At 63.1% G+C, this 55,054-nt stretch carries 61 protein-coding genes (1 of these 61 running past the window's edge); 35 read left to right on the forward strand and 26 right to left on the reverse strand.

Annotated elements, in window-relative coordinates; translation table 11 throughout:
* Window positions 1-29: 29 nt before the first annotated feature.
* From rsfS to V8V93_RS10810, 6 genes are all read left to right on the forward strand, one after another.
* A complete protein-coding gene (gene rsfS, locus V8V93_RS10785) occupies window positions 30-404 on the forward strand; it encodes a ribosome silencing factor (RefSeq protein ID WP_338666676.1) in 375 nt (124 codons plus the stop codon).
* The gene (gene gpmI / locus V8V93_RS10790; RefSeq protein WP_338666677.1) at window positions 404-1,945 is read left to right on the forward strand and encodes a 2,3-bisphosphoglycerate-independent phosphoglycerate mutase; all 1,542 of its coding nucleotides are present in this window, start codon (window positions 404-406) and stop codon (window positions 1,943-1,945) included. Before rsfS ends, gpmI begins: the two co-directional genes overlap by 1 nt.
* Before the next feature lie 2 nt (window positions 1,946-1,947).
* Window positions 1,948-2,190 (forward strand): hypothetical protein, encoded by a 243-nt coding sequence (locus V8V93_RS10795; protein ID WP_014320939.1) that lies wholly within the window; start codon window positions 1,948-1,950, stop codon window positions 2,188-2,190.
* 273 nt (window positions 2,191-2,463) lie between these two features.
* Window positions 2,464-2,955: a hypothetical protein gene (locus V8V93_RS10800; protein WP_338666678.1), complete on the forward strand. Its 492-nt coding sequence runs from the start codon at window positions 2,464-2,466 to the stop codon at window positions 2,953-2,955.
* Between the two features lie 118 nt (window positions 2,956-3,073).
* Window positions 3,074-4,777 carry a methyl-accepting chemotaxis protein gene (locus V8V93_RS10805; protein ID WP_422394417.1) on the forward strand — a complete coding sequence of 568 codons (1,704 nt, stop codon included), beginning with the start codon at window positions 3,074-3,076 and terminating at the stop codon, window positions 4,775-4,777.
* Window positions 4,778-4,897: 120 nt separating this feature from the next.
* A complete protein-coding gene (locus V8V93_RS10810) occupies window positions 4,898-5,278 on the forward strand; it encodes an OsmC family protein (protein WP_338666680.1) in 381 nt (126 codons plus the stop codon).
* 137 nt (window positions 5,279-5,415) lie between these two features.
* On the opposite strand, the gene V8V93_RS10815 is transcribed toward V8V93_RS10810, so the two are convergent.
* Both V8V93_RS10815 and V8V93_RS10820 read right to left on the reverse strand, forming a co-directional pair.
* Complete coding sequence (locus V8V93_RS10815; protein ID WP_338666681.1) at window positions 5,416-6,318, reverse strand: DMT family transporter; 903 nt, start codon at window positions 6,316-6,318, stop codon at window positions 5,416-5,418.
* 6 nt (window positions 6,319-6,324) lie between these two features.
* Window positions 6,325-6,981: a TIGR00730 family Rossman fold protein gene (locus V8V93_RS10820; protein WP_338670184.1), complete on the reverse strand. Its 657-nt coding sequence runs from the start codon at window positions 6,979-6,981 to the stop codon at window positions 6,325-6,327.
* A 173-nt stretch (window positions 6,982-7,154) separates the two neighbouring features.
* Between V8V93_RS10820 and V8V93_RS10825 the strand changes: the two genes are divergently transcribed.
* From V8V93_RS10825 to miaA, 4 genes are read left to right on the forward strand one after another with little or no spacing between them, the layout of a single operon-like run.
* A complete protein-coding gene (locus tag V8V93_RS10825) occupies window positions 7,155-8,762 on the forward strand; it encodes an MBL fold metallo-hydrolase (RefSeq protein ID WP_338666682.1) in 1,608 nt (535 codons plus the stop codon).
* Window positions 8,763-8,764: 2 nt separating this feature from the next.
* On the forward strand, window positions 8,765-9,325 hold the full coding sequence (gene rsmD, locus V8V93_RS10830) for a 16S rRNA (guanine(966)-N(2))-methyltransferase RsmD (RefSeq protein ID WP_338666683.1): 561 nt from the start codon (window positions 8,765-8,767) through the stop codon (window positions 9,323-9,325).
* Window positions 9,313-9,840 carry a pantetheine-phosphate adenylyltransferase gene (gene coaD / locus V8V93_RS10835; protein ID WP_338666684.1) on the forward strand — a complete coding sequence of 176 codons (528 nt, stop codon included), beginning with the start codon at window positions 9,313-9,315 and terminating at the stop codon, window positions 9,838-9,840. Before rsmD ends, coaD begins: the two co-directional genes overlap by 13 nt.
* Window positions 9,837-10,766: a tRNA (adenosine(37)-N6)-dimethylallyltransferase MiaA gene (gene miaA, locus V8V93_RS10840; protein WP_338666685.1), complete on the forward strand. Its 930-nt coding sequence runs from the start codon at window positions 9,837-9,839 to the stop codon at window positions 10,764-10,766. Before coaD ends, miaA begins: the two co-directional genes overlap by 4 nt.
* Here the strand turns inward: miaA and V8V93_RS10845 are convergent, their stop codons facing one another.
* A complete protein-coding gene (locus tag V8V93_RS10845; protein ID WP_338666686.1) occupies window positions 10,767-11,255 on the reverse strand; it encodes a SixA phosphatase family protein in 489 nt (162 codons plus the stop codon).
* Between the two features lie 234 nt (window positions 11,256-11,489).
* Here V8V93_RS10845 and V8V93_RS10850 point away from each other — a divergent pair, with 234 nt between their 5' ends.
* The 3 genes from V8V93_RS10850 to pgsA are packed head-to-tail and all read left to right on the forward strand — an operon-like array spanning window position 11,490 to window position 13,831.
* The gene (locus tag V8V93_RS10850; protein ID WP_338666687.1) at window positions 11,490-12,350 is read left to right on the forward strand and encodes a hypothetical protein; all 861 of its coding nucleotides are present in this window, start codon (window positions 11,490-11,492) and stop codon (window positions 12,348-12,350) included.
* A complete protein-coding gene (locus tag V8V93_RS10855) occupies window positions 12,343-13,245 on the forward strand; it encodes a hypothetical protein (protein ID WP_338666688.1) in 903 nt (300 codons plus the stop codon). Before V8V93_RS10850 ends, V8V93_RS10855 begins: the two co-directional genes overlap by 8 nt.
* A 19-nt stretch (window positions 13,246-13,264) precedes the next feature.
* The gene (gene pgsA / locus V8V93_RS10860) at window positions 13,265-13,831 is read left to right on the forward strand and encodes a CDP-diacylglycerol--glycerol-3-phosphate 3-phosphatidyltransferase (RefSeq protein ID WP_338666689.1); all 567 of its coding nucleotides are present in this window, start codon (window positions 13,265-13,267) and stop codon (window positions 13,829-13,831) included.
* Between the two features lie 420 nt (window positions 13,832-14,251).
* On the opposite strand, the gene V8V93_RS10865 is transcribed toward pgsA, so the two are convergent.
* Window positions 14,252-14,452, reverse strand: coding sequence for a twin-arginine translocase TatA/TatE family subunit (locus V8V93_RS10865; RefSeq protein WP_338666690.1), 201 nt, complete (start codon window positions 14,450-14,452; stop codon window positions 14,252-14,254).
* 243 nt (window positions 14,453-14,695) lie between these two features.
* Here V8V93_RS10865 and V8V93_RS10870 point away from each other — a divergent pair, with 243 nt between their 5' ends.
* The 11 genes from V8V93_RS10870 (at window position 14,696) to V8V93_RS10920 (ending at window position 22,273) form a co-directional block, all read left to right on the forward strand.
* Window positions 14,696-15,067 (forward strand): hypothetical protein, encoded by a 372-nt coding sequence (locus V8V93_RS10870; protein WP_338666691.1) that lies wholly within the window; start codon window positions 14,696-14,698, stop codon window positions 15,065-15,067.
* A 16-nt stretch (window positions 15,068-15,083) separates the two neighbouring features.
* Window positions 15,084-15,866: a hypothetical protein gene (locus V8V93_RS10875; protein WP_338666692.1), complete on the forward strand. Its 783-nt coding sequence runs from the start codon at window positions 15,084-15,086 to the stop codon at window positions 15,864-15,866.
* A gap of 16 nt (window positions 15,867-15,882) precedes the next feature.
* Entirely contained in the window at window positions 15,883-16,563 is a 681-nt protein-coding gene (locus V8V93_RS10880) for an HAD family hydrolase (RefSeq protein ID WP_338666693.1), read from the forward strand.
* 85 nt (window positions 16,564-16,648) lie between these two features.
* Window positions 16,649-16,957 (forward strand): YggT family protein, encoded by a 309-nt coding sequence (locus V8V93_RS10885; RefSeq protein WP_338666694.1) that lies wholly within the window; start codon window positions 16,649-16,651, stop codon window positions 16,955-16,957.
* A 24-nt stretch (window positions 16,958-16,981) separates the two neighbouring features.
* Window positions 16,982-17,485 carry a DivIVA domain-containing protein gene (locus V8V93_RS10890; RefSeq protein WP_338666695.1) on the forward strand — a complete coding sequence of 168 codons (504 nt, stop codon included), beginning with the start codon at window positions 16,982-16,984 and terminating at the stop codon, window positions 17,483-17,485.
* Window positions 17,486-17,506: 21 nt separating this feature from the next.
* Window positions 17,507-17,803, forward strand: coding sequence for a DUF167 domain-containing protein (locus V8V93_RS10895; protein WP_338666696.1), 297 nt, complete (start codon window positions 17,507-17,509; stop codon window positions 17,801-17,803).
* 20 nt (window positions 17,804-17,823) lie between these two features.
* The gene (locus tag V8V93_RS10900; RefSeq protein WP_338666697.1) at window positions 17,824-18,054 is read left to right on the forward strand and encodes a DUF465 domain-containing protein; all 231 of its coding nucleotides are present in this window, start codon (window positions 17,824-17,826) and stop codon (window positions 18,052-18,054) included.
* Window positions 18,055-18,057: 3 nt separating this feature from the next.
* The gene (gene ilvB / locus V8V93_RS10905; protein ID WP_338666698.1) at window positions 18,058-19,749 is read left to right on the forward strand and encodes a biosynthetic-type acetolactate synthase large subunit; all 1,692 of its coding nucleotides are present in this window, start codon (window positions 18,058-18,060) and stop codon (window positions 19,747-19,749) included.
* A gap of 9 nt (window positions 19,750-19,758) precedes the next feature.
* Entirely contained in the window at window positions 19,759-20,250 is a 492-nt protein-coding gene (gene ilvN, locus V8V93_RS10910; protein ID WP_338666699.1) for an acetolactate synthase small subunit, read from the forward strand.
* Window positions 20,251-20,369: 119 nt separating this feature from the next.
* Window positions 20,370-21,359 carry a ketol-acid reductoisomerase gene (gene ilvC / locus V8V93_RS10915; RefSeq protein ID WP_338666700.1) on the forward strand — a complete coding sequence of 330 codons (990 nt, stop codon included), beginning with the start codon at window positions 20,370-20,372 and terminating at the stop codon, window positions 21,357-21,359.
* Window positions 21,360-21,700: 341 nt separating this feature from the next.
* A complete protein-coding gene (locus V8V93_RS10920) occupies window positions 21,701-22,273 on the forward strand; it encodes a DUF2179 domain-containing protein (RefSeq protein ID WP_338666701.1) in 573 nt (190 codons plus the stop codon).
* 46 nt (window positions 22,274-22,319) lie between these two features.
* Here the strand turns inward: V8V93_RS10920 and V8V93_RS10925 are convergent, their stop codons facing one another.
* The gene (locus tag V8V93_RS10925) at window positions 22,320-23,099 is read right to left on the reverse strand and encodes an acyl-CoA dehydratase activase (protein ID WP_338666702.1); all 780 of its coding nucleotides are present in this window, start codon (window positions 23,097-23,099) and stop codon (window positions 22,320-22,322) included.
* Window positions 23,096-24,373: a double-cubane-cluster-containing anaerobic reductase gene (locus V8V93_RS10930; protein ID WP_338666703.1), complete on the reverse strand. Its 1,278-nt coding sequence runs from the start codon at window positions 24,371-24,373 to the stop codon at window positions 23,096-23,098. The genes V8V93_RS10925 and V8V93_RS10930 overlap by 4 nt, the downstream gene beginning before the upstream one ends.
* 527 nt (window positions 24,374-24,900) lie before the next feature.
* On the opposite strand from V8V93_RS10930, the gene V8V93_RS10935 reads away from it, so the two are divergent.
* The 5 genes from V8V93_RS10935 (at window position 24,901) to V8V93_RS10955 (ending at window position 31,009) form a co-directional block, all read left to right on the forward strand.
* Entirely contained in the window at window positions 24,901-25,290 is a 390-nt protein-coding gene (locus tag V8V93_RS10935) for a winged helix-turn-helix domain-containing protein (RefSeq protein WP_338666704.1), read from the forward strand.
* Window positions 25,291-25,438: 148 nt separating this feature from the next.
* Window positions 25,439-28,480: a formate dehydrogenase-N subunit alpha gene (fdnG, locus tag V8V93_RS10940; protein ID WP_338666705.1), complete on the forward strand. Its 3,042-nt coding sequence runs from the start codon at window positions 25,439-25,441 to the stop codon at window positions 28,478-28,480.
* Between the two features lie 12 nt (window positions 28,481-28,492).
* Complete coding sequence (locus tag V8V93_RS10945; RefSeq protein WP_338666706.1) at window positions 28,493-29,227, forward strand: 4Fe-4S dicluster domain-containing protein; 735 nt, start codon at window positions 28,493-28,495, stop codon at window positions 29,225-29,227.
* Between the two features lie 75 nt (window positions 29,228-29,302).
* Window positions 29,303-30,217, forward strand: a complete 915-nt coding sequence (locus V8V93_RS10950; protein WP_338666707.1) for a formate dehydrogenase accessory protein FdhE — start codon at window positions 29,303-29,305, stop codon at window positions 30,215-30,217.
* Window positions 30,218-30,220: 3 nt separating this feature from the next.
* On the forward strand, window positions 30,221-31,009 hold the full coding sequence (locus V8V93_RS10955) for a formate dehydrogenase accessory sulfurtransferase FdhD (RefSeq protein ID WP_338666708.1): 789 nt from the start codon (window positions 30,221-30,223) through the stop codon (window positions 31,007-31,009).
* A 113-nt stretch (window positions 31,010-31,122) separates the two neighbouring features.
* On the opposite strand, the gene V8V93_RS10960 is transcribed toward V8V93_RS10955, so the two are convergent.
* The 8 genes from V8V93_RS10960 to V8V93_RS10995 are packed head-to-tail and all read right to left on the reverse strand — an operon-like array spanning window position 31,123 to window position 39,675.
* Window positions 31,123-31,683, reverse strand: a complete 561-nt coding sequence (locus tag V8V93_RS10960) for a chalcone isomerase family protein (protein ID WP_338666709.1) — start codon at window positions 31,681-31,683, stop codon at window positions 31,123-31,125.
* Between the two features lie 11 nt (window positions 31,684-31,694).
* Window positions 31,695-32,561 (reverse strand): alpha/beta fold hydrolase, encoded by an 867-nt coding sequence (locus V8V93_RS10965; RefSeq protein ID WP_338666710.1) that lies wholly within the window; start codon window positions 32,559-32,561, stop codon window positions 31,695-31,697.
* A 4-nt stretch (window positions 32,562-32,565) separates the two neighbouring features.
* Window positions 32,566-32,970 (reverse strand): tRNA (N6-threonylcarbamoyladenosine(37)-N6)-methyltransferase TrmO, encoded by a 405-nt coding sequence (gene tsaA, locus V8V93_RS10970; protein ID WP_338666711.1) that lies wholly within the window; start codon window positions 32,968-32,970, stop codon window positions 32,566-32,568.
* Window positions 32,971-32,981: 11 nt separating this feature from the next.
* Window positions 32,982-33,929 (reverse strand): thiamine-phosphate kinase, encoded by a 948-nt coding sequence (gene thiL / locus V8V93_RS10975; protein WP_338666712.1) that lies wholly within the window; start codon window positions 33,927-33,929, stop codon window positions 32,982-32,984.
* 16 nt (window positions 33,930-33,945) lie between these two features.
* Complete coding sequence (locus tag V8V93_RS10980) at window positions 33,946-36,090, reverse strand: ATP-dependent helicase (RefSeq protein ID WP_338666713.1); 2,145 nt, start codon at window positions 36,088-36,090, stop codon at window positions 33,946-33,948.
* Window positions 36,091-37,389, reverse strand: a complete 1,299-nt coding sequence (locus tag V8V93_RS10985; RefSeq protein WP_338666714.1) for an alkaline phosphatase family protein — start codon at window positions 37,387-37,389, stop codon at window positions 36,091-36,093. It lies immediately after the preceding gene.
* 3 nt (window positions 37,390-37,392) lie between these two features.
* The gene (locus V8V93_RS10990) at window positions 37,393-38,274 is read right to left on the reverse strand and encodes a DUF2156 domain-containing protein (RefSeq protein WP_338666715.1); all 882 of its coding nucleotides are present in this window, start codon (window positions 38,272-38,274) and stop codon (window positions 37,393-37,395) included.
* A gap of 9 nt (window positions 38,275-38,283) precedes the next feature.
* The gene (locus tag V8V93_RS10995) at window positions 38,284-39,675 is read right to left on the reverse strand and encodes an MATE family efflux transporter (RefSeq protein WP_338666716.1); all 1,392 of its coding nucleotides are present in this window, start codon (window positions 39,673-39,675) and stop codon (window positions 38,284-38,286) included.
* Window positions 39,676-39,891: 216 nt separating this feature from the next.
* Here V8V93_RS10995 and V8V93_RS11000 point away from each other — a divergent pair, with 216 nt between their 5' ends.
* A complete protein-coding gene (locus V8V93_RS11000; RefSeq protein ID WP_338666717.1) occupies window positions 39,892-40,281 on the forward strand; it encodes a response regulator in 390 nt (129 codons plus the stop codon).
* A gap of 7 nt (window positions 40,282-40,288) precedes the next feature.
* Here the strand turns inward: V8V93_RS11000 and V8V93_RS11005 are convergent, their stop codons facing one another.
* From V8V93_RS11005 to V8V93_RS11025, 5 genes are all read right to left on the reverse strand, one after another.
* On the reverse strand, window positions 40,289-41,005 hold the full coding sequence (locus V8V93_RS11005) for an energy-coupling factor ABC transporter ATP-binding protein (RefSeq protein WP_338666718.1): 717 nt from the start codon (window positions 41,003-41,005) through the stop codon (window positions 40,289-40,291).
* Window positions 41,002-41,772, reverse strand: a complete 771-nt coding sequence (gene cbiQ, locus V8V93_RS11010) for a cobalt ECF transporter T component CbiQ (RefSeq protein WP_338666719.1) — start codon at window positions 41,770-41,772, stop codon at window positions 41,002-41,004. Before cbiQ ends, V8V93_RS11005 begins: the two co-directional genes overlap by 4 nt.
* A gap of 97 nt (window positions 41,773-41,869) precedes the next feature.
* Entirely contained in the window at window positions 41,870-42,433 is a 564-nt protein-coding gene (locus V8V93_RS11015; RefSeq protein ID WP_338666720.1) for an HD domain-containing protein, read from the reverse strand.
* A gap of 92 nt (window positions 42,434-42,525) precedes the next feature.
* The gene (locus V8V93_RS11020; RefSeq protein WP_338666721.1) at window positions 42,526-43,485 is read right to left on the reverse strand and encodes an ABC transporter ATP-binding protein; all 960 of its coding nucleotides are present in this window, start codon (window positions 43,483-43,485) and stop codon (window positions 42,526-42,528) included.
* Window positions 43,486-43,488: 3 nt separating this feature from the next.
* Window positions 43,489-44,457 carry an ABC transporter ATP-binding protein gene (locus tag V8V93_RS11025; RefSeq protein ID WP_338666722.1) on the reverse strand — a complete coding sequence of 323 codons (969 nt, stop codon included), beginning with the start codon at window positions 44,455-44,457 and terminating at the stop codon, window positions 43,489-43,491.
* Between the two features lie 77 nt (window positions 44,458-44,534).
* Between V8V93_RS11025 and trmFO the strand changes: the two genes are divergently transcribed.
* From trmFO to V8V93_RS11040, 3 genes are all read left to right on the forward strand, one after another.
* A complete protein-coding gene (gene trmFO / locus V8V93_RS11030; protein WP_338666723.1) occupies window positions 44,535-45,863 on the forward strand; it encodes a methylenetetrahydrofolate--tRNA-(uracil(54)-C(5))-methyltransferase (FADH(2)-oxidizing) TrmFO in 1,329 nt (442 codons plus the stop codon).
* A gap of 219 nt (window positions 45,864-46,082) precedes the next feature.
* On the forward strand, window positions 46,083-47,387 hold the full coding sequence (locus V8V93_RS11035; RefSeq protein ID WP_338666724.1) for an O-acetylhomoserine aminocarboxypropyltransferase/cysteine synthase family protein: 1,305 nt from the start codon (window positions 46,083-46,085) through the stop codon (window positions 47,385-47,387).
* Window positions 47,388-47,488: 101 nt separating this feature from the next.
* Window positions 47,489-48,565, forward strand: coding sequence for a M48 family metallopeptidase (locus V8V93_RS11040; protein WP_338666725.1), 1,077 nt, complete (start codon window positions 47,489-47,491; stop codon window positions 48,563-48,565).
* Window positions 48,566-48,614: 49 nt separating this feature from the next.
* Here the strand turns inward: V8V93_RS11040 and V8V93_RS11045 are convergent, their stop codons facing one another.
* The 7 genes from V8V93_RS11045 to V8V93_RS11075 form a co-directional block, all read right to left on the reverse strand.
* Entirely contained in the window at window positions 48,615-48,947 is a 333-nt protein-coding gene (locus V8V93_RS11045; protein ID WP_338666726.1) for a ferredoxin-thioredoxin reductase catalytic domain-containing protein, read from the reverse strand.
* A gap of 5 nt (window positions 48,948-48,952) precedes the next feature.
* Complete coding sequence (locus V8V93_RS11050) at window positions 48,953-49,204, reverse strand: glutaredoxin family protein (RefSeq protein ID WP_338666727.1); 252 nt, start codon at window positions 49,202-49,204, stop codon at window positions 48,953-48,955.
* A 102-nt stretch (window positions 49,205-49,306) separates the two neighbouring features.
* The gene (locus tag V8V93_RS11055; protein WP_338666728.1) at window positions 49,307-50,191 is read right to left on the reverse strand and encodes an amino acid ABC transporter permease; all 885 of its coding nucleotides are present in this window, start codon (window positions 50,189-50,191) and stop codon (window positions 49,307-49,309) included.
* A 13-nt stretch (window positions 50,192-50,204) separates the two neighbouring features.
* Window positions 50,205-51,068 (reverse strand): transporter substrate-binding domain-containing protein, encoded by an 864-nt coding sequence (locus V8V93_RS11060; RefSeq protein WP_338666729.1) that lies wholly within the window; start codon window positions 51,066-51,068, stop codon window positions 50,205-50,207.
* Window positions 51,069-51,222: 154 nt separating this feature from the next.
* On the reverse strand, window positions 51,223-52,038 hold the full coding sequence (locus V8V93_RS11065) for an amino acid ABC transporter permease (protein ID WP_338666730.1): 816 nt from the start codon (window positions 52,036-52,038) through the stop codon (window positions 51,223-51,225).
* Between the two features lie 112 nt (window positions 52,039-52,150).
* Window positions 52,151-52,792 carry a dTMP kinase gene (gene tmk, locus V8V93_RS11070; RefSeq protein ID WP_338666731.1) on the reverse strand — a complete coding sequence of 214 codons (642 nt, stop codon included), beginning with the start codon at window positions 52,790-52,792 and terminating at the stop codon, window positions 52,151-52,153.
* Window positions 52,768-53,808 carry a 3'-5' exoribonuclease YhaM family protein gene (locus tag V8V93_RS11075; RefSeq protein WP_338666732.1) on the reverse strand — a complete coding sequence of 347 codons (1,041 nt, stop codon included), beginning with the start codon at window positions 53,806-53,808 and terminating at the stop codon, window positions 52,768-52,770. Before V8V93_RS11075 ends, tmk begins: the two co-directional genes overlap by 25 nt.
* Before the next feature lie 146 nt (window positions 53,809-53,954).
* Between V8V93_RS11075 and surE the strand changes: the two genes are divergently transcribed.
* Complete coding sequence (surE, locus tag V8V93_RS11080; protein ID WP_338666733.1) at window positions 53,955-54,707, forward strand: 5'/3'-nucleotidase SurE; 753 nt, start codon at window positions 53,955-53,957, stop codon at window positions 54,705-54,707.
* A 91-nt stretch (window positions 54,708-54,798) separates the two neighbouring features.
* On the forward strand, window positions 54,799-55,054 hold the 5' end (the start) of the coding sequence (gap, locus tag V8V93_RS11085) for a type I glyceraldehyde-3-phosphate dehydrogenase (RefSeq protein WP_338666734.1). Its footprint extends 725 nt past the window's final position; only the first 256 of its 981 coding nucleotides appear in the window; it begins with the start codon at window positions 54,799-54,801; its stop codon lies beyond the right edge, outside the window.

The following is a 55,054-nucleotide window of genomic DNA, read 5'->3' on the forward strand; positions in this document are numbered from 1 at the left end:
GACGCACAGTAAACATTCAAGGACATACATTGCTTAATAAAGAAAAGAAATTCGCCGAAATGGCGAGCATCGAAAAGGCCCGTGACGTGGCCGGGTGGCTTGACGCCAAGCAGGGCGAGCGGATCAGCATCATCGACGTGTCGGGCTTAAGCTCGGTCACGGACATGATCCTTGTGGTCTCTGCCAGAGGCGTGAAGCACGCCCAGGCCCTGGCCTCCCACATCCTGGACAGGGCCGCCGAGGAAAACATGGAATTCCTGAGCATGGAGGGCCACAAGACCGGCGAGTGGGTCCTGATCGACCTGAACGACGTGCTGGTCCACGTCTTCCTGGACGAGCTCAGGGAGTTCTACAACATCGAAGGTATGTGGACCGAAGCTCCCCGCGTGGAGTTCGAGGCCTGATGGATAACGACATGGCCGAACCCGAGAAGACACTGCTGCTGATACTGGACGGCTGGGGCATCGCCCCGGAGAGCGCGGGCAACTGCGTGCGCAACGCCGCCACTCCCCATCTCGACCGGCTCCTGGCCGAGTATCCGTCCACCCGGCTGACCTGTTCGGGCCGCGCCGTGGGGCTGCCCGACGGCTTCATGGGCAACTCCGAGGTGGGGCACATGAACATCGGCGGGGGGCGTGTCATCTATCAGGACATGACCCGCATCGACATGGCCATCGAGGACGGCTCCTTTTTCGAGAATCCCGCCCTCAAGACATTGATGGTCAGGACCAAGGCCGGTTCCGGACGGCTGCACCTCATGGGGCTGCTTTCGGACGGCGGGGTCCATTCGCACATCCGCCACCTGTTCGCCCTGCTGGACATGGCCAAGGCCGAGGGCGTCCCCGAGGTCTTCATCCACGTCTTCATGGACGGCCGCGACACGGCGCAGAAGGGCGGGCTCGCCTACATGCGCACCCTCCAGGCCAAACTCGGCGAACTCGGCCTGGGCAAGGTGGCCACCCTGTCCGGTCGGTTCTGGGCCATGGACCGCGACAAGCGGTTCGAGCGCGTGGAAAAGGCCTACCGGGCCTTGGTGGACGGCCGCGGCGTATCCATCGGCGATCCGGTCGAGGCCATCGAGGCGCGCTATGCCGAAGGCGAGTTCGACGAGTTCGTCAAGCCGAGCGTGGTGGCGGGCGTGGACGGGCGCATCCAGGACGGCGACGGCCTGTTCTTCTTCAACTTTCGCGCGGACCGCGCCAGGGAGATCAGCAAGGCTATCTTCGAAAAGGATTTCACTGAGTTCGACCGCCCGCACGTGCCGAGCCTGGCCATGTTCGCGACCATGACTCGGTACGAATCCACCTTCCCCATGGACACGGCCTTCCCGCCTGAGGACTACGAGGGCACCCTGGGCGAGTTCGCATCAAGCCACGGCATGAAGCAGTTGCGTATCGCCGAGACCGAGAAGTACGCCCACGTCACCTACTTTCTCAACTGCGGGCGCGAGGAGCCGTTTCCCGGCGAAGACCGGATCATGATTCCGTCCCCGCGCGAGGTGGTCACCTACGATCTCAAACCGCAGATGAGCGCCGAGGAAGTGGCCGACACCCTGATTTCCAAGTGGGGCGAATACGACCTGTGCGTCTGCAACCTGGCGAACCTGGACATGGTCGGGCACACCGGCATCATGGAGGCCGCGGAAAAGGCGTGCGTGGCCGTGGACGGTTGTGTGGGCCGCATCGTGGACACGGTGCTCGCAAGCGGCGGCCGGGTGCTGATGACCGCCGACCACGGCAATGCCGAGCAGATGCTCGATGCGAGCGGCGCGCCGCACACGGCCCATTCGACCAACCCGGTGCCCCTGGTCTTCATGGAGAAGGGGCGCGAGAGCGCGGTCCTCGAAGAGGGCATCCTCGGCGACATCGCCACGACCATCATCGGGTTGTGGGGCATGAAGCCGCCCGCCGGAATGACCGGCAAGAACCTGGTACACAAGGGATAACCATGGCTGAAAGCAAGAAACCCCTGACCCCGGTGAAGCCCGCGGCCATGGAAATGATCTTCCTCTACCCCTGTCCGCACTGCGGCCGGGAGGTCCCGCTCATCGCGCCGTCCCGGCCCGCCATGGCCCAGTGCGACGCCTGCCGCGAGAACTTCCCCATCGTTCCGGTGGACGACCGGACCATCCGCTACCTCAAGCTCATCCTGGCCGGGGGCAAGGCGGGCATCGATCCGGACTTCCTCTAGCCCGGCGAAACGGGACCTCGGGCCTCCCCCTCAGCCCGAACGGCTGACGGAAAGTTTGAATGAAGCGAAATCCTCTATGGCGTCGTCGTAGGGGATTTCCACTGTATATACGGACTTGAATCGTATTCAGCGGAGGATGAAGCGATGCGGAAAGCCCCTTGGTGCCCCCGTTTTTGTTCATGGATGTTGTTGCTTGTGTTGTCCGTGGCCGGAGGGGCGACGACCGCCTGTTCGGCGAGCCGTCCGGATGCGGCGTCCGCACAAGGGGGCGACGTGCGTTCTTTTACCATGGACTTCCCGGTGGACTTCACTGTCTCAAGCGACGCGAAGACGTTGGCCCGGGAGAGCTATTTCCCCCTGGACGACGGCTCCGTGCGTCTTGGCGGTTGTTATTCCGGCGCGGATTACGAGGGGACGAATTTCGGCAGTGCCTGTATCGTGGTCTCCGTTTCCCCGGCCGCGGAGGGAGGCGGTGATTGCGCCCGCTTTGACGGGGATCTCCTGTGCGGGACGGAGCAGGGGGTGCGCGACGCGGTCGTGAACGGCCTCCCTTTCAGACGGGGCGACATGACGGACGCGGCGATGGGCCATCGGCTTGAGGCGCGGGACTATTGGACCGTCCGCGATGGATGGCGATACGACATCCGGCTCTTCCTCAGCTACACCGCCATCGGCATGTACACCCCGGGCGAAATGCGGGAGTTTTCCCAGGAGGATTGCTGGTCAAGGCTGACAGGGGTGTTGAACACCTTCTCCTTCCGCTAGCGGCCGTTCCGCGGTGCTCGGCTGACGAGTCAATTTGTGGCCCGCCTTTTGCTTGAATGTACCATAGTCTTTATACAGTCCGTATTGGGGAAGAAGAGGGGTAATGCAGAAAAAAGGTATGTTTTTCGTGGTGTTGTCGGTTGTTCCCACGGTCTTCGGTCTGTTGGCCGGGTCCGGATCGGCCTGGGCGTCGGACGGCGAGGTTACAATTCTGTCAGGGTTTTTCGGGGACCCTGTCTGGGGACTCACGGTCCTTGTTATGCTCATTGCGGCCGCATGCGCGGTCTGCGTCTTGCTGACTTCAAAGGCTATTCATAATAAATATAAAGTGTTGGAGAGAGTCTCCGAGCGTATCGCCGAAGGGGACGCTGCAGTGGAGGTGCCGGTAGGAGGCGATGACAATTTTGGCAGGATGGCCACTCATCTGAAGAAGATCGTGAATTACATTGGTGAGTTGGAGACCAAATCCGAAAAGAGCGAAAGTGTAGCCAGGGAGGCCGAGGCTCGCGTGAAAGAGGCCCTGGCCCAGGCCGCCCAGGCGCGCAGGCAGGGCGAGGCCGCCCGGTGCGAGGGACTGTTGTCCGCCGCAGGGACCCTGGAACACTCGGTGCAGGCCATCCGCGACCACTCGGCCACCCTCGGGGTATCCTCGCGCACGGCGCGGGAAGGGGCCGCCGAGCAGCAGCGGCTCATCTCCGAGGCCGCCTCGGCCATGGAGGAGATGAACGCGGCCGTGAGCGAGACCGCTCTCAGCGCGGGCGCCGCCGCCGAGGATGCGGACAAGGTCATGGAGCGGGCTGAGTCCGGTTCCGCCGTGGTCACCCGGACCATCGACTCCATCAGCGCGGTCTCCCAAAATTCCCAGTCTCTGGTTGAGAGCGTGGCCGGACTCGGCTCCCAGGCCGAGGGGGTCGGGGCGATCATGGGCGTGATCTCCGACATCGCGGACCAGACCAACCTCCTGGCGCTCAATGCCGCCATCGAGGCCGCCAGGGCGGGCGACGCCGGGCGCGGCTTCGCCGTGGTGGCCGACGAGGTGCGCAAGCTCGCCGAGAAGACCATGGACGCCACCCGCGACGTGGGCGTGGCCATCGAGGGCATCCAGGACCAGGTGGCCCGGACCATCGACGGGGTCAAGGCCATGTCCGGCCTGGCCGACGAGGCCGCAGGGCTGGCCCGCGAATCCGGGACCGCCCTGGACGAGATAGTGTCCCACTCCGGAACCAGCGCCGAACGCATCGGGGCCATTGCCGCCGCCTCCAGTCAGCAGTCGGTGTCGAGCGAAGAGGTCACCCGGACGATCACGGCCGTGCATGCCATTTCTTCTGACACGGCCCAGGGCATGGCCGAGGCCGCCCAGGCCGTGTCGGATCTGACCGCCCGCGTGGAGGAGCTGGCCGTCATGACCGGCGTGTTCCGCCTGGTGGGCAGCGGCCGGGTCCAGGAGATCATCGGCGCCCTGGCAGAATCCGAGGCGGTCCGTTCCGGACGCCGGGAACGGCTGGAACAGGCCATGCGCGACGCCCTCAAGCGGAACGAGTTTCTGGAGCTCATGTACATCACCGACGTGAGCGGCAGGCAGACGGTCAGCAACATCGGGGGCAAGGTCTCCGGTTTCGCCGAGGACCCGTCGGCCTTCGGCTCGGACTGGGCCGACCGGACCTGGTTCCGGGGCGTGGCCGAGAACGGCACTTTCCACATCTCCGACGTCTACACCTCCTCGGCCTCGGGCCGGGAGTGCATCACCGTGTCCGGCCCCTTTTTCGGCAAGAACGGCAGGATGCTCGGCGTGATCGCGGCGGATGTGAGCGTTTCCGCCTAGGCGGCCGCGGTTTCCGCCGTACCCCTGCCCCGGTTGCATTGTATCCGGGGCGGCACTATGGTCTTGCCTACCGGCGTCTTCACCGGCCGGATCAATCGATTGCAAAAAAGAGGTACGATCATGATCACTACGAAGAGCAAACAAGACGATTACCTGACGGAGTTCACGGACGGCGACCATGTGGGCCAATGCGACGCCCCGGTCGGGAAGGGCGGTCAGGACGCGGCGTTCACGCCCTTCGCCCTGCTGGAGGCCTCCCTGGCCGGGTGCCTGAACATCACTCTGCGCGCCTTCGCCGCATCGCACGACATCGAGTTGGGCCACGTGGAGACCTCCGTCACCGTGGTGCCGGGCGAGGCTGGCTCGACCTTCGAATACAGCGTCAAGCTGCCTGAAGGGTTGAGCGAAAAGGATACGAAACGGTTGCTAGCGGCCCTGAAGGGATGCCCCATCCACGGTCTGCTCGGTAAGCCCATCTCGTTCGAATTGAAGGCGGAGTAATCCGCGAGGCAGCTTGTCCGCCCCGGTTGCCGGGATGCGGGCAAGGCCCCGGCCAACGAAAAACGGCACGCGACCGGATCGCGTGCCGTTTTGCATTTTTCGGGATGGCCGGCGCGTTCGATTCCCTCCGGACGGCGTCAGGCGCGCTTCCTTGGGGAATATTGCATCAGGGCGTTGCCCGCGATGATGAAAGCCAGTCCGACCACCGTGGCGGGGTGGATGGTCTCGCCCACCAGGAAATGGATGAAGACCAGGGAGAGGAAGGGCGACAGGAAAATGAGATTGGCCACGCGCGCGGTGCCGCCGCCGTCGGGCCGGGCTGCGTATTTCATGGCCGTCAGCCAGAGGGCGAAGGTAATGCCCATTTCGAAGAGGCCCACGTAGGCTGCGGCCAGGAGCGGGCCTGCGGCGAGCGGCGGCAGCTCGGAAAAGAGCAGGGTGGCTGCCAGGATGAAGGGGAAGCCGGTCAGGAAGCTCAGCAGCAGCCCGGCCATGGGGTTGGCTTTGCTCCGGGTGTTGAAGATCCAGTACAGGGCCCAGATGACCGTGCTGCCCAGGGCCAGGGCCACGCCGGGCAGGCTGGAAAAGTGCATGCCGAGCAGGTCGCCGTGGGTGGAGATGACCACCACGCCGAGGTAGCTGAAGAGGATGGCGACGAGCGCCTTGAGCGAGAGCTTCTGGCCGAGCAGGGGCACGGACAGCAGGGACAGGGTCACGGCCCAGGTGTAGTTGATCGGCTGGGCCTCCTGGGCGGGCAGCAGGTCGTAGGCTTTGAACAGGATGGTGTAGTAGAGGAACGGGTTGAGCAGCCCGAGCAGGGCGCAGCGCAGCGTCTCCTTGCGGCCCATCCTCATGATTTCGCCGAGCTTTCCCTGGAAGAGCAGGATGGCCGCCAGGGTTGCTGCGGACACGGCGCAGGCGCAGAGCAGGAGTTGCAGCGGGTCGAGGTTGCGCAGGGCGATCTTGAAGGCCGAGGCCACGGTGGACCAGATGGACACCGTGGCCAGGCCGTAGAGCAAGGCTTTCTTGCTGTCGGTCACTGCAGGCTAGACGATGACGTGTTTGCGGATGTAGCCGACCACCTCGTCCACGTCGTCCGTGACCATGAACAGGTCGAGGTCTTCGGCCTTGCAAAAGCCGTTGGGGACCATCTGGGTCTTGAACCAGTCGATCAGCCCTGCCCAGTACTCGGAGCCGAAGAGCACGATGGGGAACGGCTTGATGCGGTGGGTCTGGATGAGCACCAGGGCCTCGGACAGCTCGTCCAGGGTGCCGTAGCCGCCGGGCAGGGCCACGTAGGCCAGGGCGTACTTGATGAACATGAGCTTGCGGATGAAGAAGTAGCGGAACTCGCTCTTGATGTTCAGGAACTCGTTGCTCTTCTGCTCCATGGGCAGGTGGATGTGCAGCCCGATGGATTCGCCATCGTTCTCGAACGCGCCCTTGTTGCCCGCTTCCATGAGGCCGGGACCGCCGCCGGTGATGACCGAAAATCCGGCCTGGGACAAGGCCTTGGACAGCTCCACGGTCTTCTGGTAGAGCGGTTCGTCCTGCTTGACCCTGGCCGATCCGAACACGGAAACGGCTGGGCCGATTTCGGACAGGTTCTCGAACCCGTCGACGATTTCGGACATGATCTTGAAGAGCCGCCAGGACTCGTGGATGGACAGATCGTCGATCAGATATTGCTTGGAACGATGAATCATTGGTTCTCCTGTGCGCTCATGGCAAGGTTGCCTGGACACGGTTTATGGGGCATGTAGTCTGGGCGGCGGATGCAGGATTCCGCCGACTGCTTCATTACACTGATTTTGTTCCGTTCGGAAGAGGATTATATTCCGGAATTCCGGGCGGGACGGCAACGCGAGGACAACGTATGAAAGTCACCTTCATGGGCGCGGCCCGCACCGTCAGCGGCTCCTGTTACATTCTCGAATGCGACGGCAAGCGTTTCGCCGTGGATTGCGGCATGCACCAGGGCAACAGGGAGATCGAAAAACGCAACTGGAACATCGACGCCTATGACCCCAAGAAGCTTGATTTCATCCTGATCACCCACGCCCATATCGACCACACCGGGCTGTTGCCCGCCCTGGTGGCCAAGGGATACCGCAATCCCATCTACTGCACCTCGCCCACCCGCGACCTGCTGGAGATCATGCTCCTGGACTCGGCCCATATCCAGGAGATGGAGGCGGAGTGGGGCAACCGCAAGCAACGCCGGACAGGCGGCGACATGATCAAGCCGCTGTACACCATCGCCGATGCCGAGCGGACCACGCCGCTGTTCGCGGCCATCGAATACTCCAAGACCTTCGAGCCCGCGCCGGGCGTCAAGGTGACCTACAAGGATGCCGGGCACATCCTCGGCTCGGCCTTCATCGAGATCGAGTACCAGGAGGACGGCAAGCTGACCAAGGCGGTCTTCTCCGGCGATCTGGGCAGGCCGGAACAGCTCATCGTCAATGACCCGTCCGATATGGAGTGCGCGGACTACCTGTTCATGGAGTCCACCTACGGCAACCGCAACCACGTGGACGAGAAGGGCAGCCTGGACGAACTGGCCGAGGCCATCGCCTACAGCTACGGCAACGGCGAAAAGGTGGTCATCCCGGCCTTTGCCGTGGAGCGCTCCCAGCAGATCATTTATTCCCTGTTCCTGCTCAAGAAGCAGGGCAAGCTGCCCGCGGACATGCCCATCTACCTGGACAGTCCGCTGGCCATCCGGGCCACGGAGATTTTCCGCCACCATCCCGAATATTTCGACGAAAAGACCCAGGAGTACATCCGGAACGGGGAGAACCCCCTGGACCTGCCCAACCTCCATTTCACCCAGACGCGCGAACAGTCCCAGGCCATCAACGAGTCCCAGGGACCGGCCATCATCATCTCGGCCAGCGGCATGGCCAATGCGGGGCGGATCAAGCACCACCTCAAGCACAACCTGTGGCGTCCGGGGGCCAGTGTGGTCTTCGTGGGCTGGCAGGGCGTGGGCACGCCGGGCCGCAAGATCGTCAACGGGGCCGAGAAGATCACCATCTTCGGCGAGGAGGTCCTGGTCAAGGCCAAGGTCTTCACCATCAACGGCTTCTCCGGCCACGCCGGGCGCGACGAACTTTTGGACTGGCTCGGGACCATGCAGGGCAAGCCCATCAAGGTCCTGCTCGTGCACGGCGAGGCCGAGGTGCAGGACGAATTCGCCAAACTGATTACCGAGAAGTTCGGCTTCGAGGTGCACATCCCCGAGTACATGGAGGTCCTGGAGCTCCTGCCGGGCAAGGAGTTCGAACCCGTGGTGGACCTGGATGTGGCCCGGCCGCGCGTGGACTGGGAATTCCTGCTGGCGGACTCCGAGACACTGTACCAGGAGCTGCGCAACCGGCTCCGGGACGTGGAAAAGCGCCCCTGGGTGGACCAGGCCGAGCTGCGCGACAAGCTGCTTGACATCAACCGCACCATCGTGGAGCTGGTCTCCGAGATGTAGCCGTGCGGATCGTCGGAGGCCAATACAAGGGGCGCAGGATACTGACCTGCGAGGGCCCCGGATACCGTCCCGCGACCATGAAGGTGCGCGAGTCCGTCTTCTCCATGCTCACGGCGCGGGGCGTGGACTTCCATGACGCGCGGGTCATCGACATGTTCGCAGGAAGCGGCTCCCTGGCGCTCGAATGTCTCAGCCGGGGCGCGCCCACGGCCTGGTTCGTGGAGAAAAGCCCCAAGGCCGCCGCGCTCATCCGCCGCAACCTGGCCGATCTGAAAGTGGATAAGTCACGATACAGGGTGGTCTGCAAGGACCTTTTTGGTGTATTGTCCAAGGGCCCGGAGCGCCCCTTCGATTTGGTCTTCATCGACCCGCCCTATGGTCACGACCTGCTCGTCCCGGCCCTGGAAAAGGCGCTGGGCAACGCTTGGATCGCGCAGGACGCACTGGTCCTGGCCGAGGTGGAGAGCGCTGTCACCCCCCCGCAGGACGGCCCCGTGGGGGACATGGAATTGCTAACCGACCGGGAATACGGTCAAACCAGGATTTTACTATGGCGAAATTGAACCCCAGGCTGGCCGTCTACCCCGGCACATTCGATCCTCTGACCATGGGCCACGTGAGCTTGACCCGCCGGGGGCTGAAGGTCTTCGACAACATCATCCTGGCCGTGGCCGAGAGCACGCCCAAGCGGACGCTGTTCACCGTGGGCGAGCGCGTGGCCCTGGCCCAGGACGTGTTCCGAGACGAGCCGAGGGTCACGGTGGCATCCTTCGACTGCCTGCTTATCGACTACGTGGAGAGCCGGGGGGCGGGGGCGATCATGCGCGGTCTGCGCGCGGTCTCGGACTTCGAGTACGAGTTTCAGATGGCGCTCATGAACCGCAAGCTCAAGTGGGAGATCGAGACCGTCTTCATGATGACCGACTTCAAGTGGATGTACCTGAGCTCCACCATCGTCAAGGAAGTGGCCCAGTACGGCGGCGACATCCGGGGGCTGGTCCCCGGCCCGGTGGCCACGGCCCTGTCCGTCAAGTTCGGCGTCAAGCCCCAGGACTGGGGGCACAACCACTACATATGAGTGCCCGGCCTCCCATAGTCTGCCTGCTCGGCCCGACCGGCACGGGCAAGACCGCGGCGGCCATCGCCATCGCGGGCCGCCTGCCCGCCAGTGTGATCAATTTCGACTCCCGCCAGGTCTACCGCGACTTCCCGATCATCACGGCTCAGCCCGACGCGGAGGAGCGCGCCGCCTGCCCACACCATCTCTATGGGTTTCTGTCCACGGAGGAGAAGATGACCGCGGCCCGGTTCGTGGAGATGGCCGTGGACAAGATCGAGGAAGTGCGCGGGGAAGGGCGGCTGCCCATCCTGGTGGGCGGCACCGGGCTCTATCTCCGTTCGCTCCTGTCCGGCATCGCGCCCATCCCCGAAATCCCCGAGGATGTCCGCCGCAAGGTTCTGGACCGCGTGGCCGAGGAAGGCCCCCAGGCCCTGCACGCCGAGCTTTCGCACACCGACCCGGACTACGCGGCCAAGATCCACCCGAACGACACCCAGCGCAACGCCCGTGCCGCCGAGGTCTATCTGGCCACGGGCAGGACCATGACCTGGTGGCACACCGAGAGCGAGCACGCCCCGGCGCCGTACGCCTCCCTCAAGGTGGGCATGCGCATCGCCCTGAACGACCTCGAACCGCATCTCGCCGCGCGCATCGACGCCATGCTCGAACTCGGGGCCCTGGACGAGGCCCAGGCCGCCTTTGCGCGCTGCCCGGACCCGGACGCGCCGGGCTGGACCGGTATCGGCTGCGCCGAGTTGCTCGGGTTCCTGCGCGGCGAACTGACCATGGCCGAGGCCCGCGTGAAGTGGGTGAAGAACACCAGGGCGTACGCCAAGCGGCAGATCACCTGGTTCAACAAGGAAACGGACATCCACTGGTTCGCGCCCGGCGAAAACGGCCCCATCGCGGACCTGGCCCGGCGGTGGCTTTCGGAGCGGGGCTGATCAACTCCCGGCCAGGACGGCCAGTTGCGCGGGGGTCATGGCCCAGTTCAGGGTCCCGGCGGGGTTGCCCGGTTCCAGGCTGAACTGCATGAGCCCGCCGTTTTCCACGCGGACGTCCACCTTTCTTCCCGGCGACAGGATGGCCGAGGCCAGCAGCGCCAGGGAGGGCAGGTGGCCGGCGATGAGGATGGAGTCCAGCCCCACGTAGTCGTTGATGAATCTCAGTGTTTCCGCGGTCGGGGCCATGGCCTTGACCGCGTCCGTGACCACGATGCGGTCCACGGGGTAGCCGGTGGACTCGGCCATGATTTCAGCGGTCTGGACGGAGCGGACCTTGGAGCTGGCCGCCACCAGTTCGAACCGCAGGCCGAGGATGGCGGCGGCCCGGGCGGTTTTCTCCACCTGCTCCCGGCCCACGGGGCTCAGGGGCTGGTTCGAATTGACTTCCTTGGGCAGGCACGCGCCGTGCTGCATCAGATGGATAAGCATGTTTCGCTCCGGGGTTGGTTGGCCGTATCCGGCAAGGCTACCACCGGACCCGCCCAGCGGCAAGCGGCTTGCAGAAATCCGGCAAGCGCGATACATGGGGGAAACCTTGGCCATCCCGGCCGTACGAGGCTTTGAACACTTCAGGACAGTTATCAGATGCCGTTTCGAATATTTGCTCCGATCCTATTGTCGTTTTTCCTTTTTTCGTCGCCAGCGCAGGCCTTTGAGGGGCTCGTGCAGACCTTCGGGACCGACGGGACCATCGCCTGGGGCAGCGGCGATCTTTCCGTGGTCAGGGCTATAGAGGGCGCGGCCACGGACGAATCCGACGCGGCCCTGTCGCCGCTGGCCGTGCGCAAGGCCGTGGTCCAGGCGCGCAAGCAGCTTCTGGACATGGTCTTGTCCGTGCGCATCGACGGCCACCAGACAGTGGGTGCGTTCCTGTCCGGAGACAGCGACCTGGCCACCCAGGTGCGCGGGCTCATCCAGAACTCCCTGTACCGGGGGCCGGGCCTCTTTGACGCGGCGGGCACGGTCCGCGTCTCCGAGAAGCTCCGGGGACAGTTGGCCGAACTCGTCCTGCCCAACACCATCCAGTTCCAGAGCGGGATTCCGCCCAAGCTGTCCACGGCCACGGGGCAGGGCGTGGACCAACCCGACAATGCGCCCGAGGAAGTGGGCAGCGGCACGCGCGGCTACACCGGCGTGGTCATCGACGCGCGTGGACTCAAGCTCACCCCGGCCCTGGCCCCGGTCATCTACGGCCAGGACGGGTTCGGCGCCTACGGATATTTCCAGGTCGGCAGGACCAACGTGGCCGACAAGGGCATGGTCGCCTATGCCGTCAGCGACAACCCCAAGGTGCTGGCCGAGCGAGTCGGCAACCGGCCCCTCATTGTCCGGGGGCTGAGCGCCTACGGCTCCTGGCGGACCGATGTGGTCATCGCCGCCTCCGACGCCCGGCTGGTCCGGGCCGTGGTCAAGACCGGTTCCATTGCGGACGGATGCAGGGTGGTTATCCTGGTGGATGCGCCGGAGAAGTCGCCCGACAGCGCGGGTGCGGCCCAGGCGACCAAAGGAGAGGGCGATGCGTAAATATATTTTCCTGATTACCGTGGCCTGCTGCCTGCTGGCGGCCTGGCCTGCCCTGGCCGGTCAGGTCCAGGTCTTCGAGCCCATGGCCGAAGGCATGTCCCAGCGCGACCTGCGTGACAAAGCGCGTGCCCAGGGGTTCGCCCAGGCCGTGCTCGACGAGGCCGTGGTCATGCTCGGGAACAAGCTCCCCGAGGCGCGTACCGCGCTGCTCAAGGAATATCTCCTCGGCCATGCCGAACCGTTCATCCAGGGCTACAAGGTCGTCTCCTCCCAGGACTACCCCGAGGGGCTGAGCCTGACCATGGATGTGCGGGTGGACCGCAGGACCCTGCGCGACAGCCTCGGCGGCATGGGGCTCTTCGCCACCCTGTCGCAGCCCCAACCCGCAACCGTGGTCTGGCCCGGCGACCTCACCGACGAGGATTTGCAGGCCCTGCACAACCTCATCAGTCTGACCGGCATAGCCCCCACCGAGGGCGCTTCCCCGGTCTTCACCCTGGAGCGGGGTAGCGACAAGAACACCTGGAAGTGCCACCTGTCCTATGACGGGCAGGAGTGGCTGGCCGTCAACACCGACATGGCCAAGGCCTGGTTCACCCTCTGGCCCAGGTTCTTCGACCGGCCCACGGCCCAAGCCGCCCAGACCGGCGGTGAAACCCTGACCGTGTCCGGCTGGTTCTCCCCCGACGGCGTGCTGGAATTCGACCGCGTCCTGCACGGCTGGGACGGTGCCGTTCAGAACGCCCAGCTCGTGACCATGGACATGCAGCCCACCGGGGCCGGGGCCACCTGGACCCTGTCCGTGGTCAACCGCGACCGGCTGGAGATGCTGCTCAACGCCTTCCTGCCCCAGCGCGGCCTGAGCTTCCATCTGGCCGCCGAAAACCGGGACTAGACCGGGCGAAGAGGAAACCGTGCCGCGCGATGCCATCTGGACTGTTCCCAACATCCTGACCATCGTCCGCATCCTGCTGACGCCGCTCTTTGTCGTGGCCTACGTGGGCGAGAACTTCAATCTGGCCTGGGTACTTTTCCTCGTGGCCGGGCTGACCGACGCCTTCGACGGTTTTTTGGCCCGCGTCTGGGACCAGCGCACCCAGCTCGGGGCCGTGCTCGACCCCTTGGCCGACAAGGCCCTGCTGGTCACTTCCTTCATCTGCCTGGCCGCCAAGGGCTGGATCCCCTTCTGGTTCGCCGTGCTCGTGGTCAGCCGCGACGTGATCATTGTCGGCGGCCTGGCCGTGCTCAGCTTCCTCGGCGTGGACGTCAAGAACCGCATCCGGCCTATCTGGATCAGCAAGTTCAATACCGCCGCCCAGATCGTCCTCGTGGTCTCGGTCATGATCCACCGCACCTTCGGGATCAGCTACGGCTACCTGCTCGGCACCCTCGTGGCCGTCACCGCCCTGTCCACCATCCTGTCCGGCATCGCCTACGTCCGTCGGGGCTTCGAACTCTTCTCCGAACAGGCCGAAGGGTAGGCATATGCCTCCGGCGGCCGGGGGAAGGGGGAAAGGAAAGCCCTTTACAAAGGGTTTCCTTTCCCCCTTCCCCCGGACCCCCATCTTCCTTTCCTTCCTAAACTTTTTGTTTGCGCATTCGCGCGTACGGAGGGCTGCGAACGGGTGTGTTGTTGGGTGGAAAGAAGGGTTGGTGGAGAGGAATAGTTGAAGGGAAGAATGAAGAAATGGACGCGCGCGCAACATCTGCGAAGCGGCGCTAAAAAGTTTTGGAGATTCCCAAGGACCTATTTCAAAAGGTTCTTGGGCGGGTCCAGGGCAGCGCCCTGGCCGTCGGAGACGCCCGGCCGGCGAGGCCCCGCCGGAGGCATGCGGCAAAAAAAAAGACCCGGTTGCAGGGGCAACCGGGTCAGAAAAGCCTGTAGGTTGGAGGGGCAGCGATTAGCTGTCTTTTTTTTCGTCGTCGGAGGGGGAGGATTTGGGGGTCACGTCGATTTCGTCAGGCTCACTGGTGGCCTTTTTGAAATTGCTGATGGCCTTGCCGATGCCGCCGCCGATTTCCGGCAGCTTTTTAGCGCCGAAAATGACTAATACAATCAAAAGAATGATCAAGAGTTCCCAAACACCGAATCCGCCAATCATATATTGCCTCCAATTGCGTGAATGACTTCACGATTATTTGTGATAGAGGCTATACACCCGCCACCATTCCCAGTCAAGGACGGCAGCTCATTTGCACGAAGCGGCCTTGGCCCGCTTCCGGCCGGGAAAAGGGCGGTTTGACTTTACAATTGAATGCTCGGGCTTTACATCAGTCACATCGGCACTGGAAGACCGGCCGGAGCGCGGCCTGGTCGTTCCGAACGCATTGAACAAAAGGTAGGAATGGGCAAGATTTCCCGGCTGCCGGGCACCGATTGCCGGCACCATGTCAATGGCCGCTGCCTGTACGAGGAGTGGCTCAATCCCGGTTACACGAAGTCATGGCGCTGCCAGGTCACGGCCCGGTGGGAGTCTTCCTTTGACGATTTCCTGCGTCGCGCAGAGTATTTCGGCGTGGAGGAGGACGCGGCCCCCGACCTCTGGGGCCGCCAGTTCCAGCGTCTGGCCCGGGACACGTTCCACTGCGGGATGTACACATACAGGCAGGGCGCGACCGCACCGGGCTGCGGGCACCATCTGGACGGGGTCTGCGTCATGGGACTGCCCCGTTGCTTTGGGCGGTGCCGCCACTTCGACCCGGCTACCGACGAATAGAACAAGGAGACCGAGCATGCTGCTGGCTTTTCCCTACATGCATCCCGAATTGTGGTCCGGCGACGACCTTGAGGGGCTGACCTTCTTCGATCCCGGCCTGACCGCCGAACCGGCCCCCCACGCCTTCAGGCCCGAGGGGCTGCCGCTCGATCCGAAGATGGCCGGCGCGCTGATCAACGACTGCATTAACTTCGGCGAGCAGTTCAAGGATCCCGGCGAGATGGCCTATTTCGGGGCGGTGACTGCCGACGACTTTTACGAGGGCTCGTCCATGTCCATCCAGGCCCAGCTGTCGCGCCAGTTCGACGACGGCCGGGGTTCCAAGCAGGAGCGTGAGGCTCGCGAGGCCGCGTCCAAGGCGCAATTCGTGCTGCTTCTGGCCTGGGCTTTTGAGGAGCGCATCCTTGAACTGGCCGGACTGGAAGAGGGCATCCGGAACGGCTGGGAAGCCATGGACCGGACCATCGGCGTGGATGAGGAGGACAGCCTGGGCGAGCGCGAGACCGCTCTGGGCGAGACCCTCAGCCACACCGGGGGCACGTCCGACGGCCAGGAGATCCGGCTGCCCTGGCAGCGGGTGGTCGAAGCCCTGCCCGCCTTCGTTCCCGAGGAAACGGTTCTGATTTGCGCCGATCCCGAGATTTTCGAGGTCTGGGAGGAGTTCGGCATCGACTTCGAGGAAGGGCAGGACGGCCTGTTGCGGGCCACGGCCCCGGCCTGGCAGTTCGGTTGCCGCCGCCGTGAGCCCCAGGGCGTGCCCGCGGCGCTGAAACGACTGACCATCGCAATTCTCAAGTAACTTCCGGAGGGGACGCATGGCGATCGCCAATCCGTTGATGAACCTCCGTCTTGTCGAGGGCCTCAAGACCATTGTTTTCGACAACGACGGGGTGCTGATCGATTCCTACGAGGCCAACATGGTCTATTACGGCACCATCCGCGAGCGGCTGGGCCTGCCGCCCATGAACGACGCGGAGCGGTATTTCGTGCATTCGCGCACCCACGATGAGGCCGTGCGGCACATCGTGCCCGCGGACAAGCTCAAGGAGGCCTTCGAAATCGGCGCGACCATGAACCAGGCGGACCTGGCCCCGTACTTCAAGCGCTCGGACGGCATCCGCGAGTTTTTGTGGTGGCTGCGAGCGGCCGGGTTCAACCTGGCCGTGAACACCAGCCGGGGCGAGTCCATGAGTTTGGTCCTCAAGCTCACGGACCTGGAGGGCTTCTTCCACCCGATCATCACATCCTGCGTGGTCAGCAAGCCCAAGCCTCACCCCGAGGGGGTGTTCCGGATCATGCGCGCCCACGGCGTGCGCCCGGACGAGGTGGCCTACATCGGGGATTCCATCGTGGACCAGCGAGCGGCACGGGCGGCCGGGGTGCGATTCTGGGCCTATGGGGATCAGAACCTTGAGGCCGATGTGTTCATCGAAAATTTCTGGGCCATCCGGGCGGCCATGCAGCGCTGCTACAAAGGGTGTGCCCCTGCGTTTTAGGACTTGATTCTTGCATTCCCGTGTGCGAAATTACCAACATTGATACTCATGGCCGGTGTTTAGTACCGCGTCGTCAGGAGGCCTCATGGACTTGATTGTCCAAGCAATTGCTACCGTTCTCGATATCGTTCTCTCCGCCTATTTTTGGGTCGTCATCATATCCGCTCTTCTCTCTTGGGTGAATCCGGACCCATACAACCCTATCGTGCGCTTCCTGCGCGGCGTCACGGAGCCTGTTTTCTACAAAATCCGTAGCTGGATTCCCTTCGCCGTGGTCGGCGGTTTCGACCTTTCGCCCATCGTGGTCCTGCTGGCCATCAAGGTCTGCCAGATCGTGGTGGTGGGGAACCTCATACGGCTGTCCTATTCTCTGGGTTCCGGCGTGTCCATGTAGCCCTTTGACCAAAGGAGGACCGAGGTGACCGTTTCCAAGATCGATTTGCTCAACAAGCAGTTTTCGCGCGGCCTGTTCGGTTATTCGCGCCTGGAGGTCGACCAGTTCATGCTCGAACTGGCCGAAGTCCTGGGCGACGCGGCCGATCTGCAGAAGGGTATGCGCAAGAAGATCAAACGGTTGGAGAGCGCCCTCAAGGAGTACCGTCGGCGCGACGAGACCCTGCGGGACACCCTCATGTCCACCCAGAAGATGGTCGACGACCTGAAGGTCGCGGCCGGACGCGAAGCCCAGCTTATCCTGGACGAGGCGCGGGCCAAGGCGGACGACACCGTGCGCAAGGGCCACAACCGGCTCGCCCAGATTCACGAGGAAATTGAATCCCTGAAGCGGACCCGCACCCAGTTCGAGGTCCAGCTCAAGGGCATGCTCAACGCGCATCTGGAGATGCTCGAGCGCAGCGACCCCGAGCGGGAGAAGGTCGAGGAGATCGAATCCAAGCTCAAGTACCTGAAGAAGGTCGAGTAGGGGGACGCCATCTCTCTGCCGGTGTTCGTCTCAAAGCGGGAGTCGGGGTGGGCCCTCGACGTCTGGGCCCAGCCGGGCGCCAGGAAGGACGAAGTCGCCGGCGAGTACCAGGGGTGCCTGAAGGTTCGCCTCAGGGCCCCGGCGGTGGACAACAAGGCCAACAAGGGATTGGTCGCGTACATCGCCCGGTTGTTGCGGTTGAAAAAAAGCCAGGTGGAAATCCTCTCCGGCCATTCCAGCCGGAAGAAACTCCTGGCACTTAATACAGCGGGAGAGCCGGACTGGGGAAGTCTTCTTTCAGGCATGTCACCGCGTTAACCTGTAAAAAGGAGCAGCACATGGAAGCCAAGGACCTTGAACTCATTGAGAAGTACGGGGCCGACGATACGCAACTCAAGGCTCTGTGGGACCAACATATCAATTATGAGAAAATGCTGGATAAGCTCGAGTCCAAGTCCTACCTTTCTCCCACGGAGATGCAGGAGATGAAGGAACTCAAGAAGAAGAAACTGGCGGGTAAGACGACCCTGTCGTCGCTGCTCGAGAAATACCGCCAATTGGAGGCATAGCAAATGAAGTTGACCGGGGCCCAGATCCTGCTCAAGTGTCTGGAAGAGGAAGGAGTTGATGTCATGTTCGGTTTCCCCGGGGGAGCCGTGATCGACATTTATGACGAGATACCCAAGTCGTCCGTGGAGCACATCCTGGTGCGCCACGAACAGGGCGCCATTCACGCCGCCGACGGTTACGCCCGGGCCACCGGCCGGGTAGGGGTATGCCTAGTCACCTCCGGCCCCGGTGCGACCAATACCGTAACCGGAATCGCCACGGCCTACGCCGACTCCATTCCGGTCGTCATTTTTACCGGTCAGGTGCCCCGGGCCCTGATCGGCAATGACGCCTTCCAGGAAGTGGACATCGTCGGTATCACCCGGCCCTGCACCAAGCACAACTACCTGGTCCAGGACGTCAACGACCTGGCCAGGACCGTCAAGCAGGCCTTCTACCTGGCCCGCACCGGGCGTCCGGGTCCTGTCCTGGTGGACCTGCCCAAGGACATTCAGCAGCAGTTGGCCGAGTTCAAGTATCCCGAAGAAGTGTCCATGCGCAGCTACAAGCCGACCAAGATGCCGCACATCGGCCAGATCCGCAAAGTGGTCAAGCTGCTCAAGAAGGCCAAACGGCCGCTGATCTACTCCGGCGGCGGGGTGATCACCTCCGGCTCGCACGAGGAGCTGACCTGGCTCGGAAAGACGCTGCATATCCCGGTGACCTCCACCCTCATGGGGCTGGGCGCGTTCCCTGGCGACGACGGGCTTTTCCTGGGCATGCTCGGCATGCACGGCACCTATGCCGCCAACATGGCGGTGAACAACTGCGACCTGCTTCTGGCCGTGGGCGCGCGGTTCGACGACCGTGTGACCGGCAAGGTGGACACCTTCGCCCCCAATGCGACCATCGTGCACATCGACGTGGACCCGACCTCCATCCAGAAGAACGTCTCGGTCCAGGTGCCCCTGGTGGCGGACTGCAAGCCCGCCCTGGCCGCGCTCAAGGCCGAGACCGAGGGCACGCTCGACGAGTACGACTGGGCCGCCGACCACAAGGAGTGGGTGGACAAGGTCCAGGGCTGGGCCAAGGAGCACCCGCTGACCTACAAGGACGACACCGAGGGCATCAAGCCGCAGTACGTGGTCGAGAAGATCTACGAGATCACCAAGGGCGACGCCATCATCGCCACCGAGGTGGGCCAGAACCAGATGTGGGCCGCCCAGTTCTACAAGTACAACCGGCCGAACACGCTGCTGACCTCCGGCGGCCTGGGCACCATGGGCTACGGTTTTCCGGCCGCCATGGGCGCGCAGCGCGCCTTCCCGGACAAGCTGGTCATCGACATCGCGGGCGACGGCTCCATCCAGATGTGCATCCAGGAGATGATGACCGTGGTCTGCAACAAGCTGCCGGTCAAGATCGTCATCCTCAACAACGGCTATCTCGGCATGGTCCGGCAGTGGCAGGAACTCTTCTACGAGAAGAACTACTGCGCCACCTGCATGGACGCCCAGCCCGACTTCGTCAAGCTGGCCGAGGCCTACGGGGCCGCCGGTTTCCGGGTGACCGAGAAGAAGGACGTGGAGAAGACCCTGCGCGAAGCCTTCAAGGTGGACAAGCCGGTCATCGTGGACATCCGCGTGGAAAAGGAAGAAAACGTCTATCCCATGGTCCCGGCCGGAGCGTCGCTGACCGAGATGCTGTTGGTTTAGGAGGCCGTGATGAGCAAACACACTCTTTCCGTGATGGTTGAGAACGAACCGGGCGTCCTGTCCCGCGTGGCCGGGCTTTTCTCCGGCCGCGGCTTCAACATCTATTCGCTGAACGTGGCCCCGACCCTGGAGAAGGGCGTCTCCCTGATGACCATCGTGGCCGAGGGCGACGATGCCATCGTCGAGCAGATCGTCAAGCAGTTGCGCAAGCTGGTACCCACCATTAAGGTCAAGGATCTCACCGAGCTGAAATCCGTTGAGCGCGAAATGGTTCTGCTCAAGGTCAATGCCGAGGATTCAAAACGCGCGGAGATCCTGCGTATTGTTGACATCTTCAGGTGCAAGGTTGTAGACGTGAGCGTCGATGAGCTGACCATTGAGGTAACGGGCGACCAGGGCAAGATCGGCGCGCTCGTCAATCTGCTCACCCGCTTCGGCATCAAGGAAATCGCCCGTACCGGTAATGTCGCCATGCGGCGCTCCATGCAGATCGACCTATAATTTGCAACCAGGCGACTCACCGGGCCAGGAGTTCTCTCCTCGCCCGGCTTTTTCGCATGTTCATATAATTCAAGCTGTTGTGTCCCAAGTGGGGCAAACAATATCGAGGAGAAACTCCCATGAAAGTGTATTACGAGAAAGATGCGGACCTGAGCCTTCTGAAAGACAAAACCGTGGCCGTGGTCGGCTACGGCAGCCAGGGCCATGCCCACGCGCAGAACCTGCGCGACTCGGGCGTCAACGTCATCGTGGCTCAGCGCCCCGGTGGCCCCAACTATGACCTGGCCAAGGAGCACGGCTTCGAGCCCATGTCCGTCGCCGACGCCGCGAAGCAGGCCGACATGATCATGATCCTGCTGCCCGATCAGTATCAGGCCGCGGTCTTCAAGAACGAAATTCTCCCGTACCTCGAAGAAGGCAACATCATCGCCTTCGGTCACGGCTTCAACGTCCATTTCCAGCAGATCACCCCGCCCGCGGGCGTGGACTGCGTCATGATCGCCCCCAAGGGCCCCGGCCACCTGGTGCGCCGCACCTATACCGAGGGCGGCGGCGTACCCTGCCTCGTGGCCGTGGCGGCCGACGCCTCCGGCAAGGCCACCGACATCGCCCTGGCCTACGCCAAAGGCATCGGCGGCGCCCGCTCCGGCGTGATCAAGACTACCTTCAAGGAAGAGACCGAGACCGACCTGTTCGGCGAGCAGGCCGTGCTCTGCGGCGGCCTGACCGCCCTGTGCAAGGCCGGCTTCGACACCTTGGTCGAGGCCGGATACCAGCCCGAGATGGCCTACTTCGAGTGCATGCACGAGCTCAAGCTGATCATCGACCTCATGTACGAGGGCGGCCTGGCCAACATGCGCTACTCCATCTCCGACACCGCCGAGTACGGCGACTACGTCACCGGCCCGCGCATCATCACCGATGAGACCCGCGAGGAAATGCGCCGCGTGCTCAAGGAGATCCAGGACGGCACCTTCGCCCGCAACTTCATCCTGGACAATCAGGCCGGTCAGGTCGGCCTGAAGACCATGCGCCGCCTCGGCGCCGAGACCCAGATCGAGGAAGTCGGCGGCCGTCTGCGCAAGATGATGAGCTGGCTCAAGAAGTAAGCTCGCCTCCAGAGGCTATGCAAGGGCGGTCCCGATCGGGGCCGCCCTTTTTTGTCGTTGTCCAGGGGCCGGAAAAAGGAGGGGCTAGTCAGGTGATTTCGTCTCCCCCGGAAAGGCCGTGTCTTCAGACTTCCGACGTCGGTCATAGGACGTAGTTGGTCAGTTATTTCAGGCTGTTGATTGTCCATGGAGAGGGGGCTACGAAAGGGTGGCCGCATACGTTTTTGTAGCTCGAAAAACAGGGAGTAAATTTGTCACATATTTACCTGTTTTTTTTGCTTGACCCATGAGTCAAAGGTGAATAGTTCTCGCTCTCCGATTTCCATTTTGAGGGTGAGACAATGACGTTGGATGTCCTTTTTCTCGGCTTGGCCATATTCCTCCTGGAAGTGATGGCCCTGACCATTGGCACCGTGCGGACCATCGTGACCATGCTCGGCGAGTCGCGCGCGGCCTTTCTTCTGGGCTGCCTGGAGATGACCCTGTGGGTCTTCGGGACCTCGGCGGTCATGACCAAGGTGGGCGATACGCCGGTGCTCGGTCTGTTCTACGCGGTCGGTTTCGCCACGGGCAACGTGATCGGCATCCTGGCCGAGAAGAAGCTGGCTCTGGGCAACGTGGTCGTGCGCATCATCAGCGCCTGGCACGGTACCGACATCGCCCATGCGGTTCGCCGGGCCGGGTTCATGATCACCACCGTGGCCGGAGAGGGCTCCGAGGGCGCGGTCACGGTCCAGTTTGTGGTTTGCAAGCGCAAGGACATGAAGTTGGTGCTGGGTGAGGCCCGCAAGATCGATCCAGACCTGTTCTACACCTTCGAGACCGCGGGCGGGGCCAGCGACGTGCCCAGCCCGACCGCCAGCCGTCTGGACAAGTTCCTGCGGCCCATCCGGCGGTTCGTCCCCCAGTTCTGATTCTTCGGGGCCTGATTTCGTTTATCGCTGTCGCCTGAGAGGGAGGCTAGCGGGCGTTGGCCGTATCGTCGTGATGGCGGTGCAGGGCGGCGCCCAGCGCACCCATGTGGTCGGGGTTGTCCGGGACCAGGATGTCACGGCCGATCTCGCCGCCTATGCTTTTGGCCAGCAGATCGAGCACGCAGGGGTTGTTGGCCACGCCGCCGGTGAAGACCAGAGGGAAGTTCAACCCCACCCGGCGGAGCATGTTGGCCGTGCGCTTGACGATGGCCCTGTGCAGCCCCAGCGCGATGGCCTCGGGCTTTTCGCCGCGGGCCATGAGCGAGGTGGCCTCGGTTTCGGCGAAAACCGTGCAGATGGAGCTGATCTCGGGCGGGTTCTCCCCCTTCATGGCGTACGGGCCGAATTCCTCCACCGGAATCTGGAAGACTCCGGCCGTGTATTCCAGGAACTTGCCCGTTCCGGCCGCGCAACGGTCGTTCATCTCGAATTTCAGGACCCGGCCGCCCGCCAGGGACATGGCCTTGGTGTCCTGCCCACCGATGTCCAGGACCGTGCGCGCCTCGGGGAAGAGGTGCGCCGCGCCCAGGGCGTGGGCCTTGATCTCGGTGATGGTCGAGCACTCGCAGTCCAGGCCAAGCCGCTGGATGAGATTACGCCCGTAGCCGGTCCCGACCAAGGAGGCGGGGCGCAATCCATCCAGCAGTTTGAAACACTGGGACACGGGGTCGAAGGTGGTGGGGAGCTTCTTGGCGGCCGCCACCTCGCCGTCGATCAGGGTGACCAGCTCAATGGAGCGGGACCCGATGTCCAGGCCTGCGATCATGCGAGGGTCTCCACGAACGCCTCGATGCGCGTCTTGAGCTGTTCCACGTCCTCCATGGAGTAGTCCGTCTCGATGGAGAGCATGGGGATGCCCTCGGCCTGCAACCGCTTGTCCACCTTCAGGGACTCGTGGCTGTACGGCTGGCAGAAGAGCAGGCTGTAGTGGATCACGCCGTCGGCCTTGACGTCCTTGGCCAAGCTGGCGATGTTTTCCAGCCGCTCCTGGTTGGGGGTGAAACAGGCGCAGTCGATCAGCATGTAGCGGTCGGCGATGGCGTCGATCATCTCCTCAAGGGTCTCCCCCGACTCGTCCACCAGGTCCCGCGAGTTGCGGGTGCCGATACACGATTCCTCGCCCACGATGACCGCACCGGAGCTCTCCACCACGTAGGGCAGCTTCCAGTTGGGCACGGCCATGGGGCAGCCCGAGAGCAGGAGCCGGGGCGTATCCTTGGGGGCCACGCCGTCGCCCTTTTCGATGCGTGCTTCCAGTTCGTCGCACAGTTCGTTGATCTTGGCCGTGAACCGGATCGGATCGTCGTAGAAGCTGATCTGGTTGACGAGCAGGGCGTCGCGGCCGGAGATGGGGGCCGGGGACGCAGCGCGGAGGCGGGTCAGCCGTTGCAGGGCGCGCCGCCTGTCGTTCAGGATGCGGATGCCTTCCTTGAGCTTCTCGGCGGTGATGGTCACGCCGGTCAGTTCCTCCACGGCCTTCATGTAGCGGATTACTTCGGACTTCCACAGGTCGCGGGCGGCTCCGGACTTGGTCTGGGGCACCTCCATGACGTAGGTGGGGGCGATCTCGTTGAAGGCCTCGTAGGCCTTTTTCTTGCCGTCGCAGGTGGTCTCGCCCACGATCATGTCCGAGGACTCGATGTAAGGGCACAGCTTGGCCATCTTGAAGCCGATGAAGGACTTGATCAGGGCGCAGGTGTTGCGCGGGACGAGCTGTTCGGCCAACTCGCTGCCCGCCTCGGCCCCGGCGCACAACCCGACGTGTATGGCGCCGGCGGCCAGGGATATTTCCTCGGGCACGAACACGCAGAAGGAGCCGATGACCTTGCGTCCTTCCGCCTTGGCGTCCTGCAACTCCTTGATGCGCAGCCCGTGTACTTCGGACAGGACGAAATCGAGGTATTCAGCGCCCTTGAGACGGTTCTCCTGGGACAGGTAGATGTCCCCGTAAAATTTGCCGAGCACTTCGAGCAGGCCGTCGTGCGCCTCGAGATCCATATTCAGTTTTTCCCACATTTCATGATGCGTGTTTTCGGGCATTCCGTACTCCCCGGGATGGACGTTGTGGATTGGTCGGGTTTGATATCGATTGCAGCAATGTTTACCTAGTGAATTTTTCTATTTTTAAAACGGTATTGGCAACAGGAAAACGCTCTTATCAACGATTCGGCACTTTTTTTGTCCGACTACAAAATTGTGTCCCTCTTGTAACCAAACGATTTTGTAGGGGAAAACTGTAACCCCAAAACAGGGCTGATTGCGGCGGCGAAATAGTATGGAAAAAAAGTGCGTCATTACAATATGTTCTTCTAATTTTAGTGCTGAATCGTTGGGTAGTTGCGGAAATGTTGTAGGGAGCCTGCGAGTCCCATAGAGAGTAGTTATGTCTATGTGGGCATAATAAACCGTGAGGATGACCCATGACCATCTGTCCGTTTGATTCCGGCAAATCCGGAGGTGCCCCGCACAGGGGCCGTTCCGGAGTGAAACGTCCGGCCCGGGCGCGGTCCGGTGCCGGCGGCGGCCGGTCACCGGGGATTCCTGACATGCCCGCGGGGAGGTAGACCATGCTGGATGCGAGATCGACAAAGAATGCTTGCGGCAAGCGAAATCCCACCATGCGCATGCACCTGTGGTTCGAGACCGAGGAGGGCGTCCTGTTCGGCCTTGGCCGGTTGCAGTTGCTGAAATGCGTCGAGGAACATGGTTCCCTCAAAGCAGCGGCCGAGGCCTTGGGCATGTCCTACCGAGGCGCCTGGGGCAAGATCAAGACCACCGAGGAACTCATCGGGCGCAAGCTCATTGAGCGGGCCTCCAACCGGCGTGCCGGATACCATCTGACCGCCTTCGGAAAGTCCATCGCCAAGTGTTACGACCAGTGGTACCGGGAAGTGGAGGCCTTTGCTCTCTCCAAGAGCCAGGAATTCCTGCCTTTTTCTCTTGACCGATATAAATGAGCGGATTCCTCCGGTCTTCAATGTGTTAATAATAACATATTGAATTTATTGGATTTAATGCTACGATTGCCGAACCTGGGCATTCCGCTCGGGACAGCAACAGTCGGACCGAATCCATGGTCCGGCGCATAGCAAGGAGGCCAAAGGTATGAAACTCGACCGCCGAAGCTTCATGAAGCTCGCAGGCTCCGGAGCGGCGTGTCTCACCCTCGGTCAGCTCGGAGTCAGCCTGACTCCGATCAAGGCCTACGCGGCGGAGCTCAAGATCTCCGGCGCCAAAGAGGTTGTGACGGTCTGTCCGTTCTGTTCGGTGAGCTGCCACATCATCGGGTACGTCAAGGACGGCAAGCTCGTGAACACCGAGGGCGACCCCGACTACCCCATCAACGAAGGCTCGTTGTGCGCCAAGGGCGCGGCCATGTTCAGCATGACCACCAGTCATCACCGGCTGCAAAAGCCCCTGTACCGCGCTCCTTACAGCGACAAGTGGGAAGAGAAGGACTGGGACTGGATGCTGGATCGCATCGCCCGGCGCATCAAGGACACCCGCGACAAGGACATCATCCTCAAGGATGACAAGGGGAAAACCGTCAACCGTCTCGAATCCATGTTCCTGCTGGGCACCTCCCACGCGGGCAACGAGGAATGTGCCATCGCCCATCAGGCGATGCGCGGCCTGGGTGTCGTCCACATGGACCACCAGGCACGTATCTGACACAGCGCCACAGTTGCGGCTCTGGGAGAGTCGTTCGGACGCGGTGCGATGACCAACCACTGGATCGACATCAAGAATGCCGATTCCATCCTTATAATGGGCAGTAATGCTGCCGAACACCATCCGATTTCGTTCAAGTGGGTGTTGGAAGCCAAGGACAAGGGCGCCACGGTAATGCACGTGGACCCGAAGTTCTCCCGCACCTCCGCACGTTCGGATTTCCATGTCCCCTTGCGGTCCGGAACGGACATCGCCTTCCTGGGCGGAATGATCAAGTACATCGTCGAAAATGAGAAGTACTTCCACGAATACGTGGCTCAGTACACCAACGCCGCGCTCGTCGTGGGCAAGGACTACGGGTTCAAGGACGGCCTGTTCACCGGCTACGACCTCAAGACCCGTTCCTACGACAAGAGCAAGTGGGGCTTCGAGATGGACAAGAACGGCGTTCCCGTTCGCGACACCAGCCTGAAGAACCCCCGTTGCGTGTTCCAGCTTCTCAAGGAACATTATTCCCGCTACGACCTGGACACCGTTTCGGCCACCACCGGCGTGTCCAAGGAAGACCTGCTCAAGGTGTACGAGGCCTTCGCGGCCACCGGTAAACCGGACAAGGCCGGGACCGTCATGTACGCCCTGGGCTGGACCCAGCACACCGTCGGCGTGCAGAACATCCGCTCGGCCGGCATTATCCAGCTCCTGCTGGGCAACATCGGCGTGGCCGGCGGCGGCATCAACGCCCTGCGCGGCGAGCCCAACGTCCAGGGCTCCACGGATCATACCCTGTTGTACCACATCATCCCGGGTTACATGGCCATGCCGCACAACGGCTGGCAGACCTACGACGAGTACATCAAGGCCAACACCCCGATCAGTCACGATCCCATGTCCGCCAACTGGTGGCAGCACAAGCCCAAGTACTTCGCCAGCCTGCTCAAGGCCTGGTACGGCGATTACGCCACCAAGGAAAACGGCTTCTGCTACGAGCTGCTGCCCAAGATCGAGAAGGGCGAGGACTATTCCTACCTCTTCCTCTTCGACCGCATGTACCAGGGCAAGATCCGGGGCGGCATCATCATTGGTCTGAACCCGATGAACTCCGTGCCCAATTCCAACAAGCTGCGCAAGGCCATGGACAATCTCGAATGGCTGGTAACTTCCGAGTTGCACCACTCCGAGACCACGGACAACTGGCATCGCCCCGGCGTGGACCCGAAGAAGGTCAAGACCGAGGTCTTCCTCCTGCCTTCGGCCCACCGCCTGGAAAAGGACGGCTCGGTGACCAACTCCGGCCGCTGGCTGCTCTGGCACTACCAGGTCATCAAGCCCGCCTTCGAGGCACGGGCCTTCGGCGACATGTTCTGCGGATTCATGTCCCGCGTGAAGGCGTTGTACGAGAAGGAGGGCGGCAAGCTGCCCGAGGCCATCACCTGGCTCGACTACCCCGAGACCTATGATCCGGACGACCTGTGCGCCCGCATCAACGGCCGCTTCACAAAGGATACCAAGGTCAAGGACAAGTTGTACAAGAAGGGGCAGCAGGTGCCTTCCTTCACCGCACTGGCCGACGACGGCTCGACCATGAGCCTGAACTGGCTGTACGCGGGCAGCTACACCGAGGAGGACGGCAACAAGGCCAAGCGCCGCTCTACCCAGCAGACCGCGATGCAGGCCAACATCGGCCTGTTCCCGAACTGGTCCTGGTGCTGGCCGGTCAACCGCCGCATCCTCTACAACCGCGCCTCGGTCGACCTGAACGGCAAGCCGTACAACCCGGCCAAGGCCGTCATCGAGTGGAAGGACGGCAAGTGGATCGGCGACGTGCCCGACGGCGGCTGGCCGCCCATTGCTACCGGCAAGGGCAAGTATCCGTTCATCATGACCAAGGACGGCTTCGGCCAGATCTACGGCCCCGGCCGTCAGGACGGCCCGTTCTCCGAGCACTACGAGCCCGTGGAGACGCCGGTGAACAAGAACCTGTTCTCCAAGCAGCTCAACAGCCCGGTGTACAAGTTCGTCTCGTCCAACATGGACAAGCTGGCCAAGCCCGCCGATCCCAAGTACCCGATCGTGCTGACCACTTACAGTCTGACCGAGCACTGGTGCGGCGGCGGCGAGACCCGGAACATCCCCAACCTGCTCGAGGCCGAGCCGCAGCTCTACGTGGAGATGAGCCCGGAACTGGCGCAGGAAAAGGGCATCAAAAACGGCGACGGCGTGATCGTGGAGTCCATCCGCGGCCGGGTCGAAGCCATAGCCATGGTCACGGTCCGCATGCGCCCGCTCAAGGTGCATGGACAGGTCATCCATGAAATAGGCATGCCGTTCTGCTTCGGCTGGACGACGCCCGGAACCGGTGATTCCACCAACAGGCTGACGCCTTCCGTCGGTGACCCGAATACCTCGATTCCGGAATTCAAGGCCTGCTGCGTGAATATCCGCAAGGCAGACAAGCTCACCGAGCTGGCAACCTAAGGAGGATGCGCCATGCCTAAGTCATTCTTGATAGATACATCCCGCTGCACGGCGTGCCGCGGCTGTCAGATCGCCTGCAAGGAGTGGAATGAACTGCCCGCCAACAAGACGACCCAGTATCATTGGGGCAGCCATCAGAATCCGCAGGATTTGAACCCCAACAACTACAAACTCGTTCGCTTCAGCGAACACCTCGAGGACGGTGTGGTCCGTTGGAACTTCTTCCCGGAACAGTGCCGCCATTGCGTAGTCCCCCCGTGCAAGGAACTGGGTGACGTCTACGTCGAGGATGCCATCGTCCAGGACGAGAAGACCGGTGCGGTCATCTTCACCGAGAAGACCAGGAAATTCTCGAAGGAAGAGGCCGGAGAGGTCCGGGATGCGTGTCCGTACAACATCCCGCGGCGCAACGACCAGACCGGGCTGATGAGCAAGTGCACCATGTGCAACGAACGCGTACACGCGGGTATGCTGCCCGCCTGCGTCAAGGTCTGTCCCACCGGGACCATGAACTTCGGCGAGCGTGAGGATATGCTCAAGCTGGCCGAACAGCGTCTGGCCAACCTGAAGAAGAAGTGGCCCAAGGCCATGCTGGCCGATCCCGACGACGTCAACGTCATCTACCTGCTCATCGACGAGCCCGCGAACTACTTCGGGCACGCGGTGGCCGAGGCCAACGTCGGCCCCATGTCGAAGAAGCAGTTCCTTGCCACCTTGGCAAGACCCTTCAAGGCCATGAAGGCATAACCTGAACTGTCTCCGCAGGTGGCCGGAGCGTCTCGAAAGGGGCGTTCCGGCCCGAAACGGGGACCGGAGAACTCCATGAAATCGGCTTCCGACCGGAAAACAGTAGTCTCGACCCTCGACATCATCAAGAAACGTGTTCCCGCCTATGCCGAGTTGGCCGACAAGTTCGGTCCGCTGTTTGTGGAAAAGGCCCGGCTGTGCGACGAATTCGCGGCCGAGGGATTGACCCTGCCCGAGATCGACGAGGCGCGCACCCACCAGGGCGTGCCCGTCCTGGTTGACGCGGACCTCGCCCCTTGGGCCGAGATCCTGAAGAAGTCGGCGGCGGCCATGCTGCCCCTGCTCTTCGACGTGTTGAAGCCGGACGAAAACGCCTGGCGGAAGCTTGAGAAATTCATGGACGACGCCGACAATATTGCGGGGCTTGCCCAGGCTCGCATCGAGGGCAATTGGAAACACTTTGAGAATACCTCCGTACAGCTTGGCATTGAACCGTATACCACGCTGCTGTATGTTTCAGAGACCGTTTTCTCGCCTGTTCTGCGTGCTTTGGTCCATGGTCTGGGCGAGCCCCTTTCCGCGCTCGCCTGGGACGAGGGGTACTGCCCCGTGTGCGGGGCCACGCCCTCCATCGCCCAGCTTTCCCCCAGGGAAGTGACTGATCTGGACCAGTTGGTGGGCGGCGGCGGCAAGAAGTTCCTGCACTGCTCCCTGTGCGGTCACGACTGGCGCTATAAGCGCAACGCCTGCCCGGCCTGCGGCAACGACGAGAACGAGTCGCGGGAGGTCTTCTACCAGGAGAATGCCAAGTTCGAGCGCATCGAGGCGTGCCACAAGTGCGGCAAGTACTGCCTGAGCATCGACATGCGGGAGTGCGAGCCCCTGCCGGACCTGGATGCCGTGCAGATCGGGCTGATCCATTTGGATATCTTCGCCCGCGAGCACGATCTGATCCCCATTTCCTCGACCCTCTGGAACAGCCTGGAGTAGACCATGGCACCCATTTCGCACCTCAGGGCCGTGAGCGGCCAGGCGGAACCCAGGCGGACCGAACGTCCGGCCGAGGTCCGGCCCCTGCAACTGGCCTGTCCGGTGACCATCCAGCGGTATTCGGACGGAAAGCTGTCCTTCAAGGACGACCAGATCGCTGAGGAGGCGGACATCCGCCTGACCGTCAACGGTCAGGCGGAGGCGATCCTGGCCCGGACGCCGGGCGACGACCTGAACCTGGTGGCGGGCTACCTGTTCTCGCTGTCCAGGGTCATGTGCCCGGAGGACATCCTGAACATCGCCTTTTCCTATCACGGCCCGTCGCGCGTGGACGTGGTCCTCAAGACCCCGGTGGCCGTGCGGCGCATCTATCCCTCCCCCCGGCCGGTGCACATCGCCCCGGAGTTGCTCTTCGAACTGAAGGAGTTGTTCGAGCGGCGGCAGAGTCTGTTCAAGAACACCGGCTCCACCCATGCGGCGGCCCTGTTCTCGGTGGAAGGGGAGCTGATCTCCTACGGGGAGGACGTGGGGCGGCACAACGCCTTTGACAAGGCCGTGGGCCGGGCGCTGTTGGAGGGAACCCTGGAGTCGGTGACCATCGCCATGCTCTCGTCCAGGCTCGCCCTTGAGCTGGCCACCAAGGCGACCACGGCCAACATTCCGGTGCTCTGCGGGTTCTCGGCCGCGACCAGTTCGGCCATCACCTACGCCGAGCGCAACAACCTGAGCCTGGTCGGGCGCATCAAGGACAATTCCTTCAACGTCTACGCCAACGGCTGGCGGTTCCGCTAAGGGGACTTGGGGGAAGGAGGGAAGGCCGTTTCGCGGCGATCGGTGGATGGTTTATTTCATCGACGGCGTGCAAGGGGGGCCTTGCACGCTTTTTCATGCGTCTTCCGCGTGGGCTAGTTCTCGCCCAGTATCTGTTTCTTGAAAGTTTTGCCCGGTCCGGGCTTGGGGCCGATCCAGGTGGCCAGGATGGCGTCGGCGAAGTCCTTGCCGGGGATGCCGCCCCGGGCCATTCCGGCGACCATGACGTCGGTGCCGGTGCCCGGATCATAGGTGAAGCCCATCTCCTGGCCCTCCTTGATGTCGGTCATCATGTCGTTCAGTTGGTCGAATTTGTCGCGCAGGTCCGGGGTGATGTCCTTCACGTTGGCCTCGAGGCCGTCGATCCACGCCTCCCTGATGGCCTTGGCGTCCACGTCGCGGACAAAGTGCATGACCATCATGCGCGGTTCTTCCTTTTGGAGGATCGCTGCGGGATCGCTGGACTTCTCCGTCAGGTAGAGGCCCGCCACATAGACGTCGAAGACGAATTTCTCGCGCAGGGCTATGCCGTTGAGCACGAGCTTCTGGGCGCCCACCTCCACGGTGTCGGGCAGGGTCACGCCCGCCAGCTCGGCCGCGCGGGCCGGGGTGAGGCAGAGCAGGGCCAACAGCAGGGCGGCAAAAAGTCGTTTCATGGGGGGCCTCCTCAGGCGTTCAGGGTGTCCAGAAATCCGGAAACGGTTTGGTTGAACTCTTCGGGTTGTTCATAAAACGGCATATGGCCGCTTTTGTCCAGGATGACGAAGCGCGAATCCGGCAGGGACGCGGCCACGAATCGGCCGGTGGAAGGCCCGTAGCACATGTGCAGGGAGCGGCCGTAAACCACCAGGGCGGGCAGGCTCACCGAGGGCAGCACGGGCGTGTAGTCGCGCCGGGCGTAGTCCTCGTAGATGGCGGAGGCCGTGTCCGGGGCGGCCTTGAGTTGCTCGGCGACCATCCATTTCAGGGCGTGTTCCGGGGCGTGGCCGGGCAGGAACATGGCGTTGACGAACCGCTCGGCGAATCCCCTGCGGTCCGCCTGCATGGCGGCCAGGTCTTCGCGCATGGCCTCCTCGTTGTGGCCGTGGCATTTGTGCACGTTCCACGGCGCCGGAGACATGGGATACGGGCCGGTCTCCACCAAGCCGAGCCCGGCCAGCCGGTCCGGGCCGAACCGGTGCCAGTATTCCAGCACCACGGAGCCGCCCATGGACCAGCCCAGGAGCAGGGCACGGGTCAGCCCCAGCGCGGCGATCACCTCGCGCACGTCCAGGGCGTAGCGCGGGACGGTGTGGCCGCGCGGCGTGGACTGGGAGCGGCCGTGGCCGCGAAAGTCGATGGTCACCACCTGGCAGGCGTCCGCCAGTTGGGCCTGGCGCCGCCAGAACAGGGAGCTCATGGTCCAGCCGTGGAGCAGGATGACGGGCCTGCCCGTGCCGCGGATCTCCACCCACAGGCGTACGCCGTCGGTGGTCTGCACCCATCCGCCCACCTGGCTCTCGCCGGTGGTCTCCACGGCCTCGAACCGGTCCATCCGGCTACTTTTCCCGAGGCTTGGGCTTGATGTCGATGATCGGGGTGCCGTCGATGGCCTCCAGCGGCTCCACCACCAGGGTCAGGGGCTCTTCGATGGCTACCAGGGTGACGCGGTGCAGGCCGATGGGGTTGGGCCGGGCCGGGGAGCGGGTGGCAAACACGCCGCGCAGGGGGCGGTCCTTGATGCCCCTCGGATGGACCTTGAGGACCGTGCGGTCGGACTTGTGGAACCATGTGAAAAGTTCGAGCCTGTCGCCCGGTTCAAGCCCGTCCATGGCCTCGGCATAGGCCGGGTCCATGACGATGCGGGCGCGCACGGCTCCGGCCTCGGTTTCCATCTTGGGGGCCGATTCGATGTCCTTGATCTCCGATTGAACGGTACCGATGATGACCAGTTCCTTGTCCATGGGGCCTCCGTTTATTGGCTGAAGTGGTCGAATCCGGGGTTGTCGAACGGCTTGCCGTTCAGGATGATGCCGGGCTCCCTGGTGACCGTGCCGATCTCCATGAAGCCGGGTACGGACCGGGCCTTGCCCGCGTCGAACGGGGAGACCGCGCCGAGCAGGGAATAGTCCTCGCCGCCGAGCACGGCGAATTCCACCGGGTCGAGACCTGCCGCCTTGCACCAGGCGTGCAGGTCGTTGTGCAGGGTCTCGGGATCAATGGTCAGGTTCGCGCCCAGGTCCGGCCCCGTGAAGCGGGGCAGGTCGCGGGCCAGGCCGTCGGACAGGTCCATGAGCCCCTTGATCCCGGCCGCGTTGAGCAGGGTGCCGATCATGACTTTGGGTTTGGGCCGCAGGTGGGCCATGACCGCGGCGGGCAGGGTCTCGCGCGCCTTGATGCCCTCGGCCTCCAGGGCCATGAGCCCGGTCCGGGCCAGGCCGATGTCGCCCACGGTGAACAGGATGTCCCCGAAGGCGCAGTTGCGGCGCCGCAGGAACCCGGTGGAGCCGGGCGCGCCGAAGGCTGAGATGGATATGCCCAGCCGGTCGCTCCGGCTCAGGTCGCCGCCCGCCAGGACCATGTCGTTTTGCCGGGCCAGTCCGGCCATGGACCTGAGAAATTCGTCCCAGAATTCGTCCGGGAGGTCCACCGGGGCCATCAAGTCCATGGTGAAAGCCACGGGTTTGGCCCCCATGGCCGCGATATCGCTGATGTTCACGGCCAGGGCCTTGTAGCCGATGTCGGCTGCCGAGAAGTAATCGCGCCGAAAGTGCTCGCCCTCCAGAAAGAGGTCCGAGGTCACGCAGTAGTCGGTTCCGCCCCGGAGCACGGCGCAGTCGTCGCCCCGGCCCAGGGCCAGGAAATCGTGCTCGCGGGAGAAGTGGCTGTCGATCAGTTCCAGAAAGTGTGCTTCGCTTCGCATGGGATTGTATACTCCATCACAGGAATTCCAGGTAGTCCCCGATGATGACCTTGAGGCCGAAGCCGGGGAAATTGACCCTGTATTTGTTCGGTTCCAGTTGGGCGACGATCTTGCCCTTGCCGAAAATCTTGTGTTTGCAGAACCCGAGTTTGGACGGGTCGGCCTTGGGCCGCGCGGGCCCGGCGTCCCCCGGCTCGCCTCCGTCTTGGGCGGGGACGGTCGGTTCGGGCAGAGTGTACACCGATCGCCGCCGGGTCTCCAGGTTGCCGCCGTAGGATTCGTTCAGCCGTTCGAAGACCGTGTCCGGCAACTCCAGTATGAACGGGCTGGGCAGGGTCGGGTCGGACATGCCGCTGGCCCGGTTGTAGACCGAGCCGGGCACGAACAGCTTGAGTTCCTCCTTGGCCCGTGTGCAGGCCACGTACATCAGGCGGCGTTCCTCCTCCAGGTCCTCGGCCCGCTGCATGGCCTTGCGCGACGGGAAGCGGTCCTCCACCAGGTCGATGATGATCACCGCCGCCCATTCGAGCCCCTTGGCCGAGTGGACCGTGGACAGGACCACCGCGTTTTCCTTGCGCTTCTCATCCTCGGGGTCGCCGTCCAGGGACAGGTCGCCGATGAATTGCTCCATGTCCTGGTAGCCCGCCGCGATCTGGCTGAGCTGCTCCAGCCCGGCCTGGCGCTTGGGATAGTCGTCCGGGTATTTCTCGATGAGGATGGGCTGGTAGAAGGCGAGCACGGCTTCGAGGATGGTCGACGGCTTCATGGGCCCGGCGCGCAACCGGTCCAGTTCGGTCAGCAGCTCCTTGAGCGGTTCGTGCTTTTTGACCATCTTGGCCATGTACTTCTTGTCGCCCGAGTGCATGGCCTGGTAGATCTTGGCCACGGTCTTGGGGCCCACACCCTTGATGTGCTCCATGGCCCGCTGCCAGGCGAGCAGGTCGTGGGGGTTGAGGATCAGTCGGATGTAGGAAAGCACATCCTTGACATGGGCGGCCTCGTGAAAGCGGATGCCGCCGAATTTCTGGTAGTCGATGCCGATGCGCGTCAGCGCCACTTCCAACGGGAAGGACTGGTAGCCCGCGCGGAAGAGCACGGCCACATCGTGCAGCAGATGCTTGCGTCCCAGCTCCAGTATCTGGTCCACCACCAGCCGGGCCTGGGTCTGGTCGCTCAGGGGGTGGACCACCTGGGGCAGTTTGTCGCTCTTGAGGTCCGAGTACAGGTGCTTGTCGAACTTGGTGGTCGCGCCCTTGAGGATCTCGTTGGTCAGGTCCAGGATGGGCTGCACCGAGCGGTAGTTCTTCTCCAGCCGGATGACCCTGGTGCCTTCGAATATATTTGGGAATTCCAGAATGTTGGCCACGTTGGCCCCGCGGAAGGCGTAAATGGACTGGGCGTCGTCGCCCACGGCCATGACGTTGCCCTTGGTCCCGGCCAGGTGTTTGACGATACGCGCCTGGACCAGGTTGGTGTCCTGGTACTCGTCGACCATGATGTAGCGATAGCGGGCCTGGAGTTGGTTGCGCAGCGGTTCGTTCTTGGCCAGCAGATCATCCAGGAGAAAGAGCAGGTCGTCGTAGTCCACCAGGGCGTGCTCGCGCTTGAACTGGGCGTAGCCGTCGGCAATGCGCTGGATGTCTTCCAGGTAGGGGCTCAGGTGGTAGGCCTCGCGCTCCATGACCGCCTCGATGGTCAACTCCTTGTTGCGGGACTTGGTGATCATGTCCAGCAGGGTGGCCTTCTTGGGATAGGAGCGGTCCCCCTTGCCGAGCTTGAGGGTGTCCCGGACCTCCTTGCAGATGTTTTCGCTGTCCGCCCGGTCCATGAGAGTGAACCCGGATTCGAAGCCGATGTCCGCCGCGTTGCGCCGCAGGGTGGCGTAGGCGAACGAGTGGAAGGTGCCGCCCGAGGTCCCGTGCAGGGAGCGGCCGAGGATGGTCTCGGCACGGGCGAGCATCTCCTGGGCGGCCTTGCGTGTGAAGGTCAGGAGCAGGATCTGGGCCGGGTCCACGCCCTGGTTCACCAGATGGGCCAGCCGGTAGACGATGGTCCGGGTCTTGCCCGAACCGGCCCCGGCGATGACCAGCACCGGCCCTTCGGTGGTGGTCACGGCCTCGCGTTGCGCCTCGTTCAGTTCGTTCTCGAAGTCGATGCTCATTTATTCCGTGATGTCGAAGTGTTGCAGTATGATACGCCCGACGTCCCGCATCCGTTCGGGCCGTGCGCCGTGTGAGTCGGCGAAAATGGCTCCGTCCACCGTATGTGTCCCGGTGCGTCCATGCAAACCAAAAATATTTCGGCGATCGAATTTGGCCTTGAGGTCGAAGCCGGGGCGGGCTTCGACGACCAGGTCCGGGCATTGGTCCGAGGTTGCGCCCGGATAGGCGTTCGCGCCCCGGTGTACGGCCTTGAGGACCGGCTTGCCCTCGTATTCCAGGGCCATGAGCCCGTCCGAGATGCGGCCGAGCAGCCCCTCGCGTTCGATCGGTTCCACCCGGCCTCGCGCGAACCGCCCTCGTTCGTGGAGGTAGATGCGGCCGGGGTCCAGGGCGAAGGCCTTGGATTCGGGGGTGATCTTCGAGGCGTCCCATTCGTCCTGCGGCGGCCCGGACAGGGAGAGGAGCCCGGCTCGCGTAAGCCATGTGTTCAGGCTGACCTCGGTCTTCAACTCGGTGAAGCCGTGGTCGGCCAGGACCAGGAGCCGTTTGGGGCCGGGGAGCGCGTCGTAGCGGGTCAGGAATCGGCCCAGGGCGTGGTCCCAGTCCGCCAGAAAGCGCATGCAGGCCATGTGGTTCGGGTGTTTGGCATGGAGCACCGCGTCCATGTGGAAGTGAAAGAGCCGGTCGGTCTCGGTGAAGACGTGCACGAACAGGTCCCAGGCCAGATCGGGCCAGAGCATGTCCAGGGCGGTCAGCCGGGAGTTGAGGGTGGCGCGCAGCTCACTCAGGAGAAAGTCCAGGTCGGCCCGGCCCCGGCTGGTATCGGCTTCGAGCTTGTAGCCCGCCTCATGGAGCTTGTCGGCCAGGAATGGCGGGTAGGCCGCGCCGTTGAGTTCCGGGGCCACGAACCCGGCCACGAGCATGCCGCGCAGCGGGCGGGCCGGGTAGGTGTTGGGCAGGTTGACCACCCGCGAGACCAGACCCCGCTCGCCGAGCCGGTCGAAGACGGTCGGGCAGGCCACGTCCGTTGCCCGGGTGACGCGCAGCGCGTAGGTCTGCGGGTCCAGGTGGGAGAAGCCGAAAATGCCGTGCGCCTCCGGGCCTTCCCCGGTGTGGAAGGAGGTCCAGTTGACCGGGGAGAGCTCGGGCAGTTCGGCCCGGACCGTGGTCGCGTCTTCAGCCAGCCTGCGCAGGTTGGGCAGGGATGCGCCCAGGGAGCGGGCGAGGCCGAGCGGCAGGCCGTCCAGGCCGAGGACGGCCAGCTTGGGGCGTGGCTCGGAGGGCAGGAGCAAGGACATGGCCTAGAGCAGTTCCGCCTCGAATTTTTTGAGGAAGAAAGTGGGGTTGTACGACATCTTCGCCTTGCGCAGCCCCTCGTCCCCGAGGTCCTGTTCGCGGTTGACGTTGGTGTACTCCGCCCCGTCGTTCTCCAGGAACATCTGGTTGATGGCCTGGTACACGCCCTTGAAGCGGATGTCGCCCTTCTCGAAGTGGATGACCAGGGAGTCCTCGCACAGGGGCTCGGCCACGGTGTAGGCGATGACCTTGCCGTCCACCCGGATGGTCGCGCCCATCAACCCCTTGATCTGGTCGATGTGCTGGAGCACACGGGTGATGGCGTGGTTCTCGGCCTTGAGCGCCTCGGACGGGTTGTTCTCCTCGTACCACTTGTACCATTCGTCCTGCATTTCCAGGACCTCTTCCACGCACTCGGGGGCCATGGACTCGTAGGTGTACAGGTAGTTCTTCTTGAACTGGTTGAGCAGGTTCTTTTTCTTGTGGAAGGTCTTGCCCTTGAGGGCGATCAACTCCTCCACCGAGTAGACGTAGTCCCAGTGCTCGCGGCTCTCGGTGATGGTCATCTTGTTGCCGTAGGCGATGGACCACAGCCGGGTCAGGGCCTCGGGCACGCGAACGAATTTTTTCCCTTCGGTCATGGCCCGGCATCCGGCCCAGTCGTAGCTTTCCCATGGGCCCACGGGCGCCCAGCAGACCGGTTCCGGCCTGGTCTGGCGGATGAAGCACAGGCCGCTGTGGAAGGCCCACTCCAGGCCATAATGGTCGGCCCAGCCGAAGACGTTGGCAAAGGAGAAGTCGCTGGTCAGCAATTGGGGACAGCCGGTCAGGGCTTCATGGTATTCGTCCTGCCGGTCCAGAGAAATGGGTTCGAAGTTCAGGGTCATGGACAATCCTTATCCTTTTTGGCCGTTTCGATGCCTGATCATGGCGAAACGCTGCCAGTTTTTGAAATTGTAGAAATAGAACAGGATGGACGACTGGACGATCTGCGAACAGAACATGGCGATCCAGATGCCCTCGGCCCCGTTCATGACCTCGTGGCCGAGGAGGTAGGCCAGGGGGAGCCTGAGGATCCAGGTCGCGCCGCCCATGATGAGCATGTTGTACACGGTGGCTCCGGCCCCGTTGAAGGCCCCGGCCAGGATCATGCTGGTCAGGGTGAAGGGGATGGCCAGCATGTTCCACTTGAGGTAGCTGACCGCCTGGGCGGCCACGGCGGTGTCACGGGTGAGCAGGGCCACCCACGGGTTGATGAACTGCCAGACCACCAGGGCGAACAGGGAGATGGAGACCAGCCCCAGGGCCAGGATGCGGAAGCCGAACCGTTTGGCCTCCAGAGGTTGCCGCGCGCCGAGGTAGTGGCCGATGAGGATGCTTGCGGTCATATTGAAGGCCATGGCGGGCATGAACAGCAGGGATTCGATGCGCAGCCCGATGGACATGCCGGCCAGGGCGTTGACCGCGCCGCCGGGCAGGCTGGCGGTGATGGCGTACAGGACCAGATAGCCGGACTGCCAGACGACCTGCATGAGCCCCGAGGGCCAGGCCACCTTGACCAGGTAGGGCGTGGCCCGCTTCATCCAGCGCCAGGGCGCGAAGCAGGCGGGGTTGAGCTGCCCCTGCACGGCCAGCAGGGCCAAGTTGAAAAGCGCGCCGCAGGTGACCGAGCCGAAGGTGGCCCAGGCCAGCCCCTTGTAGCCGATTTCCGGCAGGCCGAACCAGCCCAGCCCCAGGCCGAGGTCGAGCACGGTGTTCAAGCCGGTGACAATCATCATGCAGTAGAGCGGGTAGAAGACCTGCTTGCGCGCTCGGAAGATGGCGTTGGTGATGAGCAGCATGTAATAGGGTGGCAGCAGGAGCAGGAACACGGTCATGAAATAATGGGTCACCGGACGCATGGACTCCGGCACCTGCAGGGCGGAGATGAGCAGGTCCTTGAGCGGTAGGCCCACGACCAGGAACACCGCCCCGAGCAGGCAGGCCAGGATGAGACACAAGCCCACGTACCGCCGGGCGCGTTGCTCCAGCCCGGCCCCGATGGACTGGCTGATGGCCGCCACCGCGCCGTTGGCTACGGCCATGGCGACCACCAGCAGGAAGAACAGCGACTGGGTGATGATGCCCAGCGAGGCCTGGACTTCGCGGGAGATATACCCGGCCACCCATACGTCCGTCATGCCGATGAGCACGTGGAACATGGTCATGATCAACTGGGGCCAGGCCAGCTTCCAGATGGTTCGGGTGGGAGAGCGCGACATCTGCGCAGTGAGATCGTTGTTCGACATTATGCGGGGGTTCGTTTCAGGTTGACCGGCTTCGGCGGGCTGTGGCTTCATAATAGGTTCTTATTTCAGAAAGCCAAGGGTCTGAGGCTTATTTTTTTCCCCACCGAGGCGATTCTAATCGGCTTGTTCTGTGAGCGGATTCACTGTACGGTGAGTTTTCTATTTCAAAGGGGGAACGGTGCGCCTTTCGGGGCGTGGCCGGATGACGGTGGGAAGATGCAGTTGAACATGGATATGCGTATTCTGGTGGTGGACGATTCCAGCACCATGCGGCGGATTATAAAGAATGACTTGAGGGAATTGGGATTCCGGAACGTGATCACGGCCGACGACGGCCGTCCGGCCTGGGAGATCATCGAGCGGGATTCCATCGACCTGATCCTGTCCGACCACAAGATGCCCGGCATGACCGGTCAGGAACTGCTCACCCTCGTCCGCAAGCACCCCGATTACAAGTGTTTGCCCTTCATCATGATCACGGCCGAGGCCTTCCGCGACAACGTCCTGCAGGCCATCAAGCTCGGCGTCTCCAATTACGTGGTCAAGCCCTTCAGCGCCCAGCAACTGCGCGAAAAGATCGAGAAGGTCTGCGGCGCGGTCTGCTGATTTTCCTCTAATGTTGATGGGGCACGTCCCCTTCCTCGTGCACGTGGACGTGGCTGTGCGGCTTGAGCTCGCCGGGCTGGATGCGGCCGTCGCGCATGGCCAACAGCCGGTCGGTGGTGGCGGCCAGGAAGTCCGGGTCGTGGGAGACCACCAGCCGGGCCATGTCCAGTCTCTTCAGGATGCCCACCAGCCGGTTCTTGGCCTCGGGCGAGAGCCCGGTGGTCGGCTCGTCCAGGACCAGGACCTCGGGGCGCATGGACAGGATGGTGGCCAGGGCGACCAATTTCTTTTCGCCGCCCGAGAGCCGGTGCGGCACGCGGTCCTCGAATCCGGCCAGCCCGACGGTCTCCAGGGCCTCGCGGGCGCGCTCGGAGGCCTCCTCCTGGCTTAAGCCCTGGTTGAGCGGGCCGAAGGCCACATCGTCGAGGACCGTGGGGCAGAACAACTGGTCGTCTGAGTGCTGGAAAAGAAAGCCTATTTTCAAGCGGGCCGCCTCGAACGCCTTGGCGTCGGACATGGGCGCGCCGAATAGGGTTACCTCGCCCTTGTCCGGGGTGAGCAGCCCCATGAGGATGTGCAGCATGGTGGATTTGCCCGCGCCGTTGGGCCCGAACAGGCCGAGCTTTTCGCCGGGATGCAGGTGAAAGTTCAGCCCGTTGAGGGTCTCCTGCCGCCCCGGGAAGGAGTAAGAGATATCGGACAGTTCGATGACGGCGTGGCTCACAGCGGTCTCCCTTGGATGAAGCCCATATAGATCAGGCTTGCGCTCAGCGCGGCGCAGGCCAGCAGGAACAGGTAGTCGGCGGGCCGGGTCCGGAAGGCGGCCAGGCTGTAGAAGCGGCCCCGGAAGCCCCGGCAGAGCATGGCCCCGTGGACCCGTTCCGCGCGGTCCCAGCTCTTGACCAGGAGCATGCCCACCAGCCAGGCGTAGGTGCGGTAGGTGTGCGTGTCCGTGCGCGGCTTGAACCCGCGCGCCCGCATGGCCTGGCGCATGGTCGTGTACTCCTGGTATATGGAGAAGATGTAGCGGTGGGTAAAGAGCAGAATGTGGCACAGCTTGTCGGGTACGCCGAGTTGTTGCAGGGCCGGGCCGAGGTTCTGGATGGAAATGGTCCCGAGCAGGGCCATCAGGCTGACCACCACGGCGTTGGACTTGACCGTGATGAGCAGGGCGCGGTCGATGCCCTGGACCGTGGCATGCAGCGGGCCGAGGTCGAAGACCGGCTCGCCCGGCACGGAAAAGGGCAGGAAGAACCACAGGAAAACGATGAACAGGTTGACCACCAGGAGGCGGTTCAGCACGACCAGCATGTTCAGCCGGGCCATCTTGACCAGGACCAGACCGGTGGCCAGGGCGAGCCAGGCGGGCCTGAACTCCGGCAGCACGGCCACGGGCACGGTCAGAACCAGCGCGGCCAGGAGCCGGATGCGCGGGTCCATGCCGTGCAGAAAGGAATCGCCCGAGGCGAACGGCTCGGTCAGTAAGGCCACGCAAGCTCCTGTTTCCGGTGCATGTTGGGGAAGTTCAATCCGGCACTCGGACCGGGGTCACAGGAGTAATACAAAACCGGTGGCCGTGCAACCGGGGCTAGTCCGCGGCCAGGCCCACCTCGGCGGCGATGCCGGACACCGAGTCTATGGCGATTTGCAGGAATTCGCCGAGCTCCAGGCCGATCTTGTCGCACTCGCGGATGCAGTCGCGGTTGACCGAGGCGGCGAACGCCTTGTCCTTCATCTTCTTCTTGAGGCTTTTGGGCTTCATGCCGTCGATCTTGGTGGGCCGCACCAGGGCGCCCGCGTGGACCATGCCGGTGACGGTCTCACCGCAGCGCAGGGCGAAGTCGAAGTCGGTTTCCGGGTCCTCGGCCCCGTTCATCTCGGCGGCGTGGCGGCGAATGGCGTCCAGCGCTTCGACCGGGAGTTTGCCGTCGAGCAGCTTCACGGTGTCCAGGCCGTGGCGGCCGTGCTGTTCCTTGGTCACGGCGTAGTCCAGGTCGTGCAGCAGGCCGGTGATGCCCCACAGCTCCTCGTCCTTGCCCAGCTTGCGGGCCAGGCCGCGCATGACGGCTTCGGATTCCAGGGCGTGGTTGATCAGGCTGGCTTCGCTGTTGTGGGCCTTGAGCAGGGAAAAGGCTTCGTCTCGGGTTATCATGTTCGCTCCTTGATGCTTGGGTTGAAGGGGCATCATGCCCCAACAGCGCGGTCGGGTCCAGATACAGATGGGGGGCGTGCGGGCCGGTACAGTTACTGGCCGCCGTAGAGCCAGCAGGCGGTGCGCATGCCGTCGGGCTGGTCCATGAGCTCCGGGCGTCCGTTCCGGCACTTGTCGAAGGCCTCGGGGCAGCGGGGGTGGAAGGGGCAGCCCGCGGGCGGATTCATGGGGCTCGGCAGGTCGCCGGTCAAGGCGATGCGTTCGGGCCGGTCGGTCGGGTCGGGCCGGAGCACGGCGGACAGGAGCGCCTTGGTGTACGGGTGCTTGGGGTCGGCGAACAGGGTCCGGCTTTCGCCGATCTCCATGATCCGGCCGAGGTACATGACCGCCACCCGGTCGCAGATGTGGCTGACCACGGACAGGTCGTGGGAGATGAACACGTAGGTCAGGTCCAGGTGCTCCTGAAGGTCCTTGAGCAGGCCGAGGACCTGGGCCTGGACCGAGACGTCCAGGGCGGACACCGGCTCGTCGCAGACCACCAGCTTGGGGTCCAGCGCCAGGGACCGGGCCACGGCCACGCGTTGCCGCTGGCCGCCGGAAAATTCGTGGGGGTAGCGGTTGCCGTGCTCGGGCCGCAGGCCGACCAGCTTGAGCAGGTGCTGGACCTTTTCGCGGCGCTCCTCCTTGGTCCCGATGTTGTGGATGTCCAGCCCCTCGCGGATGATGGAGCCGATCTTCTGGCGCGGGTTCAGGGAGGAGTACGGGTCCTGGAAGATCATCTGCATCTTGGAGCGCAGCTTCTTCTCGTCCCATGCGTTGATGGACCGGTTGCCGAAAATGACCTCGCCGGAGGTGACCGGCTCAAGCCCCATGATGCATTTTGCCAAGGTGGACTTGCCGCACCCGGATTCGCCCACCAGCCCGAGGGTCTGGCCGCGTTCCACGCTTAAGGTCACGCCGTCCACGGCGCGCACGGTGCCGGTCGTCAGCCCCATCAGGCCGCCGGAGACCTTGAAGTGCTTGGTTACGTTGATCAGTTCGAGCAGGGCCATGGCCTAGTCCTCGTAGAGCCAGCAGCGGACCTTGCGGCCCGGCTTCGGTTCGTACAGCGGGGGGAGCATGAGGGAGCACTTCTCATATGCCTCGGGGCAGCGCGGATGGAAGCGGCACCCTTCGGGCAGGTCGAAGATGGACGGCACGATGCCGGGGATCGGGTTGAGCTCCCTGGTGTCGCCCAGTGTCGGCATGGAGGCGAGCAGCCCCTTGGTGTATGGGTGCAGGGGGTCAGCGTAGAGCTCGTCCACTCCGGCCAGCTCGACGATCTTGCCCGAGTACATGACCGCCACGCGCTGGGCCATGCGGGCCACCACGCCGAGGTCGTGGGTGATGAGCATGAGCGAGCCGTTCATGCGCGCTTTGAGCTCGTCCATGAGGTCGAGAATCTGGGCCTGGATGGTCACGTCCAGGGCGGTGGTCGGCTCGTCCGCGATGAGGATGTCCGGGTTGCAGGCGAGGGCCATGGCGATCATGACCCGCTGGCGCATGCCGCCGGACAGCTCGTGCGGGTAGGACTTGGCGATCTTGGCCGGGTTGGGGATGCCCACCAGTTTCAGCGCATCCACGGCCTTGTCCAGGGCTTCCCGCTTGGCGAACCCCTGGTGCAGGCGAAGCGGTTCCGCGATCTGGTCGTCGATGCGGAAGACCGGGTTGAGCGCGGTCATGGGCTCCTGGAATATCATGGAGATGGCGTTGCCCCGGATGTGCATGAGCTCGTGCTCGGACATCTCCAGGAGGTCCTTGTTCCGGTACAGGATGGTCCCGTCCGTGACGCGGCCCGGCGGATCGGGTATGAGCCCGAGGATGGACAGGGCGAGCACGGTCTTGCCGCAGCCGGACTCGCCGACGATGGCCAGGGTTTCTCCTTGCATAAAGGAAAGGCTGACGTTATCCACCGCCTTGGCAATGCCCTGGGCCGAGGAAAAGCAGGTGGTCAGCTCGCGTATGTCCAGCAGTGGTTTTGTCATAAGAAATTCCGCAGGTTCGCCATCTCGCCACCTATACGGCATATTGCGGCGGACGTAAACGATATCCGGGAGGGGAAATGGCACATGTGGTGATCGTGGGCGGCGGCCTGGCGGGGTGCGACTGCGCCTGGCAGTTGGCGAACGCCGGGGTCTCGGTGACCCTCTTCGAGATGAAGCCGGAAAAGCGCAGCGAGGCGCACACCGAGGACGGGCTGGCCGAGTTGGTCTGTTCCAATTCCTTCCGCGCCACCGGACCGGCCGCAGCCATCGGTCTGCTCAAGGAGGAGATGGAGCGCCTCGGCAGCCTGGTCATGGAGGCGGCTTTCGCCACCCGTGTGCCCGCGGGCGGGGCCCTGGCCGTGGACCGCACCCTGTTCTCCGAATACATCACGCAAAAGATCGAAGATCACGAGTCGATCACCGTGATCCGCCGGGAAATTGTCTCCCTGGACGACGAGGCGCTTGGCGGATGCGATGCGGTGGTCATCGCCGCAGGGCCCCTGGCCAGCCCGGAGCTGACCGAGAGCCTGATGGCCGCGGTGGGCGACGAGCGGCTCTATTTCTACGACGCCATTGCGCCCATCGTGTCGCGCGACTCCGTGGATTTCGACAAGGCGTTCTGGGGTTCGCGCTGGAAGCCCGAGGATGACGACTACCTGAATTGCCCCATGGACGAGGCCGAGTACAAGGCCTTCGTGGCCGCGCTGCTGGCGGGTGAGAAGGTCAAGCCGCGCGAGTTCGAGAAGGAGGTCCACTTCGAAGCCTGCCTGCCCGTGGAGGCCATGGCCGAGCGCGGGGAGATGACCCTGGCTTTCGGCCCGCTCAAGCCCGTGGGGTTCACGGACCCGAGGACCGGCGAGCGGCCGTTCGCCATCGTCCAACTGCGCACCGAGAACGCGGACAAGACCGCCTTCAACCTGGTGGGCTTCCAGACCAAGCTCAAGTACCCGGAACAGAAGCGCATCTTCCGCATGATCCCGGGATTGGAGAAGGCCGAATTCCTGCGGCTGGGGTCCATCCACCGCAACACCTACGTCAACGCGCCCGAGGCCCTGGACGAGACCCTGCAACTAAAGAACCGGCCCGGCGTGTATCTGGCCGGGCAGATCACCGGGGTGGAGGGATATCTGGAGTCGGCGGCATGCGGGCTGTGGCTCGGGCTGTCCATGGGACGGCGGCTGCGCGGCGAAGCTTTGCCCGAGCCGCCCGTGGAGACGGCCCTGGGCGCGCTTATGAATCACTTGCGGACCAGGCCGGACAAGCGGTTCCAGCCGTCCAACGTCAATTTCGGGCTCATGCCCGGCCTCGAAGGCCGGATCAAGAAGAAGCTCAGAAAGGAAGCCTACGGCAAGCGCGCCCAGGCGGCGTTCGCAGCCTGGATCGAGCAGGCGGGTCTGAAAGACTGATTTCTCTGTTGGGGAAATAAAAAACGCTTGTGTGCGGCCTCCGCGTGCCGTGTCGGAAAATCGTTCCTGCCCTGAATAGCGGCAAAAGCCGTTCCATCCCCCGGTCCTTATGGCCCGGATAATGAATCGCTATGTGTCGCACCCTTGCCAAGGCAGGGGTGAAGGGGCATTTTACGGGTCGAACGGGCGTCGTTTTCGCCCTGACCAAGGAGAGAAAATATGCAAGATCATAATTACGGTCCCCAGACCGTAGCCCTGCACGCGGGCCACACCCCGGACCAGACCGGCGCCCGCGCCGTGCCCATATACCAGACCACGGCCTACCTGTTCCGCGACACCAGGCATGCGGCCGACCTATTTGCCCTCAAGGAGCCGGGCTATATTTATACCCGGCTGAACAATCCGACCACGGATGTGCTCGAAAAACGGCTGGCCGCCCTGCACGGCGGAGCCGGGGCCGTCGCCACGGCCAGCGGCATGGCCGCCATCTTCTACGCGGTCACGACCATCGTGTCCGCCGGGCAGAACCTCGTCACCGGTTCCAACCTGTACGGCGGGACCCAGACCCTGTTCGAGCATACCCTCAAGCGGTTCGGCATCGAGGCGCGCTTCGTGGATTCGAGCGATCCGGCCAATTTCGCGGCGGCCATCGACGAGAACACTCGGCTGGTCTATTCCGAGGCCATAGGCAATCCGTGCTGCAACGTGGACGACCTGTTGGGCATTGCCAAGGTGGCCCACGACCACGGGCTGCCGTTCATCCTCGACTCCACCGTGGCTCCGCCGCCCATCTTCAATCCCTTCGACTTCGGTTGCGACCTCGCGGTCTACTCCCTGACCAAGATCGTGGGCGGCCATGGCACGGCATTGGGGGGCGCCATCGTGGAGAAGGGCGACTTCGACTGGGCGGCAGGGGGCAGATTCCCCGAGTTGACCGAGCCGGACTCGACCTATCACAACATGAACTTGTGGGAGGCCCTGGGCGGTTCCTCGGGCCAGCCGTGTCCGGTGTTCACTGCCAAGGTTCGCATCGGCATGTTACGCGACACCGGCGCGACCATCGCCCCGCAGAACGCTTTTCTGATCCTACAGGGCATGGAGACTTTGCCCCTGCGCGCCCGCCAGCACTGCGAGAACGCCCGCAAGGTGGCGGAGTTCCTGGAAGGGCACTATGCGGTGGAGTGGGTCAACTATGCCGGGCTGCCGAGCCATCCCGACTTCGACCGGGCCAAAAACACCTTCCCCATGGGGCCGGGCGCGGTCTTCGGCTTCGGGGTCAAAGGCGGGCTGGAGGCGGGCCGCAAGTTCATCGAGTCCGTGGAGCTCTGCTCGCATCTGGCCAACATCCTGGACGCCAAGACCCTGGTCATCCACCCGGCCTCCACCACCCACGGCCAGTCCACCCCCGAGGAGCAGACGGCCGCGGGCGTTCCCTTGGACCTGGTGCGCATCTCCGTGGGCCTGGAGGACGCGGACGATATCATCGACGACCTGGACCGGGCGTTGTCGCTGTCGCAGCGGTAGGGGCGGCGCCGAATCCTGCGCAGGGTGGTTTTGCCTCTTGATATAGGTTTAATGGTTGTGTACCTTGGTGCATCTTTAATTCCGCATCAAGGTACACAATCATGTCCCGCTTATCCCTCGCCGCCCTGTTCCTGTCCCTCATTCCCTTCCTGTATATCGGCTGCGCGCCGGTAACCGCCCGGCCGGACGTTGATCCCGATCTGACGGCCAAGGAGGCCTCCATTCAAAAACGGATGGCCGTCGAGGGCCGCATGCAGAAGTTCTGGCGGCTCAGCGAGGTCTCCCTGCCCGTGCTGGCGCACGGCGTCGGCTTGTGCGGAGACCGGGTGACCTACTACCTGGGCATGGACACCAATTCCATCGACAACGTGCCCAAGGAGTGGCGGCAGGCGTACAAGGACGCCCTGGGCCTGGACGAGCGCGTCAAGGTGACTCGGGTGTTCGCACATACTCCGGCCGCTGACGCTGGGTTCCGTGCCGGCGACGTCATTCTGATGATCAACGGGGAGAAGGTGGAGGCCGGGGACGATGCCTATGAGGAATTCAGCAGCCAGCTTCAGGAGCAGCTCGATACGGGAGAGACCGTATCCTTCTGGATCGAGCGGGACGGAGCCCCCATGACCCTTAACGCCATCCCGGCCAAACGGTGCGATTACGCCGTCCTCATGTCCGATGACACCGTAGTCAATGCCTACGCCGACGGGGATTCCGTGGTCGTGACCAAGGGCATGATGGGGTATGTCGAAAGCGACGATGAGTTGGCGCTGGTGGTCGGGCACGAGATGGGCCACAACGTAATGGGCCACATCTCCAAGAAGACGGGCAACCGCTTCATCGGTGCGGTGCTGGACGGCCTGCTCGCGGGGGTCACGGGCGTTTACACCAACAATTTCGCCAATGCCGCCGGGATGCTGTACAGCCAGGAGTTTGAGCAGGAGGCGGACTACATGGGCGTGTATTTCATGGAGCGGGCCGGGTTCGATTCCACCGGAGCCCCGAATTTCTGGCGACGCATGGGGGCCGACAATCCTTACGCGATCAGCCACGCCACCACGCACCCTACATCGGCCTACCGGTATCTCTTCCTGGAGCAATGTTCCAAGGAAGTGAAGGGAAAAGAGAGGGAGGGCAAGGAGTTGCTCCCCAATCTTGAAGAGTTGCACGCCGCCTCGAAATAAGGAAAAGGCCCGCTTCAAGCGGGCCTTTTCCTCTCCTCCGGCAACGAAATTAGAAGAGAATCTTCTCGGGCGGCCTGCGTTCCGGGACCACTTGCTTTTCGATGGTGCCGTCGTTGAACTCCTTGCTGACGTACAGGGCGCAGAAGCAGGCGCCGTATTCCTGGACGTCCGCCTCGCGGTAGACGCAGGGGCATAGGATGTCCTTGTCCGCTTCGTATTCGCCGTTCGCCAGCCGACAGGGACAGGCCATGTAGCCGAAGCGTTCCTTGTTGGTCAGCAGGCTTTCCAGCAGGGGCATGGTCATGTCCATGTCCTTGTTGAAATAGTACCCCTTGGGCTCCTGGACCTTTTTCAGCATTTCATAGAGCTGCTTGGCGTCCATATGGGCTAATCCTCCTTGAGGGCTTCGTCGATCTGGTCCTTGTGGAAGCCGACGATGACCTTGTCCTTGATGACGATGGTCGGGAAGGAAACCGCGGGATTGCGCTCCTTGACCTCCTGGACGATCTTTTTGCGCTCGTCGCCGGTCAGTTCGTCCACGTGGACGCATTCGTATTTCACACCGCATTCGTCCAGATATTTCTTGGCATTCCTGCAATGGATGCAGGTAGATAGAGCATAGACTTTGATGTCGTTCATATGAAACGCCTCCATGTCAAACGGTTTGGCGGGTGCATCGGTTTCGGGCATTCCGTCAGGGGTTTTTCCAAAAACTTTCTTCAATGACTTAAACATATCGCATCACCTGCTCAGCGTCAGTTCCAGTTTGCGGACTATCAGGGAGCACAAGAACGTGAGCGCGAAATACATGGCCAGGACCAGTATCCAGATCTCGAAACTCCTATACGTGGTCGTCATGAGTTGCTGGGCCTGAAACGTCAGCTCTTCGATGGAGATGACGGAAACGATGGCCGAGTCCTTGATTATAGATATAAACTGTCCGGCCAGAGCTGGCAACATCCGCTGCAGGGCCTGGGGCAGAATGACGTAGAGCAGGGTCTGGAAGCGGGTCATGCCGGTCCCCGCGGAGGCCTCCCATTGGCCGGACTCCACGGAGTCGATGCCCGCGCGGACGATCTCCGCGATGTAGGCCGCCTCGAACAGGGCCAGGGTGATCAGAGCGGACAGGAACCGGGGGAATCGGTTCATGGGGCCGAAGAACCAGCTCAGGACCTCACGGGCTCCGTCGGACAGCCCGTAGATGACATGCTCCACGCCGAGCAGGGACATAATCTGGTCGCCGATGAAAAAATAGAAGATGAAGATGAGCACCAGCGGCGGGGTGTTGCGGATGAGCCCCACGTAAACCGCGCCCACCTGGCGCTTGAACAGGCTCGGGCTGACCCGGAGCAGCCCGATGAAGACGCCGAGGATGACAGCCAGGATGCCGGACCAGACGGACAGGCGGATGGTGGTGAACAGCCCGAGCGTCAGCAGGCCGGGGGCCCACGACCCGCTCTTCGCGTCGAAGCGCACCAGGAATTGCGGGATGACCGCCCAGTTCCAGTGGTAGTTGAGCCCGGTGGCGGCCTCGAAAATAATGTAGCCGAAGGCCCCTGCCAGAGCCGCCAGGATGGCGGCGTCCAGCAGGGTGATCTTCAGGCGCTTTTCGGTTGTCGGAGACAAGAACTCGGCTCGGCTATTGAATCTGATTTTCCCAGTCGTTGGTGAAGAACCAGTATTCGTACCGATTCTGCAGCCAGCCCTTGCTCATGGTCACCCGGACCCAGTTGTTCAGCCAGTTCAGGAAGTCGAGGTCGCCCTTTTTGACGGCAAAGGCGATGGGCTCCTTGGTGAAGTCGTCCTTGAGTGGCAGGTAGAGTTGGTCCGCGTACTCTTTGGACAGGTTGAGCGGCAACGGGTTGGAGGCGACCACGGCGTGCACGCGCGCGTTGAGCAGTTCCTGGATGGTCTGGGATTCCTCGTCGAAGAAGAGAATTTTGGCCTTGGGCAGGAAGTTCTTGGCCGCCTCGGCCGCAGTGGTGCCCAGGCGCACGGCGATGGTCGTGGCCGGGTTGTTGAAGTCGTCTATGGAGGAGCGTCCCCCGGCGAGCTTCTTGCTGGCCACGATGGACATGCCCGAGTACTCGTAGGGCAGGGAGAAGTTCACCTTGAGGTTGCGCTGGGGCGTCACGGACATGCCGCCGATGATGATGTCGAACTTGCCGGTCAGCAGGGCCGGGATGATGCCGGACCACTTGGTGGGCACGAATTCGACCTTGACCCCCATGTCCTTGGCCATCTGGCGGGCCACCTCGATCTCGAAGCCGATGTATTCACCGTTTTTGTCCTTCATGGCCCAGGGCTTGAAGGTGTCGAAGCCGACCCGGATGGTGCCGCGCTTGAGAATGACGTCGAGCTGGCTGCCGGATTCCGGGGTTGCGGCGGTCGCGGCCGGTGCGTTCTTGTCCGTTTTCTGTTGGATGGGTTCCTGGCTGCACCCGAAAGCGGATGCGAGCAGGATGAAAAGTGTGGTGATGGCCAGGATGCGAAGGCGTTTCATGGGGCTTCTCCTTGGTCGGCGTCTTAAGCCGGGTCAAAGGGTTATTTGCAGGATTCCTGGGCAAAGGTGACGTGCGATACGCCGAGAATGGCGATCACGATCACGCCGCCGATCTTCGTAGCTCTCCAAATGGTCATGTGAGCTCCTTTGCGGTTTAGGCCTTGAGGCCGTTGAACTGTCGCTCCAGCAACCAGACCACCCCGGACAGGGCCAGGGTGACCACGAGGTAGATGGCGGCGACGGTGAACCATATCTCGAAAGTCAGAAATGTTTCCGCATCGATCATGCGCCCGCGCTGGGTCAGATCAAGGATGGCGATGGTCGAGACCAGGGCCGAGTCCTTGATCAGGGAGACGGCCTGGCTGGTCAGGGGCGGCAGGACGCGGCGTACGGCCTGGGGCAGAATGATGTGCCGGTACATGGCGTAGGGTCCCATGCCGAGACTCATTGCGGCCTCCCACTGGCCCTTGTCGATGGAGGTGATGCCCGCCCGGAATATCTCCGAGGCGTAGGCCCCTTCGAACAGGCTCAGCGCGATGACCGCCGAGCGGAAGGCGGAGATGTCCAGGATGGGGGCAATGACGAAGTAGATGAAGAATATCTGAATGAGCAGGGGGGTGTTGCGGATCAGCTCCATGTATCCCCTGGCCACGCCCTGGGCCGCCCAGGAGTTCGACATGCGCATCAGCGCGGTGGTCAGGCCGATGACCAGCATGAGGACCAGGCTGATGCCCGTGATCCGGAAGGTCACCCCAAGGCCCTCCATGAGCGGCCCCCAGGTGAAGCCCTTGTCCGTGACCGTCCAGAGGTATTGCGGTATGCGGTACCACTGCCAGTTGTAGCCCAGCCGTTGGGAACCCAAGACGAGCAGCCAGACGATGCCGGTCATGAGCAGCAGAGTCTTGGCCGTGTCCGCCAAGGCGGCGAGTGACAGGGGCCCGATTTTTTTGTTCAGGAATTCAGCCGACATGCGGTCCCGGTGGTTGGTTGGCGAAAAAGGAACAACCGCCATTCTGGTTGCACCATAGCATAAAGCCCGGAAGTTTCCAGGAACGATTATGCAAAAAAAGGCCGGGTACGGATCAGGCCGCGCCGGTCCCGTGGGCTTCGATGACGGCCTTGATGTGCTCGAAGACTTCGTCGGGCGTGCCCGAGGCGTCGATCACGCGCATGCGTTCCCGGTTGAAGGCGGCCCAGGTCAGGTAGCCCTCCCGGATGCGCTTGTGGAAGGAGAGGTGTTCGGCCTCGAACCGTCCTTCCTCCTTGGCCTTGCCGTCCTCGATGTTGCGCAGGGTGGCCCGCTTCAGGCCGACCTCCGGGTCGATGTCCAGGACGATGGTCAGGTCGGGCCACTGGCCGTCCACGGCCACCTCGTTGAGTTCCCGGAGCATGACGGTGTCCAGGCCGCGCCCGTATCCCTGGTAGACGATGGTCGAGTCCGCGAACCGGTCGCAGAGCACTACCTTGCCCGCTTCGAGCTCCGGCCGGATGACCTGGCCCACGTGCTGGGCGCGGTCGGCCAGGTAGAGAAACAGCTCGGTGATGGGCGTGATCTCCTTGTTGTCCACGTGCAGGAGCATCTTGCGCAGGTCCCGGCCGATGCGGCTGCCGCCCGGTTCCAGGGTCTGGAAGACCTCCCGGCCCCGGGCTTCGAAATAGTCCCTGACCCTGGCGATCTGGGTGGATTTGCCGGTCCCCTCTATGCCTTCAAAGGTAATAAACATTGGTTCTCCGCTTTCGCGTTTTGCTTTTTGGCGTTGTCGGGGGTGGGCTCGGGCCGGAACACGTTGCGTTCGAGGAAGCGCATGTAGGGCGACCAGTCGGCCCCGCTCTTGTCCATGTCGGCGTAGGCCTGGTCGATGATGTTCAGCTTGGCGTCCATGTTGTCCGCGAAGTGCAGGACGAACGCCTCCGGGGTCTTGGGCCGTATGGGGGAACCGAACTCGTGCTCGCCGTGGTGGCTGGTGATCAAGTGCTTGAGGTGCAGCTTGAGGCCCGCTTCCAGGCGCGGGCTGCGGGCCAGGAACGGCTCCAGCTTTTCCATGCCGATCTGGATGTGGCCGAAGAGCCGTCCCTCGTCGGTGTAGTCGTTGGCCAGGCCGCCGGACAGCTCCCACGCCTTGCCCAGATCGTGGAAAATGGCTCCGGCCAGCAGGGTCTGGCGGTCGAGGTTCGGGTAGACGTCGCACAGGGCCATGCACGCCCGGGCCACACCGAGCGTGTGTTCGAGCAGACCGCCCACGTAGGCGTGGTGCACGGTCTTGGCGCCGGGAGCTGTCAGCAGCCTGGCGCGGATGTCCTCGTTGCCCAGCACCTTGCGGCAGAAGGTCTTCCACGGCTTGTGGCGCATGTGCTCGGTGACCATGTCCTCCAGGGCCTCCATCAACTCCTCGGGCGGAGTTTTGGAAGCGGGCATGAAGTCCGAAAGGTCTATGCCCTGCGTGTTGGCGTCGAGCACGTCCATGTGGTCCACCTTGAGCTGATTCTTGTCGCGGTAGCTCTCCACGAAGCCCCGGACGCGGACCATGCTGCCAGGCTCCAGGGTGGGGTACTCCAGGCTCTTCGGGCTCCATATCTTGCCGTCGATGGACCCCGTTGCGTCCTGGAACGAGAGGTTCCAGTAGGGTCCGTTCTTGGATTGGGCCTGGTTGGCCCCGGCCAGGATAAAGAGGTCGTCCACGGTTTGGCCCGGAGAAAGAGACTGGATATATTGCGACTTTTTGCCCACTGATCTTGCCATTGGTGAGATGTTGAGGTACCTCGCCCATACGCGTATCACTACAGTATGTGCGAAAAACGGACCGGCGCGGAGTTGCGCGGCCCGCTCAGGGTTATGAACCTGATTTCACACGTATTGTCAAATCCTAGCTTGCAAGCGGAGACTCCATGAACATTCTGCTCGCCAACGACGACGGCATCCAGGCCATCGGCCTGCGCGCCCTGTATTTCGCCCTCAAGGAGGCCGGCCACGACGTGCACGTGGTCGCCCCGGTCACGGAACAGTCGGCCGTGGGACACGCCGTGACCCTGGCCCTGCCCATTCGGGTCAAGCTGTTCAAGGAGAACGGCTTCGTGGGGCAGGGCGTCTACGGCACGCCCGTGGACTGCGTCAAGCTCGGCCTGTCCACGCTGCTCGACGAGAAGCCCGACCTGGTCCTTTCCGGGATCAACGCGGGGGCCAACGTGGGCGTGGACATCCTCTATTCCGGAACGGTGTCCGCAGCCACCGAGGGCGCGCTCATGGAGATCCCGTCCATGGCCGTGTCCATGGACAACTTCAACCCCGAGGACCTGAGTGGACAGGCCCGTTTCTGCGCCGAGTTGCTGCCAAAGATTCCGTGGACGGAGCTGCCGCGCAAGCGCGTGCTCAATCTCAATTTCCCCAACTGCCCCATCGGGGAGGCCAAGGAATTGGTCCTCTGCCCGCACACCCGGGCGTCCTACGACGACGTCTACGACACCCGCCAGGACCCGCGCGGCAGGCCGTATTACTGGCTCAGCGGGGCCATCCCCCCTGGCCGCATCAGCCCGGACCGCGACCGCGCGCTGCTGACCGCAGGGCACATCACCCTGACCCCGCTGCATTTCGATTTCACGGACCGTGAGACCCTGGATAGGCTCAGGCATACGATTTCGTGAACCCCGTTGACGTAAAATCATCGGCACAGTATGGTTGTTGCCCGATAAACCCGTACGAGAGACAAATCGCATACCCACAGGAGGACCCGGCATGGCGACGAAAATAGGTTTGAACGGATTTGGACGCATCGGCCGTTATCTGGCCCGGCTGCTGGCGGAGGAAACCGACCTGGAACTGGTGGCCGTCAACGCGCGCGCCTCGAACGAAGACCTCGCCCACCTGCTGAAATACGACTCCGTGCACGGCCGTTTCCCGGACGTGCAGCCCACCGAGGACGGATTCGTCATGGCCGGCAAGCCGGTCAAGGTGACCCGCAAGGCTCCCGGCGAATGGACCTGGGGCGAGA

The organism is Pseudodesulfovibrio sp. 5S69, from assembly GCF_037094465.1.
Taxonomy (GTDB): domain Bacteria; phylum Desulfobacterota; class Desulfovibrionia; order Desulfovibrionales; family Desulfovibrionaceae; genus Pseudodesulfovibrio; species Pseudodesulfovibrio methanolicus.

Bases quoted from the DNA above. Each gene is read 5' to 3' on its own strand.
- gpmI (WP_338666677.1), top strand. From the start codon at position 404: ATGGATAACGACATGGCCGAACCCGAGAAGACACTGCTGCTGATACTG.
- V8V93_RS10795 (WP_014320939.1), top strand. From the start codon at position 1,948: ATGGCTGAAAGCAAGAAACCCCTGACCCCGGTGAAGCCCGCGGCCATG.
- V8V93_RS10805 (WP_422394417.1), top strand. From the start codon at position 3,074: ATGTTTTTCGTGGTGTTGTCGGTTGTTCCCACGGTCTTCGGTCTGTTG.
- V8V93_RS10810 (WP_338666680.1), top strand. From the start codon at position 4,898: ATGATCACTACGAAGAGCAAACAAGACGATTACCTGACGGAGTTCACG.
- V8V93_RS10825 (WP_338666682.1), top strand. From the start codon at position 7,155: ATGAAAGTCACCTTCATGGGCGCGGCCCGCACCGTCAGCGGCTCCTGT.
- coaD (WP_338666684.1), top strand. From the start codon at position 9,313: ATGGCGAAATTGAACCCCAGGCTGGCCGTCTACCCCGGCACATTCGAT.
- miaA (WP_338666685.1), top strand. From the start codon at position 9,837: ATGAGTGCCCGGCCTCCCATAGTCTGCCTGCTCGGCCCGACCGGCACG.
- V8V93_RS10845 (WP_338666686.1), bottom strand. From the start codon at position 11,255: ATGCTTATCCATCTGATGCAGCACGGCGCGTGCCTGCCCAAGGAAGTC.
- V8V93_RS10855 (WP_338666688.1), top strand. From the start codon at position 12,343: ATGCGTAAATATATTTTCCTGATTACCGTGGCCTGCTGCCTGCTGGCG.
- V8V93_RS10865 (WP_338666690.1), bottom strand. From the start codon at position 14,452: ATGATTGGCGGATTCGGTGTTTGGGAACTCTTGATCATTCTTTTGATT.
- V8V93_RS10870 (WP_338666691.1), top strand. From the start codon at position 14,696: ATGGGCAAGATTTCCCGGCTGCCGGGCACCGATTGCCGGCACCATGTC.
- V8V93_RS10875 (WP_338666692.1), top strand. From the start codon at position 15,084: ATGCTGCTGGCTTTTCCCTACATGCATCCCGAATTGTGGTCCGGCGAC.
- V8V93_RS10880 (WP_338666693.1), top strand. From the start codon at position 15,883: ATGGCGATCGCCAATCCGTTGATGAACCTCCGTCTTGTCGAGGGCCTC.
- V8V93_RS10885 (WP_338666694.1), top strand. From the start codon at position 16,649: ATGGACTTGATTGTCCAAGCAATTGCTACCGTTCTCGATATCGTTCTC.
- V8V93_RS10900 (WP_338666697.1), top strand. From the start codon at position 17,824: ATGGAAGCCAAGGACCTTGAACTCATTGAGAAGTACGGGGCCGACGAT.
- ilvB (WP_338666698.1), top strand. From the start codon at position 18,058: ATGAAGTTGACCGGGGCCCAGATCCTGCTCAAGTGTCTGGAAGAGGAA.
- ilvN (WP_338666699.1), top strand. From the start codon at position 19,759: ATGAGCAAACACACTCTTTCCGTGATGGTTGAGAACGAACCGGGCGTC.
- ilvC (WP_338666700.1), top strand. From the start codon at position 20,370: ATGAAAGTGTATTACGAGAAAGATGCGGACCTGAGCCTTCTGAAAGAC.
- V8V93_RS10920 (WP_338666701.1), top strand. From the start codon at position 21,701: ATGACGTTGGATGTCCTTTTTCTCGGCTTGGCCATATTCCTCCTGGAA.
- V8V93_RS10925 (WP_338666702.1), bottom strand. From the start codon at position 23,099: ATGATCGCAGGCCTGGACATCGGGTCCCGCTCCATTGAGCTGGTCACC.
- V8V93_RS10930 (WP_338666703.1), bottom strand. From the start codon at position 24,373: ATGCCCGAAAACACGCATCATGAAATGTGGGAAAAACTGAATATGGAT.
- V8V93_RS10935 (WP_338666704.1), top strand. From the start codon at position 24,901: ATGCTGGATGCGAGATCGACAAAGAATGCTTGCGGCAAGCGAAATCCC.
- V8V93_RS10945 (WP_338666706.1), top strand. From the start codon at position 28,493: ATGCCTAAGTCATTCTTGATAGATACATCCCGCTGCACGGCGTGCCGC.
- V8V93_RS10950 (WP_338666707.1), top strand. From the start codon at position 29,303: ATGAAATCGGCTTCCGACCGGAAAACAGTAGTCTCGACCCTCGACATC.
- V8V93_RS10955 (WP_338666708.1), top strand. From the start codon at position 30,221: ATGGCACCCATTTCGCACCTCAGGGCCGTGAGCGGCCAGGCGGAACCC.
- V8V93_RS10960 (WP_338666709.1), bottom strand. From the start codon at position 31,683: ATGAAACGACTTTTTGCCGCCCTGCTGTTGGCCCTGCTCTGCCTCACC.
- V8V93_RS10965 (WP_338666710.1), bottom strand. From the start codon at position 32,561: ATGGACCGGTTCGAGGCCGTGGAGACCACCGGCGAGAGCCAGGTGGGC.
- tsaA (WP_338666711.1), bottom strand. From the start codon at position 32,970: ATGGACAAGGAACTGGTCATCATCGGTACCGTTCAATCGGAGATCAAG.
- thiL (WP_338666712.1), bottom strand. From the start codon at position 33,929: ATGCGAAGCGAAGCACACTTTCTGGAACTGATCGACAGCCACTTCTCC.
- V8V93_RS10980 (WP_338666713.1), bottom strand. From the start codon at position 36,090: ATGAGCATCGACTTCGAGAACGAACTGAACGAGGCGCAACGCGAGGCC.
- V8V93_RS10985 (WP_338666714.1), bottom strand. From the start codon at position 37,389: ATGTCCTTGCTCCTGCCCTCCGAGCCACGCCCCAAGCTGGCCGTCCTC.
- V8V93_RS10990 (WP_338666715.1), bottom strand. From the start codon at position 38,274: ATGACCCTGAACTTCGAACCCATTTCTCTGGACCGGCAGGACGAATAC.
- V8V93_RS10995 (WP_338666716.1), bottom strand. From the start codon at position 39,675: ATGTCGAACAACGATCTCACTGCGCAGATGTCGCGCTCTCCCACCCGA.
- V8V93_RS11000 (WP_338666717.1), top strand. From the start codon at position 39,892: ATGCAGTTGAACATGGATATGCGTATTCTGGTGGTGGACGATTCCAGC.
- V8V93_RS11015 (WP_338666720.1), bottom strand. From the start codon at position 42,433: ATGATAACCCGAGACGAAGCCTTTTCCCTGCTCAAGGCCCACAACAGC.
- V8V93_RS11020 (WP_338666721.1), bottom strand. From the start codon at position 43,485: ATGGCCCTGCTCGAACTGATCAACGTAACCAAGCACTTCAAGGTCTCC.
- V8V93_RS11025 (WP_338666722.1), bottom strand. From the start codon at position 44,457: ATGACAAAACCACTGCTGGACATACGCGAGCTGACCACCTGCTTTTCC.
- trmFO (WP_338666723.1), top strand. From the start codon at position 44,535: ATGGCACATGTGGTGATCGTGGGCGGCGGCCTGGCGGGGTGCGACTGC.
- V8V93_RS11035 (WP_338666724.1), top strand. From the start codon at position 46,083: ATGCAAGATCATAATTACGGTCCCCAGACCGTAGCCCTGCACGCGGGC.
- V8V93_RS11040 (WP_338666725.1), top strand. From the start codon at position 47,489: ATGTCCCGCTTATCCCTCGCCGCCCTGTTCCTGTCCCTCATTCCCTTC.
- V8V93_RS11045 (WP_338666726.1), bottom strand. From the start codon at position 48,947: ATGGACGCCAAGCAGCTCTATGAAATGCTGAAAAAGGTCCAGGAGCCC.
- V8V93_RS11050 (WP_338666727.1), bottom strand. From the start codon at position 49,204: ATGAACGACATCAAAGTCTATGCTCTATCTACCTGCATCCATTGCAGG.
- V8V93_RS11060 (WP_338666729.1), bottom strand. From the start codon at position 51,068: ATGAAACGCCTTCGCATCCTGGCCATCACCACACTTTTCATCCTGCTC.
- V8V93_RS11065 (WP_338666730.1), bottom strand. From the start codon at position 52,038: ATGTCGGCTGAATTCCTGAACAAAAAAATCGGGCCCCTGTCACTCGCC.
- tmk (WP_338666731.1), bottom strand. From the start codon at position 52,792: ATGTTTATTACCTTTGAAGGCATAGAGGGGACCGGCAAATCCACCCAG.
- V8V93_RS11075 (WP_338666732.1), bottom strand. From the start codon at position 53,808: ATGGCAAGATCAGTGGGCAAAAAGTCGCAATATATCCAGTCTCTTTCT.
- surE (WP_338666733.1), top strand. From the start codon at position 53,955: ATGAACATTCTGCTCGCCAACGACGACGGCATCCAGGCCATCGGCCTG.